Below are 57671 nucleotides of genomic sequence, written 5' to 3'. Positions count from 1 at the left end.
TGTTCCAGGTGGCCACGGTCTGCCGGACCCGCTCCAGCAGGGCGCGTACGCCCGGGTCGGCGCCGGGCGGCAGGGTGTTCAGCAGGTCGGTCAGGGCGGTGGTGAAGGTGTCGAAGGCCGCGTCGACGTCGGAGAGCCTGATGGGGCCCGGTTTGCCCGCGAGGGACTGGGCCAGGTAGTCACCGATGATCTTGACGAGGGCCTCGGCGGTGTCCACCACGCGCCGGCCGGCCGCCGGGTACCGCTCGGCCTCGTTGCGGATCAGCTCGCGTACGCGCCGCAGTTCGGAGAGGAAGCCGGTGACGGCGTTGATGCTCTCGGTGAAGAAGTTGGGCACCTTGAGCGGCTGGTCGAGCCCGGCCTTCCGGACGAGGTCGGCCAGCGGGAGGATGCCGAGCAGGTTGGCGCCCAGGGCGCCGATGACGTCGGAGGCGTGGAAGAAGTCGGTCGGTTCGAAGGTGCCGTTGGCGATCGACTCCAGCGCGTCCGCGCCACCGGCCGCGACCCCGGAGACCGGCCCCGTCTTGCGGGAGAGGCCGGCCACGTCGAAGCTGGGCGCGACCAGTCCGCCCGAACGGTCGCTCTGGCCGGTGAAGTTCATGGTCAGCGGGGTGTCCGGCGAGCCGAGTACCGGCAGCACGTTGAGGAAGACCTCGCCCCGGTTGGCCTTGCGCAGCCCCTGGTCCACCTGGCGGAAGCCCGACTGGACGAAGCGTTGGGCGTACGTCACGGGCACCGTCAGGTCGTTGCCGCTGAGCTGGCTGACGGCGGGCACGGTGACGGCGGCCCAGCGCAGCTGGGGCAGGAACTGGGCCTGTCGCAGCGAGGGGCTGGCCAGCCCCGGTGGCGCCGCGACGCCCCACACCATGCGGGCCACGTCCAGCGAGGTGTCGTCCGGCTTGGCGCTGGGGGCCAGCGCCACGGCCTGCCCGAGGAGGTCGGCGGTGGTCTCGGGGGCCGGCTCCGGGACGGCGGCGGAGCCGGCCAGCGGCAGCGGGCTGAGGTTGTTGTACGTGGCCACGATGGCGGCCAGCCTCTCCCGGGCGCCACGGTCCTCGGTGAGGAAGAGCAGCGGCGTGCGGAACTCCACGGTCCGGCCCTCGTGGTCCACGGCGACGACCTTGAACCGGAAGGGGCTCTCGGCGCGGGTGGCGGGGAAGAAGTCGCAGGACTCGGGGGTGGGGATGTCGTTGGTGAGGTTCGGTGTGACCAGGGTGTCGACGCGTACGGAGGTGAAGGGGAACTGCACGTTGGCCAGGGGGCTGGACTCCGGTGCGCCCACGGGCAGTTCGCGCTCGGGGTCGTAGGTGCGCAGCGGCTCGCGGACGACGATGAACCGGCGCTGGAGGAGGTAGGCGGCGCGCGCGTCGTCGAACTTGCGCTCGGTGACCTGGATGAGGTCGGCCCGGTGGCCGAAGGGGCACAGGAAGCCGGAGAACATGACCCGGACGTAGTGGTCGCGCCCCATGGTGGCCTGGTGCCGCCACTCCGAGAGGGTGACACCCTGGGGGCGCTGCTCCCGCCACTGGCCCAGGCTGTCCAGCCAGCCGCCGACGGCCGAGAGCATCAGGTTGTCCACCGCCACCGGCAGCGGCGTGAACGGCTGCCCCTCGGGGGTGGTCAGGCCGTCGTTGGCGGTCAGGTCCACGATGGCCGTACGGTGCGGCCCGCTGAGCGATGCCGTGAAGGTCTCGGGGGCGCCCGGGTCGGGGTCGCGGTCCCGGTTCCACACCGCGCGCACCGTCCGGTCCGCCGCCCGGCCGCTCGGCGGCGTGAACCGGGTGTGCCACAGTTCGACCCGCTCCCCCGGCTCGGGGTCGATGACCCCCCGGTGGAACCAGCGGGCCCGCTGCGAGGGGGAGAGCAGCAGCCGGTAGGGCAGTTCGATGCCGGTGAACGGGTGGGCGGGGTCGGCCAGCGGGTCCTGCGGGACGCGCGGGGCCGCCGCCCGTGGGGCGGCCGAGGGTGGCGAGGCGCCGGCGGTGGCGGTCTCCGTGTCGCTGTCGGTGGTGGTCTCGACCACGGCTCCGGCGGCGCTGGCAGCGGCCAGTGTCGCCTCGGTGCCGTAGCGGGCGCTGAGTTCGGCGGTGGTGCGCAGCAGCCGCACCAGGGCGCTGGCCCGCAGCGCGGCGTCCGCGCCGCCGGCCGCCGGGTCGCCGCCGGCGCCCTCGGGTGGCCCGGGGTCGCCGAAGCGCAGGGTGGTGACGGGCTCCGCCTCGCGGGCCGCGTCCACCACGCGCAGACGCAGTGCCCGCATCGCGGCGAGCAGCCCCTCCTCGGAGTACGCGACGGCGTCGCCGGGGCCCACCTCGAAGACCAGCACGCTGCGCCCGCTGATCAGCGAACCGACGGGCGGGGCGGCCGGCGGGGTGGGGCTCTCCTCCTGGAACACCTCCTCCAGGACGTGCTGTGGGCCGAACGTGACGACCAGGAGGCCGTCGCGGGCCGGGTCGGCGCGGACCAGGTAGCGGCGTCCCAACCGGTTCTCGAAGGTCAGGCCGACGAAGCTGAACGCCAGATCCAGCAGGTCGGTGCCGCGTAGGACGCGAAGCGGTGACGGTGACGGTGTGCTCATGATGCCCCTCGGGCCGTGCGCTCGGGGATGTGGGAGGCAGAACGAGATCGGCCGCCCGCCCGGGGCTCCAGCCACCACGGGCGGGCGGGTGCCGTAGCTACCGCTTATCTACCGCGCACGGAACGAGGGGTGTAGTGGCCGAACGGGTGACTCGGGGGCGCGTTCCGCTGGGGCGCGCAACCCGCTGCATCATGCATGTGCTCCGGCGGAGCCCCGGACAACGCGTCCGGCCCCCCGCGCCCCGCCGTGGCGGAGTGCGAGGGGCCGGACGCGAGATCGCCGGCGGTGCGCCGGCGGCCCGAGCGGGGCGGACTCAGTGGCAGCGGCGCGCTCGCTCGAAGCGCTGCGCCAGGGCGCGGAAGGACTCCTTGGGCTCCCAGTGCCAGTCGGAGGTCGGGTCGTGCGGCCGGTCCTGGATCGTCTTGACGAGGCTGTAGCTCACGATGTCGAGGTCGTGGAGCGCGTCGGGCACATGCGGAAGCTCGGGGCTGACGAAGTTGAAGACCATCCCCGCGTACAGGTTCATCGACTCGAAGACGTCGAACACCTCGCTCAGGTAGGCCGCCTGGGTGCGCTCGCTACGCACCAGGCCGCCCTTGATCTCCGGCGGCGTCTTCTGGTCGTCGATGACGTCGTACCACCCCATGCCGCCCTGCTCGGGCGCGCCCACGTAGGTGCAGCTCCCGCACTCGGAGATCGCCACGGGCTTGCCCCAGCGCTGGAGGGGCTTCAGGTCGCGCACGTAGGCGGCGCGGTCGGGGTGGTAGCCGTAGTAGTTGGCGCTGACGACGTCGAAGAGCTTCCAGTCCACCTCCTCGTCGAAGGAGGCGCCGTAGGTCAGCGAACCCCTGAAGACGGACCTGCCCACGGCCGCCGCGCGGGCGATGAAGGCTTCGAGCTTGAGCGACATCTGCTCGGGGTCGTAGTTGCCCTTGAGGATGTTCTCGATGCGCTCGACCGCGTCGGCGCCCGGCACGATGCCCGGCACGTACAGCACGAACTCGCAGCCGACGCTCAGGTGCACCTTGGCGCCGTTGCGGCGCAGCCTCTCGGCGTGCCGGCCGGTCTCGGCGAGGTGGTCCAGGATCTCGCTCTCGGGGCGGTCCCCCAGGCGTGGCTGGAGCCAGACGTGCAGTCCGCGCTGGGCGGCCTCGGACGCGGTGGCCGCCAGGTCCTCGACGCCGTCGCCCCAGACGGAGACGGAGTTGGCGTGCAGGTCGTTCCTGACGGCCGTCAGGTCGGCGCGCATCCGGGCGGTCGTCCACCCCGCCTCCCGCGACGCCTCACCGACCTCGTAGCACACCCCCCGGTACGTCAGCCCGCGCGACGCCCGGCTCCCGGGCCCGGCCGGGGCCGGCACCGTGGCCGTGGCCGGTCCCGCGCCGAGCAGCGCCCCCGCCGTCGCGGCGCCACCGGCGGCCCCTGCCAGGGCCAGGAACCGTCCCCGGCTGATCCCTTGACTGCGCACTGCGTCTCCCTCGTCTCGTTCCCCGCGAGAGCCGCGCTCATCTCGGCGGCTCGGTTCCAGTGTGGAAAGCGCGGGTGTGCGCCGGCGTCCCTCCTTGGTCTGTGACGGGACGACCAAGGGATGAACGCGGTACGCGCCGGGCTGACTTAGGTCGCGCGACCGGCGAACGGCGGGCTCGCGAGGGCGCTCGCGCGCGGTTCGGTGCCGGTGCCGGTGCGGCGGCTTCAGTACCGGCGGGGGCGGTTCTCGAACTCGCGGCGGGCCTCGCGCACGCTGGTGCTGACGGTGTCCACGCGCTCGGTGAGGTCGGCCAGCCGTCTGTCGAGCCGCTCCAGGTGGCGCCGCATCTCGGCGACGGTGCGCACCAGCGCGCGCACGGTGGGGTCCAACTCCGGATCGGCGACCACCACGCCCGGCGTCAGCAGGCTCTCCACCAGCACCCCGTCCTCGGCGAGCTGACGGTAGGCGGCGTCGACCGCCCTGGTGAGCACTCCCAACTCGGTGGCCAGGTCCGCCGCGTCCGGCAGCGTGTCACCCGGCTGGTAGACCCCTTCGGCCAGGTCGCGCCGCACCCGCGCCACGACCTCGTCCGACCTCAGCGACTTCCGCATACGCTCCATGCCTCGAACGTAACCCCTCAGTCGCCCCGGGCGCGCACCGCGAGCAGGGCCGCCAGCGTGGTCGGCAGCAGGAGCAGCCCGAAGGCGGCGGCGTAGCCGGCCGGGTGGGGGGAGCCGGCGCCCAGGCACGCGTTGAACAGGGCGGCGGACAGGCCGAGGACGCTGATCTGGCCCAGGTTCTGGTTGGTCTGCATCGCGCTGCTGGCGTACCCCTGTCGGTCGGCCGGACTGTGCGCGAGGGAGAGCACCGTCAGCGAGGGGGCGTACATGCCCATCCCGACGGCCGCGACGGGCATGGCCGCCGCGGCGGTGTACGCCGGCACCTCGGGCAGCGTGCCCACGGCGGCGATCACCACGGCCCCGCTCTGCACCAACGCGCCGGCCACCACGAGCCGGTGGCGGGGCGCGCGGGACAGCAGGTTGCCCTGGACCCAGGAGGAGGCGGCCCAGGCGAGGGCGGCTCCGGTGAAGGCCAGGCCGACCACCACGGGGGGCGCGTCCCGCTCGCTGACCAGCATCAGCGGCACGAACGCCTCCAGCGTGAAGAAGACCCCCGATCCCAGTCCGCACAGCAACACCGTGGCCGGCAGGCCGCGTACGGCACGCCAGGTGCCCGGCGGCAGCAGGCGCGGGGCGAACAGCACGAGCAGCGTGATCCCGCCCGCGGCGAACAGCAGGTGGCGCGGGTCCCAGCCGGAGACGCCGTACTGGCCGAGCGCGGCGCCCACGCTCACTCCGCAGGCGACCAACAGCGCGGGGCGCGGTGGTTCCTCGGCGGACGGGTCGGCGGGGCGCGGCCGGGAGTGGCCGCGCAGGGCGGACATGACGACCAGCGTCGGCAGCAGGGTGAGGGCGGCGAGGCCGAAGAACACCGCGCGCCAGGACCACCACGCGCTGACGAGCCCCGCCAGCGGCGGGCCGACCAGCGAGGGGACGATCCAGCAGGCGCTCATCAACGCGAGGGCGCGCGGGCGCAGGTGCGCGGGGTACGCCTGGCCGATGGCGGTGTTGATGGAGACCGCGACCATGCCGCCCGCCACCCCGTCCAGGAAACGACCGGCGGCCAGCTGCCAGATCGTGGTGCTGGCGCCGGAGACCAGGAGGGTGATGACGGCCAGCACCATGCCGACGGCCAGCGGGCGGTGGGCCCCGGCGCGGTCGGCCCAGTGGCCGCCCAGCACTCCGCCGAGCAGGCTGGCGGCCACGAAGCTGCCGGCCACCAGCGGGTAGAGGGAGACCCCGGACAGGTCCCGGGCGGCCGTGGGCAGGGTGGGCACCACGGCGAGCGCGGCCAGCCCGGTCAGGAACATCACCGCGGCGAAGCTGGCGGTGGCGGTCGCGTACGTCCGGGAGAACAGGCCCTCCTCGGTGGCCTCGGCCGGTGCCAGGGCGCGCTCCGTCATCGCCACCACCGTCTCGGGCACCGGCGCCGTCCGCGCGCGGGGGAGGCGGACGGGTCCGGGGCGGGGCGGGGTTCGACGGCGTCGGGAGGCGTTCGTGGGAGCAGATGGTGGGGGCGGGACACAGCGGGACCCTAGCCAGCCGTTCCTGGGGCGTCGATCGATTTGTGAGGCGAGGAGGACGGCAGGGGTGGTTTGCGCGGGAAGGTGTGCCGGCGACGGAAGTGGGTGTGTGGCGCGGGTTTTGTTCGGTGGGCTCGGCGCTGCTTGCCGAACAACACGCACGTCGCTGAGCTGGGCGGGTCGGCGGGTCACGGGTGCTGGAGGCAGCACGGGCGGGCCGCCGGCGGCGGGGCCTCCGCGGAGTTCGGCCAGCCGGGCTCCGGCGGGTTCCGCCCGGGAACGCGTCGATGTGTGCGGTGCCTGGAGCACCGTCGGGAGGGGATGCGGGGATGCGGACGAAGGTCAGTTCACGTGGGGTGCGGGGGGCGTTGGTCGCCGCTTCGGTGGTGGCGCTCGTGGCGGCGGTGCCGGTGACCGACAGCGGTGCGCGGACGGCGCGGGCCGACACGGCGGCGGAGCGCGGCGGCTGGGGCGATCCGCTGGCCAAGTGGTCGGACGAGTTCGACTACGGTTCGGCCAGCAAGCCGGCCGTGCCCGACCAGGCCAAGTGGGAGCTGGCCGGAGGCGGGGTGAACAAGTGCTGGCCCGGGCACGCGGGCAACGGCGAGCGCTGCGACAAGAACACCCGGGTGCTGGGGGGCGTGCTGCGCCTCAGTGGTGACAAGGACGGGGACAGCGGCTGGTTGGGTTCGTTGCACGGGCAGCGGTACGGGCGCTGGGAGGCCCGGGTGCGCTCCCACGGCGTCGGCGAGAACAACGGCCGGCAGTACCACCCGCTGCTGATCCTGTGGCCGGACTCCGGGGACTGGCCCGAGGACGGGGAGTACGACTACCTGGAGAACGGCGCGCCGGGCGAGAAGTGCGCGGAGGCGTTCATCCACTACCCGCACGACGCGGACGTGCCGGTGCAGCAGAAGTTCGCGCAGAAGTGCGGCGTGGACCTGTCGAGGTGGCACAACATCGCCGTCGAGTGGACGCCCGACCACGTCCGTGGCTTCGTCGACGGCGTCCAGTGGTACAGCTTCTCGGGTGGTGCCAACGCCGACCGCCAGTGCATCCAGTGCGCCCCGTCCATGCACCAGACGATCCAGCTCGACAACTTCTACGGCTCCGGTCTGCAACGCGCGGTCTACGAGGTCGACTGGGCCCGCGTCTACCCGTACTCCCCCGGCCGGTGACGCCGCCCGGTGGCCGGTCGGCCCGGTCAGTCCGGCCGGCCACAGGGCGGGTGGTAGGCCAGGTGGTGGACGTGGCGGCGCCACGTCGCGCGGGTGAGGGTGCCGCCGGTGGCGGCACAGGTGTGGGCGAGTGCCTGGGTGACGGGCAGCCGCCACACCCGGGTGGTGGTGTCGTAGCTGGCGGTGGCCAGGGCGGTGCCGTCCGGGTGGTAGGCGACCGCGGTCACCGAGTCGTTGTGGCCGGTGACCGCGTCGCCCAGCGGGCGGGCCGTCGCCGGCTGGTCGGTCTCCCACAGCCGTAGGGAGTCGTCGCTGCCGGCGCTGGCCAACCGGGTCCCGTCCGGGCTGAACGCCAGCGCGTGCACGCCGTCCTCGTGACCGGTCAGCGGCCGGCCCACCGGGGTGGGTCGCCGCCGGTCAGTCAGGTCCCACAGGCGGATTCTGCGGTCCACACCGCCGGTGGCCAGGGTGGTGCCGTCGGGGCGGAAGGCGACGGCGGTCACGAAGCCGTCGAAGTCGGTCAGCGGCTCGCCCAGCGGCCGGGCCCGGGCGGGTGTGGTCACGTCCCACAGGCGCGCCGTGTCGTCCTCGGCGCCGCTGGCGAGGGTGCGCCCGTCGGGGCTGAACGCCACGGCGACGACCTTGTCCGTGTGGCCGGTCAGCGGCTGGCCCAGGGCGCGCGGGTGGCGTGGGTCGCGCACGTCCCACAGTCGCACGACCCGGTCGTCGCCGGCGCTGGCGAGCGTCCGCCCGTCCGGGCTGAAGGCCACCGCGGCGACGGCGGCCCGGTGGTCGACCGGCGAGCCACCCACCGGGCGCGGGTCCTCCCCGTCGGTCACGCGCCACAGTCGTACGAACCCGTCCTCGCCGGCGCTGGCCAGGTGGTGGCCGTCGGGGTCGAAGGCCAGGGAGGTCACCGCCGCGCCGCCGGGGGCCCGGAGGGTGACGGCCGGGCGCGGGCGCGCGGGCTGTGCGGTGTGCCACAGGCGAAGGGTGCCGCCCGTGCCGGCGCTGGCCAGCAGGTGTCCCCGGGGGTGGAAGGCGACCGCGTTGACGGGTTGGGTGTGCTCGGTCAGCAGGGTGTCCGGCAGCCGCCACAGCCGTACGGTCTGGTCGCGCCCCGCGCTGGCCAGGGTGCGGCCGTCGGGGGCGAAGGCCACCGACCACACGCCGTCGGTGTGGTCGGTCAGCGGACGGCCGAGCGGGCGCGGGGAGTCCGGGTCGCCCACCTGCCACAGCCGCACGGTGTCATCGAGTCCGGCGCTGGCCAGGGTGTGCCCGTCGGCGCTGAAGGCCAGCGTCCAGACGGCGTCGTCGTGGCCCGTCAGCGGCTCGCCCCGGCGCCGGGGCCGGTCGGGGTCGCGCACGTCCCACAGGCGCAGGGTCCGGTCGTATCCGGCACTGGCGAGCGTCCGCCCGTCCGGGCTGAACGCCAGGGCCCACACCGGCTCGTCGTGGCCGGTCAGCGGGCGGCCCCGCACGGTGGGTCGGACGGGGTCGGTGACGTCCCAGAGCCGCACGTCGCGGTCGAAGCCGGCGGTGGCCAGCGTCCGGCCGTCGGGGGCGAAGGCGACCGCGCGCACCCCCTCGGCCTCGTCGGCCACCAGCGGCTCGCCCAGCGTGCGGGCCCGCGCCGGCCGGCGCAGGTCCCAGCGGCGCACCGTGCCGTCGTCGCTGCCGCTGGCCAGGACGTGCCCGTCGGGCGAGAACGCGAGGGAGATGACGCCGTCCGTGTGGCCGCCGAGCACCCGGCCCACCGGCCTGAGCCCACGGGCCGGCGCGGACACGTCCCACAGGCGCACGGTGTTGTCGTGCCCGCCGCTGGCGAGCAACCTGCCGTCGGGGCTGAACGCCAGGGAGCGGGGGCCGCGCTCGCCGTGGGCGGCCAACGGGCGCCCCACCGGGCGTCGGTGCCCCGAGGTGGTGGAGTCCCACAGCCGCAGCGTGCCGTCCTGACTGGCGCTGACCAGCAGCCGGCCGTCGGGGCTGAAGGCCACCGCGGGAATGAACCCCCGGTGGCCCCTGAGCGGCGCCGACAGCGGGCCGTGCGCGTCGGTGACCAGCCGCGTGTACAGCGCGCCGCTGGCGCGCCGGGCGTAGGCCGTCGCGTCGAGCTGCGCCGCCAGCGAGGTCTGGGAGGTGCGCAGCGCGTCGGCCTCGGCGGTGATCTGGTGGAAGACGGCCGTGTCGCGCTCCGCGCGGGCGGTGCCGCGCTGTTGGACGGCGACGACGGCGGCGCTGGTGGCCAGCAACGCGAGGACGGCCAGGCCGGCGATGACCGAGCGGCGGAGCCGCGTCACGCGGCGGCGGTAGCGCACGGAGGAGGCGAGGAAGGCCCCTTCGAGCGAGGTGAGTTCACGTCGGTCGGTGGCGGGGAACGCCTCCGCCGCCGCCGCCAGCCGGCTGCCCCGGTAGAGGCTGCCGGCGTCGCGGTCCAGGTCGTGCCAGGCGCGGGCCGCGTCGGTGAGTCTGCGGTGGAGGCGCAGCCGGTCGCGTTCGGCCTCCACCCAGCGACGCAGCCGGGGCCAGGAAGTGATCAGGGCCTCGTGGGCCAGTTCGACGGTGTCGTCGTCGAGGACGAGCAGCCGGGCGGCGGCCAGGCGTTCCACCACGACGGCGGCGTCGTCGGCCGCCTCGAAGTCCAGCTCGCCCCGGTCGATGGGCCGGCGCGTGGCCGCCGTGCCCCGCCCCGGGGCGACCATGCGCAGCAGGATCCGCCGGGCCAGGTCCGCCTGGGCGGGGGTGAAACGGGCGTAGGCCCCTTCGGCGGTGCGCGCGATGGCGCCGTGCAGTCCCCCGGCGGCCTCGTAGGCGACCTCGTTGAGCGCGGCGCCCCGGCGGTGGCGCCAGGTCTCCAGCAGGGCGTGGGACATCAGGGGCAGCCCGCCCGGCTCGCCGCGCACCTCGTTCAGGATGCGGTCGGTCAGCGCACGTTGGACGACCAGGCCCCGGCTGCGGGCGGGCTTGGTGATCGCCTCCCGCAGCTCGGGCTCGTTCATCGGCCCCACCAGGACGGTGGCCTCCTGGAGGGCGGCGGTCAGGCCGGGGTGCGCGGTGCACTGGTCGAGGAAGTCGGCCCGTACGGTGATCACCACCCGCAGCCGGTTGTCCGGGTCGCGCGCGGACAGCAGGCGGTCCAGGAACGCGGCGCGTTCGGCGGGGTCCTCGCACAGGGTGAACAGTTCCTCGAACTGGTCGACCAGCAGCCAGGTGTCGCCCACGCCGGCGGCGGCCTCCAGCCGCGCGGCGGGCGTCTGGAGCGGGTGGGCGCCGGGGGTGAGAATGCGGACGGCGGCCACCCGTGGGGCGTCGTCGCCCGGCGCCCGCAGGCGGGGGACGAGGCCGGCCCGCAGCAGGGAGGACTTGCCGCTGCCGGAGGGGCCGAAGACGGCGATGAAGCGGTGTTCGCGTGCCAGCCGCACCAGACGGGCGGTCAGCTCCTCGCGGCCGAAGAAGACCGGGGCGTCCTCGACGTCGAAGCGGGCGAGCCCGCGATACGGCGCGGCGACCTCGTCCCGCTCCGCGGGGCGCGGGGCGGCGCGCCTGGCCTGGTGCCAGCGCTCCTCCCAGCCGGCCGGGTCGGCCCCGCAGGCCCGTACGTAGGCGAGGGTGACCTCCAGCGAGGGGAGTCGCTCCCCGGCGGCGGCCTGCGAGAGGGTGGTGACCGCGTAGCCGGCCCGCCGCGCCAGGTCCCGGTAGGTGGGGCCGCCCGCCCCGCGCCGCAGTTCGCGCAGCGCGTGCGCGAATGCCTGGACCGGGCCGGAGCCGGGGTCCAGGGGTTCCTCACGTCGTCCCACTTCCTCGCCCCACTCGCCCCAACTCGCCGTGCCCTCAAGGCTTTCCGTGTCGCGCGAGCGCGTCGGGCGACCCCTCACCGTAGGCAACAGCGCGTGCGCTGGGCAACCGGACGCTCACACTCTGGTCAGCGCGCGAGGGCCGTCAGCTCGGGCCGGCCGCCGGTGCCGGCGCCGGCCCGACGCACCGACCCGGCGTGTCCGGCGCGGTCAGGGCGCGCGCGGCGGCGCGGCCACCTCGGCCCGAATGCGGTGGGAGCCCTCCCACATGATCGACCACGCTCCTCGACCCTGTCCGGTTTCGGCCCCGCGGCGGTAGCCTGGGCAGCGGGGACACGAGGGGTACACGGCACCACGAGTACGCTGCAAGGTGACGAAGGCGGGGGAATGGCGATGGTGTCCAACGCGGCGGAATGGGTTGTGGGGACGGCCGAGTTATCGCACGAGACGCGGGCCGAGATCAGGCGCCAGTTCATCGGCCGACTCTCGTCGGCGGGCAGTCCTCTGGTCGGTGAGACCTCCCTTCGTCTGCTGCTGTCCCGGCAGGTCGATCTGCTGCTGCGGGATCTCGGTCGGGGCGCCCCGGCCGACGGGGGGCGGCGGACGCGGCCGAGCGAGGAGTCCCTCCGAGGCGCGGCCGAGTTCAGCCGGCGACGCGCCTGCCTGGAGATACACCCCACCGAGACCGTGCGTGCCGCCGGCCTGTTCTACGAGCTGGCGCTGCCGGTGCTGCTCCGCGAGCGGCCGGCCGGCGCGGCCTCGCCGGAGGCGGCGCTGGAGGTGGCCCTTGACCTGCACGACGCGGTGATGACCCAGATCGCGCTCGGCTGCGTGGGGTACATCACCTTCCTGCGCGAGAAGATCCACAGTTCGCACCGGGACGAGCGGCGTCGGATCGCCCGGGACCTGCACGACCGGGTCTCGCACGAGATCCTGGTGGCGCTGCTGAGCACCGAGTTGTGCGACGGGGCGTTGGAGCGCGATCCGGAACTCGCCCGGACCCGGCTGAAGTCGACGGAGCACGCGCTGCGCGAGGCCCTTCAGGTCATCAGCGAGCTCTCCGGTGAGCTGCGCGACTCGACCTCGGGCACGGACCTGGAGCGATCGTTGGGGCAGTTCCTCGAATCCGCCATTCCGGAGGACGTCGAGGTCGACTTCGCCACCACCGGAGACGTCGGCGCGCTGCCCACCCCGGTCACGGAGGAGCTGTACTACATGCTGCGGGAGGCGGTCCGCAACGCGCTGCGGCATTCCGCTCCGCGGCGCATTCGGATCACCCTGCGGGTGTCGGAACTGCTGGTCCAGGCGCTGGTCTCCGACGACGGCAGGGGCTTCGACCTCTCGACGGTCTCGCGCGCGCGGCATGACGGGCTCACCTCGATCCGCGAGCGCAGCGAACTGCTGGGCGGCAGCGCCAGGATTCGCAGCACGGTGGGTGGCGGCACGACCGTGGGCGTGTCCATCCCGCTGGTCAACTGGTAAGCGATGGGCGAGAACGCGGAGCGTGCGAAGCGCACCCGGGCGATCGTGGTCGATGACCACACCCTGTTCCGGGAGCTGCTGGTCGACCTTCTCGCCAGGGAAGCCTGGCTCGACGTGGTGGCTCAGGGTGACAGCGGCCCCGCCGCCGTGGCGCTCGCCCGCCAACACAGCCCCGACATCGCGCTGTTGGACGTCCAGATGCCGGGCCCCGGCATCCGCGAGACCATCCTGGAGATCCACCGGCACTGCCCCCGGACCCACTGCGTCGTGCTGACGATGCGCGACGACCCGGTCCTGCTGCGGAAGCTGATCGACGACGGCGCCGCCGCCTACCTGCTCAAGTCCGTCTCCAGCCGCGAGTTGCTGGCCTCCATCCACGCGGTGATCGCCGCCCCGGACCGCATCCACCTCTCCATCTCGCGCGACATGATCAGGGCGCTCGACCCGCCGGGCACCAGCGCGCCGCTGCTGTCCGCGCGCGAGGTGGAGATCCTGCGACACGTCGCGGAGGCGCACAGCAACGCGGAGATCGCCGGCGAGCTGTTCCTCGCGGAGACGACCGTCAAGCGCCATCTGACCAACATCTACCGCAAGTTGGGCGCCACCTCCCGGGTGGACGCGATTCGTCGGGCTCACGAGGCGGGGATCCTGGAGCCCTATCCGTAGCCGTCGCGGGCGGACGCGGGCGACCGCGCGGGCCAGGGCCCTCGCGGTCGGCGGGCGGCGTGTCGGCGGAGCCATCCGGGGTGGGTCAGGACTCGTGTGGCAGGGAGAGCTTCAGCCGGTAGGAGCACGCGCCCGTGTGCGCCATCTGGCACAGCCCCACCCCGGGGTCGATCTCGGCGGGCAGGCCCATGGCCTGGAGCCAGCCTGTCAGGCGCTCCCCCGGACCACAGTGGTAGATCTTGTCGATCCCGGCGCGCTGGACACCCTTGTGGGCGAAGCAGGTGGACACCGCCAGGTGCTGGACGCCGTCCTCGAAGGTCTCCCGGGCCGCGAACAGCGAGCCCAGGTAGAGGTCCACCGCCGTCTGGAACAGGCGGCGGTACTGCTCGACGGTCTCGACCTTCTCGACGCCCAGGCCGCGCATCAGCCGCACCATCTCCTGCCGTCCGAACTCGCGGACCACCTCGATGTTCGCCTCGTTGGCCCCGTCGATGCCGCGCTGGGTCGCGGTCTGGTAGAACCAGAGCCCGTCGGTGGCCATCCAGGAGCGGCGCAGCAGTTCCTCGCGCTGCTCGGACGTCAGGCTCTCCGGCGTCTTCGGAGCGTCGGTCATGGCGTGTCCCTCCGGGTGTGTGGGCCGTCTCCCGTGGTGGCCCCTTCCTCGGCGTCCACCAGGGCTCGCGTGCCGTGGCGACGCAGCTTCCCGCTGGAGGTCCGGGGCAGGGTGCCCCGACGGACCAGGATGACCTTCCGGGGCGAGATGCCGACCGCGTCGGAGACGGCGTGTCGCAGGTGGCCGACGAGTTCGGCCCGTACCGCCGGATCAGCCTCCTTGGTCTCCGCGACCAGTGCAAGCCCCTCGCCGTCGGCCGAGGTGAGGGAGGTGGCCAGGACGGCGTGGTTGGCCACCCCGGGCACCCGGCCGGCGACCAACTCGATGTCGCTGGCGTAGTAGTTCTGTCCGAAGACGATGATCACCTCCTTGGTGCGGCCCACGATGAAGTACTCGCCGTCGCGTCGCAGCCCCAGGTCGCCGGTGGAGACCCAGCCGCCCGGGTGCACGGTGTCGCGGCCGGCCTCCTCGCCGGCCTCGTAGCCACGGGTGACGGCCGCCCCACGGATGTGCAGCTCGCCCACCCGGTCGTCGCCGGTGAGCTCGCTGCCCTCGGCGTCCACCAGTCGCACGTCGGTGTCGGTGACCGGGGTGCCGACCGAGACCAGCTCCCGGACCGAGCCGTCACCGCCGCCGCCCGGCTCGACGGTCGGTCCCGAGGGCGACGGGTGGGCCGGCGGCGGGACGGCTTCGACCACGCCGTCGGCGAGCGGCCCCCGGCGTACCCACAGGCTGCGTACCGGGCGTCCCAGGGGCGGGAAGGTGACCGCGAGGCTGCCTTCGGCCAGGCCGTAGACCGGCAGGAAGGCGGTGGGGCGGAAGCCGGCCGGGGCGAAGTGGGCGCTGAACCGGCGCAGCGTGTCCGGGTCGATGGGCTCGGCGCCGTTGAGGGCGACGCGCCAGGAGGACAGGTCGAGTGCGCCCACCTCGGCGGCGGGGATCTTGCGCAGGGCGTACAGGTAGCCCGAGTGCGGGGCCGTGCTGGCGGTCGCCCGGTGGCGGCTGATCAGGCGCAGCCACCGGCCGGGGTCGCGCAGGAAGTCCTCGGGTGGCAGCAGCAGGGTCTCGGCGCCGTTCAGGACGGGCGTCAGGAACATCCCGATCAGCCCCATGTCGTGGAAGAGCGGCAGCCAGCTGCAGGAGACCTCGGCCGGGGTGACGCCCAGCGCCGTGCCGATGGCCCCGACGTTGGCGAGCAGGTTGGCGTGGCTGAGCACCACGCCCTTGGGGTGCGCGCTGGTCCCGGAGGTGTACTGGATCAGGGCGGGTGCCTGGGCGGGTACGTCGGCGTAGTACGGCTCGGCGGCGGCGAGTTGGGCCACGTCCAGCACCTCGAACTCTCCCCCGACGCCGCCGAGCGTCGGGGCGAGCAGCTTGCCCAGCGCGGCGTCGGAGACCACGACCCGCACCTTCGACTGGCGCATGGCCAGGGAGATGCGGCCCAGGTGGATGTCGAGCGAGGCGAAGCGCACCGGCGGCGGCAGCGGTACCGCCACCGCGCCGGCGGCCAGCACCCCGAAGAAGGCGCGGGCGAAGTCGACGGAGGTGGGCAGGGCGATCGCCACCCGGTCGCCCCGCTGGACGCCGTGCTCCCGCAGGCCCTGGGCCAGGGCGCCGGCCTGCTCGTACAGCAGGTCGAACGGGACGCGCTCGACCTCCTCCTCGCCCCGGAAGAGGCGGATGCCGTGGCCGGTCGTGTCGCCCGCCACCGTGGCGAGCGCGCGGACCAGGCTCACGCGGCGGCTCGCTGCTGGTACAGCTCCGCCACCAGCTTCTGGAACTCGCCGATGGTCTGGATGCGGAAGGTGACATCGTCCTCGATCTCGATGTCGAACGCCTTCTCGGTCTTGAGGATGATCTGGAGCACCCGCATCGAGTCGACGTTGGGCAGGGCGCGGAAGTGCTGGTCGCCCGAGAGGCCGGCGACCGGGGCCTCGATCTCCTGGGCGATGATCTCAAGAACCTGCTGGTTGACGTCCATGGTGGTTCATTCCCCCTGGTGGGCGGTTTGGTTGACAGGTGGGTTGGCGGGTGGGCCGGTGACGGGGCCCTCGCCGGGCGGGGTGGCGGGTTGGTTGGCGGCGCGCAGTGCGGTGACGAGCCTGCTGGGCAGGTGATCGCGTCGCTCGGTCAGGACCTGCTCGGTCAGCAGCCGGAAGGTGCCGTCGGCCGCCGCGACCAGGTCGCGGCCGTGCAGCAGTTCACCGCTGGCCCGTACGGCGTGCTCGTCGCGCCGGGTGATCTCGGCGCGGGCGGTGTACTCGACGCCGGTCTCCATGGGCTTGCCGTAGCGGATGCGCAGGCCGGTGGTGAACGCGGAGATCCAGCCGGCCCGGTAGACGGCCTGGGCCAGGGTCTCGTCCAGGATGGTGGCGACGATGCCGCCGTGGATGACGCCGGGGAAGGACTCGTAGTCGGCGCCGAGCGTGAAGCGGGTGGCGAAGCCGCCGCCGTCGGGCTCGAAGGCCAGCCGCAGACCGATGGGGTTGTGCTGGGCGCAGCCGAAGCAGTTGGACGGGTTGTCGGTCCGCGGGTCGAAGGATGCTGACTCCGGCAAGCCTCTCAACTCCTCGTGCGGGGTGGGCGTGGTGCCGTGGTCGGCCCCGGCCGACAGGGGCCGGGGCCGACCCGGAACGCGGTGGACGGCCGGGCCGCCGGACGGGTGGCCGGTGGGCCGGGACGGTGTGGTGGTGGGTCAGACGAGCGAGCGGAGCTTGCGCTTGATGTCGCGCGAGGACTCGATCGAGTCGTCCCCGACCAGGCGGCGCAGCATCTGGAGCACCTTGCCGTCGGCGGCGTCCGTGGCGTCCTGCTTGACGGACTCGATACGACGGATGCCCTTGGCCGAGGTGGAGTGCGGGTAGAAGTGGCCGGCCGGGTGCTTGAGCCCCTCGCTGCGGTCGGCCAGCCAGACGTAGGCCATCTTCAGCGCGGCGATCTGGCTCTCGCGGTTGCTGTCACACAGCTCCTGCGCGAAGACGAAGAAGGCCCGCGCGTGCCGTGACTCGTCGCGGCCGAGCAGCTTCCAGATGTTGCGGACCACGGGCTCCTTGGTCTCGGCCGCCAGGCACCGGTAGAGCTCGGCGGCGCGGGCCTCGGAGATGATGTTCATCATGAGCGTGCCGGTGCGGGTGTCGCCGATCGGGTACGGCTCGCGCTTGTACAGCGCGTGCTTGGAGCGCACCTTGATGCCCAGCTTGTCCAGGCAGCGCGCCTGGACCAGCGAGTGCCTGGCCTCCTCGGCCCCCCAGCTCAGCGCCCAGGAAGAGAAGCTGGTCTCGCCCTGCCACTCGCGGAGGAAGTTGTGCGCCCCGGGCAGGGTGCCGAACTCGATGATGGCGGCCTCGGTGAGGAAGTCGACCTCCTCCGGGTTCATCAGCTCCGGGTTGAGCCGGTCCAGGTCCAGCTCGCGCCAGTCCCAGCGGGTGGTCTCGAACCAGTCGAAGATCTTGTTCCAGGTCATGTCGAGGTAGAAGTCGGTGTACAGCGGGTCCAGGACGAGCGAGTTGTACGCCCGCAGCCCGATCTCGACCGTGTCGGTGAACCCGAACCCCTCCAGCGCCGAGGGGGCCACGATGTCCTCGACGTCCAGGGCCTCGGCCCAGCCGGGCACGGGCCCGCCCGCCGCGTCACCGACGACGAACACCCGGGTCTTGGTGAACTCCGGCTTGCCGCGCAGCTTCCGTACGGCCTGCGGTATCGAGCCGCCGTCGCCGCCGACGTAGGCGACGGCCAGTTCGCTGCCCGGCTCCAGTTCGTGCAGGTAGCGCTCGAAGGTGTCGGGCTGGGAGCGGTCGAGGGCGACCTCGCCGAAGCGGGCCAGGGAGAGCTGCTCGGCGAGCGTGGTGCCCGGCAGGCAGTCGACGAAGACGATGCGTGTCTTGCTCATGGGGTTTCCCTTCCGAGTGGATGTGCTGCGCGCTCTTCGACGGGCCCGCCGGGACCTCGCCCGGCGGCGGGCCGGGGCGTCATGCCCAGGGCGGTCACAGCGCCGAGCAACAGGAGCGCTCCGATGACGACCCAGGCGTGGACGAAGGCCCGGTGCATCGCGTCGTAGGTCAGGGGGGTGCCGAGGATCGCGACCAGCAGGCTGATCCCCAGCACGCTGCCGATCTGCCGGCTCATGTTGACCACGGCGCTGCCCGTGGAGAACCGGGACTCGGGCAGGCCGGAGGTGGCCGAGGCCAGGACGGTGGGCAGCGCGAGGCCCACGCCGGCGCCGCCGATCAGCCAGCCGGGGAGCAGCTCGGTGGCGTAGTGCGGCTCTCGCCCCACGCCCAGGGCCAGGGCCGCCGCGCCGACGGCGCACAGCACGCACCCCGCGGCGGTCAGCACGCCGGGCGCGTAACGGGTGGCGAGCTTGCCGGCGACGGCCGCGGCGAGCGGGACCATCAGCGGGCCGGGCGCGATGCCCAGGCCCGTGCGCAGGGCGGAGTAGCCCCACACCTGCTGCATCCACAGGATGCTGGTCAGCAGGTTGGCCGCGAACGCCGCGGTGAAGGTCAGGGCCGTGATGTTGGCCCAGGCGAAGGCGCGGACGCGGAGCAGGGCGGGTTCGATGACGGGGGCCGGGTGGCGCAGCGAGCGCAGCCAGAACGCCACGACGCCCACGCCGGCGAGCGCCAGCAGCGCGGAGGTGAGGCCGGCCGACCAGTCGTTGACCTGGACCAGGCCGAGGGCCAGCAGCCCGATCGAGGCCGTCAGCAGGGCCGTCCCGACCAGGTCGGGCAGTCTGCGCGCGGTGGCCTCGCGGGACTCCGGCAGCGTCCGCACGGCCACCACCAGGGCCAGTACGCCGATCGGGATGTTGATCAGGAAGACCCACCGCCAGGAGGCACTGACCAGCAGCCCGCCGAAGACGGGGCCGGCCGCCGCGGCCAGCGCCGCGCTGGCCGACCAGATACGGACCGCGCCCTGCCGCCGCTCGGGCGGGAAGACCGACAGCAGCAGACCGAGGCTGGCCGGCGTCAGGGCGGCGGCGCCCACCGCCTGGAGCACCCGGAAGGCCACGAGCGTCCACAGCCCGCCGGCCAGTGCGCAGGCGGCCGACGCGGCGGTGAACAGGGCGAGGCCGTGGACGAACACGCGCTTGCGGCCGAGCCGGTCGGAGAGCCGACCGAACGGGACCAGGAGCGCGGCGAAGACGATCGCGTACCCGTTGAGCACCCAGGAGAGGTCCGCGAGCGCGGCGCCGTCGAAGTCGCGGCTGATGGCGTCGAAGGCCACGTTCACGATGAACAGGTCGAGCCCGGCGACGAAGGCGGCCACGGAGAGCACGGCCAACGACAGACCGAGCCGCCCCGAGGGGGCCGCCGCTGTCGGGGACGGCCGCGCCGTGGGTGGCGTCGGCTGGTCCGGCTCGAACTGGGTCGACACGGTGAGCGGCTCCCGGTGGCGCGGGGTGGCGACGGGGGCGGACGCCTCCCGTGGTGTGGTCCCCCAGCCCACGCGAGGCGCTTCGGTGCCGCAACCCGCCGTGGCGGGGTCGGTCCCTCCCGCCGCGCGGCAGCGCCCTTCGTGGGAGCGGCCACTGCTACCTGGGTAGTAGTGGCCGCCTACGCCACCCGCCATGACCGGCCCCGGATCGACGGGCGGGCGAGCCCCCGCCGCCGCCCGACCTGACGCCGCCGCGCGGGGCCGCCGCCCGGACCCGCCTCGCCGCTCGGCCGCGCACCGGCAGTCGGAGTCGCACCGCCGGCCGGGTCGGCGGCCGTCGGGGGGCGCGCCCCTTTCGTCGGGCTCAGGGCGTCGCCCCAGGCCAGCCCCCACCCCGGCTCGGATTCCCGCCGCCCCGGCTCGGATTCCCGCCGCCCGGGCCCGGGTCCCGCCCGGGCGGTACGGCCTCGCCCGGGCACGCGCCGACGTCTCGGGACGGTGCCCGCCGCACGGGCCGGGACCGCTGGCGGAGCCGCCGCGTCCGGCGGGGGCGGGCCGGTGCCCGAGCGGGCCCCGTGGCACGCGCGGGCGGTTGCCGCGCGGGGCTCGTGCCTCCGGGTACGACTTTCGTCGCGGGGCGGCGCGCCGAACGGCGGGTGTGGGGGACGGACGGGTGTGTCTAACGTGACCGCGTGACTGGTGTGCAAGGTGTGGTGAAGAGTCGCCCGGAGTGGGCGACGGGGTGGGGCCGGGCGGCGGCGTGGCTGACGGGACCCGTCAGGAGGCTGTTCGCGCGGGACATGTGGTCCCCGCGCCGCGTCGTGGGCGAAGTCCTGCTGAGCGTGATCGCCGGGCTGCTGGCCGCGCTGGCCGAGGTGGCCTCGTCGGGCGGTGCGCCGCGGGTGGTGGCGGTCGCGCTGGCCGCCGCGCTGATCGCGCCGCTGCGCCGGGTGCTGCCCGCGACCATGCTGCTGGTGGTCTCCCTGGTCGGCTCGAACGAGTTTCCCGGCCTGGCGCCGCTGGTGCCGGTGCTGGCGTGGTCGGCGGGCCGGCGCGTCCTCGGGGTGGGCCGGGCCGTCGCCACCTTCACCGCCGCCTACCTCATCAGCCTCGCGCTGACCCTCGTCGCGGAAGTGCCCTACTCGCCGACGGCCTGGGGGCTGGCGGCCGTGGTGCTGCTGGTGTTCGTCGTGGTGCCCGGCCTGGTCGGCCGCTACTCCGCGCAGCGCCGCACCCTGGCGGACATCTTCCGGGAGTACGACGCCCAGGTGCTGCGCGAGCGCGAGATGACCGTGGAGCAGGCGCGGATGCGCGAACGCCAGCGCATCGCCCAGGACATGCACGACAGCCTGGGCCACCAGCTCGTGCTCATGGCGGTGCACAGCGGCGCGCTGGAGGTGGACCGGGAGCTGACGGAGCACCAGCGGGCGGCCGTGGGCGTCCTGCGCGAGGCGTCGGTGACGGCGATGCACGAGCTGCGGGAGGTGGTCGGCCTGCTGCGCGATGGCACGACGGCCCCCGGGCCGACGGGCGAGAGCGAGCCCTCCCGGCGTGGGGTGGCCGGCATCGAGGCCCTGGTGGCCACCTCGCGGGGCGCGGGCACCAGCGTCGAACTGCGGAGCACCGGCCAGCCGCGCCCGCTGGCCCCGGCCGTCGACCACGCGGCGTACCGGGTGGCGCAGGAGGGGCTGACCAACGCGCACAAGCACGCGCCGGGCGCCGCGATCACCCTGTCGCTGCGCTACGAGCCGGACTCGCTGATCCTGGAGGTCGCCAACGAGCCGCCGCCCCCGGGGGCCGGCGACGGCGCGATCAGCGGCGGTCAGGGGCTGACCGGTCTCAGCGAGCGCACCCGGCTCGTCGGCGGCATGGTGCACGCGAGCCCGACCCTGGCGGGCGGCTTCCGGTTGGCGGCGGTCCTGCCGTACGCCGCGCCCGAGGGCGGCGCCCCGCCGGCGCCGGCCCGGGGTGCGACGGCGACGTTCGGCGCCCGGGCCGACGACGTTCGACAGCGGTTTCCCCATGGTGTGCGCGGCGGCGGTCCGGTCATGGACACCCACGGGCTGCCGAGGGAACTGGTGAGGGCGATGCGGGGGAAGCGGCGACGCAACGGCGTGGCGATCGGGTGCGCGGTGGGCGGCGGACTCGGGCTGATCCTGCTGGTCGCCGGCGGCCTGGGAGTGGCGTACCTGATGAAGGAGGCCGAGAACTCCATGATCGACCCCTCCGAGTACGAGGCGGTGCGGGTGGGTCAGTCCGAGGCGGAGGTGCGCGACCGGTTGCCGGACGGGAACTCGTTCCTGGCCGGCGACCTGACCAAGGGGGCGCCGCCCGAGCCGGCGGGTGCCACGTGTCTGACGCTGATGTCGTCGGACCTGGGTGGTTGGGACACGGAGCCGGTGTTCCGGTTCTGTTTCCGGGGCGGCAAGCTGATCGAGAAGAAGTCCTTCGACGTCGATGCCTGAGCCTGGCGGGGCGGGGTGACCTAGCTGGCCGGGCGGGCCAGCCCGCGCGGCGAGCGGGCCGGCGCGGTGCTGGTCCTGTGGCCGGGGCGGGGCTGGACGGCGGGCGCGGGGCGTCCGGCGGGCCAGCCCGCGGGGCGGGTGGGCAGGGCGGTGCTGGCCGTGTGGGCCGGGCGGGGGGCGCGATCGGGGATGATGTCCCGTAGCCGCATGGATGATCGTTTCGAGACAGCCGGGAGTGTCGTGATCAAGGTCCTCGTCACCGATGACGAGCCGCTCATACGCGCGGGCATCAGGATGATCCTGGCCTCGGCGGAGGACATCGACGTCGTGGCCGAGGCGGCCAACGGTCGCGAGGCCGTCGAACGGGCCCGCGCCGGCCGGGTGGACGTCGTCCTGCTCGACCTCCAGATGCCCGTCATGGACGGCCTGACGGCCCTGGCCGAACTACGGCGGAGCGTCCCGGAGACCAATGTGCTGATCCTGACCACGTTCGGCGAGCAGCGGAACGTGCTGCGCGCGCTGACCGAGGGCAGCGCGGGGTTCCTGCTCAAGGACTCGGCGCCGGCCGAACTCATCGGCGCGGTACGCGCCGCGGCGGCCGGCGACGCCTACCTCTCGCCCTCCGCCACCCGCCACGTCGTGGACTCGCTGGCCTCGGGCCAGAGCGCGCTCCGCGCCGAGCAGGCCCGCGACCGGCTGGCGGCCCTCTCCCCTCGGGAGCGGGAGGTGCTGGCGCTGCTCGGCGAGGGCCTGTCCAACGCGGACGCCGGCCAGCGGCTCCACATGAGCGAGGCCACGGTCAAGACGTACGTGAGCCGCATCCTGGCCAAGCTCGACTGCGAGAACCGGGTACAGGCCGCGCTGCTGGCCCGCGACGCGGGCCTGGGCGTCTGAGCCCCCGCCCGAGCCGGTCGACTTCGCGCGCGGGCGGTGGCCGCGCTGGCCCCACGACCGCGCCCCCGGCCAGCCCGGCTCGCTCGCCATCGCCCGCACCGTCAACTCTCCCGGCGCCGGGGGCTCGTGCCGGCTGGCGGACGGCCGAGCCGCCGGGGGCGTCCGGGAGCCGCGCGGACACCGACCCGTCCAGCGCTGCCACAAGGCCCAACTCACGCCCGCTCGCGGCGCGTTCGGCACTGACTGGCCGAGCGGTCGGAATCCCTCACCTCTGACGGGGGGCGCGAAGGGCGGGGGCGGGTGCGCGCCGGGCGGCCGGGCATGGATCATGGGGGCCAGTCCGCAAGGAAGAGTTGAGCCCGTCGAGGAGTCAGGTATGCGCAGCCTCCACGCCGCCGAGCGGCTCGCCGCGCGCCGGGCGGTGCGGGCGACGGTGGCCGCCTGGCTCGACGGGCTCGACGACCGGCGGCTGCGCGAGTTGGTGGCCGCCGGCACACCGCTGGGCGTCGGTATCGGTGGCAGGGCCGCGGTCGTGGAGGTCGCGGGAACGCCCGTCTTCGTCAAGCGGGTGCCGCTCACCGCACTCGAACTGCGCCCGGAGCACGCCCGGTCGACGGCCAATCTCTTCGCCCTGCCGACCTGGTACCAGTACCCGCTGGGGTCGGCCGGCTTCGGCGCCTGGCGCGAACTCGCCGCGCACGCCATGACCACCGAGTGGGTACTCACCAACGCGTACGAGGGCTTTCCGCTGACGTACCACTGGCGGGTCCTCCCGGACACTCCGCCCGAAGGGTTCGTCGACGAGTTCGGCGGCATCGACGGCGCGGTCGCGCACTGGGAGAACTCGCCGCGCGTGCGCGCCAGGTTGGAGGCCATCAGCCGCTCCCCCGCCAGCCTGGTGCTCTTCCTGGAGTACGTGCCGCACACGCTGGCCGACTGGCTGCGCGCCCACTCCCAGCCCGGCACAGCCGGCGGCGCGGACTCGCCCTTCCCGTGGGCCGAGCGAGCCCTGAGGCGCGGCACGGCGTTCCTGCGCTCACGGGGGATGGTCCACTTCGACGCGCACCTGGCCAACGTGCTGACCGACGGTCAGCACCTGTACTTCGCCGACCTCGGTCTCGCCCTCAGCTCCCGGTTCGCGCTCACCCCGGCGGAGACCGGGTTCCTGACCGAGCACCTCGCGTACGACCAGCACCACGCGGTGGGCCAGCTGCTGCGTCACCACGTCCTCGCCGACCTGCCGGGCGAGCCGGGGCCCGTGGAGTTCCTCCGGGCCTGGCCGGCGGGCCGCTCCCGGGCACCGGCGGCCGGGGGCGCTGAGGTCGCCGCCCTGATCGACCGTCACGCCCGCGCCACGGTGGCGCTGCACGACTTCCACCGCGACCTGCTGACGGTCAGCAAGCGCACGCCGTTTCCGGCCGCGCGCCTGCGACGGTTGGCGCCGCCGTGAAGTCGCCCGCACCGCACCGCGAGGGGTCGGTGAGTGGGAGCCTCCGGGACGTACCCACGCGACCACCGGATGCGGGACCCTGCTGGCGGTATCCGTGGACGCCGCGCTCACGCGCGCGCCGACGAAGCGGCAGGGCTCGGATGCCCGGGAGCGGGCATCCGCCACAGATCACGTAAGACAGCGGAAGGCAGACGGACATGACGGGCAACAACGCCGAGCGCATCGACCTCTCCAGGGCGCATTCGGCGCGGGTGTACGACTTCATCCTGGGCGGCAAGGACAACTACGAGGCCGACCGGGCGGCGGCCGCCGCGGCGCTCGACGCCTGGCCCGGCCTGCGGACCAGCATGCACATCAACCGCGCGGTGATGCACCGGATGGCCAGCTGGCTGGCCACCGAGGCGGGGATCGACCAGTTCCTGGACATCGGGACGGGCATTCCCACCTCGCCCAACCTGCACCAGGTCGTGCAGACCGTGACCCCCGACGCGCGCGTGGTGTACGTGGACAACGACCCGATCGTGCTGGCCCACGCCCGCGCGCTGCTGACCGGCACGCCCGAGGGCCGCACGGCCTACATCGAGGCCGACATGCGCGAGCCCGACAACATCCTGGCCGCCCCCGACCTGCACGAGACGCTGGACCTGGGCCGACCGGTGGCGCTCACGATCATCGCGGTGCTCCAGTTCGTGGAGGACGCCAGCGGGCTCATACAGCGGCTGATGGAGCCGCTGCCCTCCGGCAGCTATCTCGCCCTGACCCTCGCCACCGCGGACCTGGCCCCCGAGTCCACCGCGCTGGCCGCCACGTACACCCGCCGGGGCATCCCCATGTACCTGCGCCCGCGCACGGAGGTCGAGGAGTTGTTCACGGGGTTGGAGCTGCTGGAGCCCGGCGTCGTGCCCATGCACCACTGGCGCCCCGAGCCGGGCACCGAGGTCGCCGAGGCCACGACCGTGAACATGTACGCCGGCGTGGGGCGCAAGCCCTAGCCGTACCGGCTCCCGAGAAGGGCCGCCGTCGCCCCGGCCGGGTGCCCGCACGCTCGTCACGGGGCGCGGGCAGCTGTTCACGCGCGCGTCCGCAGGGGGGCACGCTCGACCGGCTGCTCGCGCGCGGGCCGGCCCGCCCACGCGTCGGCAGCCGCTCGGCGTGACCGGAAGCCGCCCGTGAGGCGCTCGGCGCGGCCCAGTCCCTCGGGTCGCCGGGGCGGGCGGGGTGCGGTGGGCGGAATCCGGCCGTGTTGGTGGGTGGGGCCCCGCGCGGGCCGGGGGCGGGCATCATGCGGCCATGACGACCAAGGGCACACTCTTCGACTTCTCGGGGACCCTCTTTCGCGTCGAGCCGGCCGAGCGCTGGTTGCGCGCCGGGCTGCGGGCGGTGGGCGCCGACCCGGCCCCACCGGAGTTCGCGCGCCTCCTGCGGGAGTTGCGGGCCGTGGGCGCCCAGCCGGGCGGCGCGGCACCGCGCGAGGTGCCCGCGCACCTGGCGGCGGGCTGGCAGGTGCGCGACCTCAGCCCCGACCGCCACCGGTCGGCGTACCTGGCGCAGTCCCGGCAGGTCGGCGTGGACCACGCGGGACTGCACGAGGCGTTGTACGAGCGACACAGGGAGCCCGCCGCCTGGGAGCCCTATCCGGACGCCGCCGAGGTGCTGACGGGGCTGCGGGAGCGCGGGGTTCGCGTCGCGGTGGTGAGCAACATCGGCTGGGACCCGCGCCCGGTCTTCCGCCGGCACGGCCTCGACCGGTGCGTGGACGCCTACCTGCTCTCCTTCGAGCACGGCATCCAGAAGCCGGACCCCGCCCTCTTCCAGCTGGCCTGCGCCACCCTGGGGGTGAGCGCGCCCGAGACGGTGATGGTGGGGGACGACCGGCACGCGGACGGTGGCGCGGCGGCGATCGGCTGTCGGGTGCACTTCGTGGACCACCTGCCGGTGGACCAACGCCCGGACGGGCTGCGGCCGGTGCTCGACCTCATCGACTAGTACCAGCCCGGGCCCACCCGCGTGGCCGGCCCGCGCGGGCCCGCCCACCCGAACGCCCCGCGCCCTCGCCCCCACAGGAGGGGCGAGGGCGAGCGGGGCGCGGGGTGGTCAGCCCGTCGTGTCGCGGCGTGACTCGTGGGCGAGGATGCTGGCCTGCCAGCGGGCGAGAACCTCCTCCCGCCCGGAGCCGGCGTCATCGGCCTCGGTGACCAGCGCCTCGGCGGCCATCGCGGCGAGACGGACGACGACATGCCGCAGGTCGTGGGCGTCCAGGGGTTTCAGCAGGGCGCCCGCGCCGTCGCTGTCGTTGGCGAGCGCGCAAGCGATCATGGCCATCGTCGTGCGATCCCATTCGTATGCGTTCACGTGCTCAAGCCTTCCCGCGACCCACTCACCGAGAACGCCTACCCACGGGTAAACCGGGGGCGCGTGAGGCGCGAGAGGCCCGTGTGACGGCAGCGTGGGAAGGGTTGTGAGCTGGTTCACGGGGCGCTGGCCCACGAGGCTGGAGGTGCGGGCGGCCTCGCCACTCCCGCACGGGGCCACGGACCCTCCGTCCGGGCCGGCCGGCGGCCCCGCACCCCCGTGGCCAGGGTCGCCGTCCGTCGCGCCACCGTAGCGACCGCCGATTTCGGACGATCCCCCGCGTCGCCCGAAATCGGCGGTCAAACCGGCGTTCGCCCTGTTCAGAGGGGGCGGACAACCGGAGACCCACTGAGTATATTGGCTTCGAGCCAGTCAACGCAGGAGTTACAGCATGTCCCCGCGCAGCGCATCGGTCAATGAGGAGTTGCGCCGACGCTCTCAACAGCGTCTGCTGCAGGCAACCGTCGACCTTGTCGACGAGTACGGGTACGAGGCCACCACGCTCGCGAGCATCGCCGATCGCGCGGGCGCCGCCCGTGGCCTGGTCTCGTACTACTTCCCTGGCAAGCGTCAGCTCCTCCAGTCCGCCGTCCACCGCCTGATGCACACGGAGTTGGCGGCGGCCCTCGACCGCGACCCCCTACCCACCGGCGACGACGCGGGGCGTGAGCTGCTCGCGCGGGCCATCGACGCGATCCTCGGTCTGGCCAGGGACCGGCCCCGCCTCATGCGCACCCACATGGCGGGCATCCTGCAGGCCGAGGGCTTCATCCAGTGCGCCGAGCAGCAGCGGCTCGCGGAGCTGCTGCGGGAGACGGTCGTCGCGTACGGCTGTGACGACCCCGACACGGACTACCGGTTGCTGCGCGCGCTCCTGATGGGTGCCGTGGTCGCCGTTCTGCTGCCCGGGGCGCCGATGCCGGCCGCGCGGCTGCGCGCGGAGCTCTTCCACCGCTACGGCCTCGACTGGGAGCAGGGCGACCCGCCCCCGCGCGAGGGCGGCGTGCCGGGTGAGAGCGTGCCGAGCGAGGGGGGTACGCCGCCCCTGGACGGCGCCGCGCGCTAGACGTCGGAGCGCGGCCGGACCGCGCGGGCGCCGGGCCGCCCGGGGTGTGCCGCGCCCGCGCCGGGCGCCGGTGGCGGTGGTCGCGGCGGGCCCTGGGTCGGTGCATCCAGCACATCTCGCGGGTTGCCTCCGGCATCTCCCGCCGCGTGTGCTCCGGTGCCATGCTGGAGTCCCAGCGGGAAGGAGTTCCGCCGTGCTCCGCGTCGCCGTCGTCGGCTCGGGCCCCAGCGGGGTGTACACCGCCCAGGCCCTCCTCCAACAACGCCTCGTCCCCGATGTCGTGGTGCATGTCCTCGACCGGCTGCCCGCCCCCTTCGGGCTGGTCCGGTACGGGGTCGCCCCCGACCACGAGAAGATCAAGTCGCTCCAGGGCAACCTGCGCACCGTCCTGGAGGACCCCCGGGTCACCTTCCTCGGCCATGTGCGGGTGGGTGAGCCCGGCGTGAGCCCCGCCCGGTTGCGCGAGCTCTACCACGCGGTGGTGTACTGCGTGGGTGCCGCCGCCGACCGTCGGCTGGGGGTGCCGGGCGAGGAGCTGCCGGGCAGCCGCTCGGCCACCGAGTTCGTCTCCTGGTACAGCGCGCACCCCGACGCCGCGGCGGACGACTTCGCGCTCGCCACCCCCTCGGCCGTGGTGGTCGGGGTGGGCAACGTGGCGGTGGACGTCGCCCGGGTGCTCGCCCGGGACGCGGCCGAACTGCGCGGCACCGACGTGCCCGCCGCCGCCCTTGGCGCACTCGGCCGCAGCCGCGTGCGCGACATCGTCATGGTGGGCCGGCGCGGCCCCTCGCAGGCCAGGTTCACCACCAAGGAACTGCGCGAACTCGGCGCGCTGCCCGGCGCCACGGTGCGGGTGCGGCCCGAGGAACTGGCCCGCGACCCCGACTTCGTCGACCCCTCGGGCCTGCCCGCGGTGCACCGCCGCAACGTGGAGGTGCTGCGCGGCTGGGCGACGCGACCGCCCGAGGACCGGCCGCGCCGTATCCACCTGCGGTTCTTCCTCCGCCCCGTGGCACTGCTGGCCCACCCGGACGGGGCGGGCGCGGACGCGGAGCCGGAGGCCGGCGGCGTCGGGGTGCGCGCGGTGCGCTTCGAGCGCACCGCCCCCGACGGACGCGGCGGGGTGGTGGGCACGGGGGTGTACGAGGACATCGACGCGCGGCTGGTGCTGCGCTCGGTCGGCTACCGCGGGGTGCCGCTGCCCGGGCTGCCCTTCGACCCGGACCTGGGCACGGTCCCCCACCAGGCGGGTCGCGTGCTACGCCAGGGCGCGCCGGCGCCGGGCGAGTACGTGGCGGGCTGGATCAAGCGCGGGCCCAGCGGTGTGATCGGCACCAACCGGCCGTGCGCGAAGGAGACCGTGAACGCGCTGCTGGCCGACGCGCCAGAGCTCGTCGCCCGCCCGGTGGTCGCCGACCCGTTGGCCGCGCTGCGCGGGCTCGGCCAGGAGCCGGTGGAGTGGCGTGGGTGGCTGCGGATCGAGGCGGCCGAGGCGGCGCTGGGCCGGGAGTTGGGCCGTACGAACGTGAAGATCCCCGACTGGGACGGGCTGTTGAGCGCGGCCCGCGCGGGGTCGTGACCGCAGGGCACCGGGCGCTTCGGTGACATCCGACGGCTCGGGCGGCGCGCGCGGGTGGCGCGCGCCCGCGCCGTCGGTGGTCAGGCCGGGCCGATGCGCCGCTCCTGGTCGTGGGCCGCGGTCAGCACGCTGTCCAGCAGCCCGGGGAAGAGCGACTCCAGCTCCGCCCGGCGTAGCAGGCTCATCTTGGCGGTGCCCCGGTACATCTGCTGGATGACACCGCTCTGGCGCAACACGCGGAAGTGGTGCGTACCGGTGGACTTGCTCACCGGCAGGTCGAAGACGGAACAGGCCATCTCGCCGCCGTCGGTGGCCAGTCGGCAGACGATGCGCAGCCGTACGGGGTCGGACAGGGCGTGGAGTACGCCTTCGAGGCGGATGTCCGTCGCGCTCGGATGCTCCAGGGCCCGGCCTGACGACGGGGCGGTGGCCTGCTGAGTGGGCACGGCTACTCCTCACGCTGCTGCGAACAGGCACGGCACGAGCGCGTCGTATTTTGACGCACACCGTACTACGACGGAAATCGTACAACATGGATACGGGGCCGTGCAGGGCCCTCGCCTCCTTCCGGCACCCCTCGCCCACTCCGTTCGCTCGCGGGGGTCGGGGCCCGAAAGTCGCTCGATATTCTTTTCCGTTTCGCACTCCCGGGGCGCGACTGCAAATGAGTGAAACATCGCCGGCCAGTTTGTTCATATCCCGCCCCTATCGGGACACTTGAGGCCGCGCGCAAAGCGCCGTGAAACCGCGCAGCACCACCCAGGCGAGGAGTGCACACCGATGAGCGATGCCCTAGGCGTCATTACGGAGATTCTGGCCGAACAGTTCGAGGTGGATCGGTCCGTACTGCGTCCGGAATCCACGCTGGACGAGCTGGAGCTGGACTCGCTCGCACTGCTCGAATTCTCCCTGGTGCTCGCGGAGCGCACTGGGTTGCGGGTGAGCGACGAGGACGTGACCCGCGATCTGACCCTGCGACAGATCGCGGAGTGGATCGAGACCGGGCACGACCTCACCGAGGCCGGGTTGCGCGCCTAACCACCTCTTTCCACACGCCCGTTGGGCCCGTCATCGCCGGGACGGTCCCCGGGCCGGGCGGCGCCTGGCGCGCCACGCGCGGTGGGCCGCCGCCCGACGGGGGCGGGCCCGCGCGCGGCACGGGCCACCGCCGCCCGCTTCGCCGACCACCTCCAAGAAAGGCGCGGATTCCTGGTGCGCAAGAGCGCGACGCTCGATCAGAGCGGCCAACAGATCACATCGGCTCCCGGGCCGTCCGCCGTGCTTTCGGTCCTGGCCGAAAGCGACCCGTTGGCCGTCGCCTTTTCCGGCGGCGTGGATTCCGCGGTGGTGCTCGCCGGTGCCGTACGGGCCTGGGGAAGCGCGCGTACGCTCGCCGTCATCGCGGACTCCCCCGCGCTGGCCAGGAACGAGCTGCGCGACGCGCGGCGCACGGCCGCGGAGATCGGCGCCCCGCTGGTCGTGGTGCCCACCGACGAATGGACGGTGGCCGGATATCGCGAGAATTCCGGGAACCGCTGCTATTTCTGCAAGCGCACGGTGCTGGCCCGGGTGGCCGACGTGGCCGCCGCGTACGGCTTCCACGGGGTCGCGACCGGCACCCACCGCGACGACCGGCGGGCACCGCACCGTCCGGGGCTGCGCGCGGCGGCCGAGCTCGGTGTCGCCGAGCCGCTGGCCGAGGCCGGCCTGGGCAAGCCGGAGGTGCGCGCCGTGGCCGCCGCGTGGGGGCTGTCGGTCGCGGAGAAGCCGGGCACACCGTGTCTAGCGTCGCGGGTGGCTGTCGGGGTGCCGGTCACCCGTGAGCGGCTGGGGCTGGTCGAGCGGGCCGAGGAGCTGGTCCGCGCGGAGCTGGCCAGGGGCCGCGTCCCGCTCACCGACGTGCGGGTCCGGCTGTTCGCGACGGACTTCCGTGTGGAGCTGGGACCGCCCGCCTACGACTGGGTCACGCGGCAGCCGGAGCGGGCCGCCGCCCTGTCGCGTCGGGTGGCCGGGGCGACGCGCCGGGGCCCGGGGGCGGTGGCGCCCTACCGCGTGGGAGCGGTGAGCGGCGGGCCCACCGACGCCCCGGCCGGCGCCCCGGCCGGCGCCCCGTCGACGGGCCCCGCGAGTGATCCGGCGCGACCAGCCGGTGCGGGCGCCGCGGGCGTCGTGCGACACGACGGGGCCGTGCGCGGGACGGAAGGGGCCTGTCGTGCGTGAGACCGAGACGCTGCGGGTGGCCGACTTCGCCCGGCTCGACCTCGATCGGCGCGACCGTACCGGCGTGCCCGAGGTGGTGTTCGCGCAGGCCAAGACGGCGGCCCAGACGCTGCGGCTGCTGGCCGAGCTGCGGGCGGGTGATCCGGCCGTGCCCGCGCTGGCCACGCGGTGCCCGGCGGAGGTGCTCGCCGCCGCGCCCAGCGCGTTCGGCGCGGACCCGGTCCGTGTGGACACGGTGGGGCGCACGGTCACCGTGGGCCCGCTGCCCGCCGCGCGCGGCGCCGTGCGGGTCCTGACGGCCGGGACCGGCGACCTGCCCGTGGCACGCGAGTGCCTGGCCACGTTGGCGGCGTTGGGTGTGGGCGCCGCTCTCGTGGACGACGTGGGCGTCGCGGGCATCGGTCGGTTGTTCGCGCAGTTGCCGACGCTGCGCGCGTCGGACTGTGTGGTCGTCGTGGCCGGCATGGACGGCGCCCTGCCCAGCGTGGTGACCGGCCTGCTGCGCGCGCCGGTGGTCGGGGTCCCCACGAGCGTGGGCTACGGCGTGGCGGCCGGCGGCGTCGCCGCGCTGGGTTCGATGCTCGCGGCCTGCGCGCCCGGCCTGACGGTCGTCAACATCGACAACGGCTTCGGGGCCGCCGTACACGCCGCGAAGATCATCAACGCGGTGCACGGTGGCTGAGCCCGCGCCCGGGGACCGCCGACCGACGCCCGCGGCGTGCCGGCCCCCGGGCCGCCCGGCGCGCCCCTCCGCCCCCACGGGGCCCGGCCGGACGCGCGGATCGGCCGGTACGAGAGGGACGCGGCGTACCAGGCACCACCGGCTCGCGCGCACGGCGGGCCGCGACACGACAGGAAGACGCACCCGATGAGCGAATCCCCCGAGGCGGGCCCGGCCTCCGCCGCGCCCCAGCCGCGACCGGCCCCCACTCCGGAGCAGCCCCCCGCGCGGTCCGGGAAGCGGCCGCCGCACGAGCGGCGCCGGGGCACCGCGCCCCCCGCCGCGCCGGAACCCTGTGACACGGCCGAACCCCAGGCGCCGCCCGATACCCGGACCGGTGGCGCGGCGCACCTGGACTGCACGGCCGGCGTGGCGGGCGACATGCTGCTGGCCGCGCTGGTGGACGCGGGGGCCGACCCCCGCGTGGTCGCCGACGCGGTGGCCGCCCTCGGCGTGCCCGGCCTCACGGTGCGCACCCGGCCCGCGCGGCGGGGCGGCTTCGCCTGTCTGCGGGCCCACGTGGACCGACCCTCGGTGCCCGATCGCTCCCGGCACCTGCCGGAGGTTCTCGCGCTGCTGGCCGAGGCACCGCTCGCGCCCGAGGTGGCCCGCTGCGCGCGGCGGGTCTTCGAGCTGCTGGCCGAGGCCGAGGCCCAGGCGCACGGCACGACCCCGGAGCGGGTGCACTTCCACGAGGTCGGCGCGCACGACGCGCTGGCGGACGTGGTGGGCTGCGCGGCGGCCCTGGCCGATCTGGGGCTGCTGGCCCCCAACGCCGAGGTCACCTGTTCCGCGTTGGCGGCTGGCAGCGGGCACGTCACCGGTGCCCACGGGCGGATGCCGGTGCCGGTACCCGCCGTCCTGGGCATCGCCGCGCGCCACGGACTGGCGCTGGCCGCCGGCGAGTTGACCGGTGAGCGCACCACCCCGACCGGGGCCGCGCTGGTCGGCGCGGTGGCCAGGCCCGGCCCCATGGTCGCGATGACGGTACGGGCCGTGGGAGTCGGCGGGGGCCACCGGGACACTCCCGAGGGCCCCAACATCACCCGCGTCGTGGTGGGCGAGGCGCTCGCGGTGCCCTCGGCGGCGGTGTCGGGCGAGGTCGTGGTGGTCGAGAGCACCGTGGACGACCTGGACCCACGGCTGTGGCCCTCGGTGCTGGAGGCGCTGCGCGCGGCCGGCGCGTGGGACTGCTGGACCGTCGGCACCGTCGGCCGTCGCGGCCGGCCGGGTCGGCTGGTGACGGCGCTGTGCGCGGCCGAGGTGCGGCCCGCCGTCACCGACGTCCTGCTGCGGCACACCACGACGCTGGGCGTGCGCTGGTCCACCCAGCGGCGTACGACGTTGCCGCGCCGGGTGACCACCGTGGCCGTGGGGCCGCCCGGGCGTGAGCAGTACGTCCCCGTCAAGATCGCCGACGTGCCGGGCGGGGAGGTGACGGTGCAGCCGGAGCTGGCCGAGGCCGAGCGCGCCGCGCGGGCCCTGGGCTGGCCGGTCCGGCAGGTGTGCGCGGCGGCCATCAGCGGCTATCTGCGCGAGCCGCCCGCCCGCGCCGTGCCGCGCCAGCCGCCGGGACACACCTGATCGCCCGCCGCCCGCCCCGGCCGTGACCCGGCCGGGCCCGCCCCTCGCGTGGCGGGGCGGCGTGCGCGGGCGTACCGGGGCGGGCCCGCTCCCCGCCCCGGTACGCGCCACCGCCCCGCTCCCACCGCCCACCGCCCGTCACCGGATTCGACCGCCGACCCCTGACCCGGAGGAAGCCATGCCGCGTAGCTACGCCGTCACCAGCCTGGAGGGGGCGCACGTCTTGCTCACCGGGGCCACCGGATTCATCGGGCAGGCCGTGCTGGAACGGCTGCTCGCCGACCATCCCGACACCCGCGTCAGCCTGCTGCTGCGCGGCCGGGGCGGGTGCGGCGGGCGGGACCGGCTGGTGCGGCTGTTGCGCAAGGACGTCTTCCGCCGGTGGCACGAGAGACCAGGCGGCGACGAGGAACTGGCCGAGGCGGCCCGGCGGGTACGGGTCGTCGAGGGGGACCTGGAGAGCGTGCGCGGGCTGCCCGGGGATCTCGACACGGTCATCCACTGCGCGTCGGCGGTCACCTTCGACCCGCCCGTCGACCAGGCGTTCGGCGCCAACGTCGCCGGGGCGGTGCGGCTGTGCCAGGAGCTGGCCCACCAGGCCACCCCGCCCCACCTGGTGTACGTCTCCACCGCCTACGTCTCGGCGCCCGGTCACGGCCGGGTGCGCGAGGAGCCGCTGCGGCACACCGTGGACTGGCGCCAGGAGCTGGCCAGCGGCGAGAGCGCGCGTGCCGAGACCGAGCGGGACTCCCGGCGCCCGGAGGTGCTGCGTCGGCTGTCGCGCGAGGCGCGCCGGGCACACGCGCCGGGCGGCAACCAGGTGGTGGCCGGACACACCGAGGAGGCCAGGCGCGCCTGGGTGGCCGAACGGCTGGTGGCCTACGGTCGCGCCCGTGCCAACTCCCTGGGGTGGACGGACGTCTACACCTTCACCAAGGCGCTGGCCGAGCGGGCCACCGAGGAGAGCTGGGCCGGGCGGCCCCTGACCGTCCTGCGGCCGGCGATCGTCGAGAGCGCGCTGCGCCATCCCTACCCGGGCTGGATCGACGGCCACAAGATGCTCGACCCGCTGATCATCGACTACGGCACGGGCGCCATGTGGGACCTGCCCGGCGACCCCGACGCCGTGCTGGACCTCATCCCGGTGGACCTGGTGGTCAACGCGATCCTGGCCGCCGCCGCGGCGCCGGCGCCACCGGACGCGCCGCACTACTTCCACGTCGGTTCCGGCGCCGGCAACCCGCTGACCTACGGCGCGCTCCACGACCACCTGCGCGCCTACTTCGACCGCCACCCGCTGCCCGATCCGCGGGGGCGCGGCCATCTGCGGCACGCGCGGTGGCGGTTCCAGAGCGCCGCGCGGGTGCGGACGGCCCTCGACCTGGCCGACCGGGCGGCGACGACGGCCGGCAGCGCCCTGGAGTGGCTGCCCGGCGGTGCGCGGACCCAGGAGCGGGAGCGCCGGCTGCGCCACCACCGGGGCGAACTCGCGCGCCAGCGTCACTACTTCGAGGTCTACCAGCCGTACACCGGCGCCCAGGGCCGCTACGACGACCGGGAGCTGATGGCCCTGCACCGGGCCCAGCCACCCGAGCTCGCGGCCGGTCGCGGCTTCGACCCGCGCGGGCTCGACTGGCGCGACTACCTGGAGGAGGTGCACTGCCCGGCGGTCACCCGGCGGCTGCGCGACGCCATGAGCCTGCGGGGGGCCTCGGCCGGGCGTGGGCACGGGGCCGGGCGCGCGCTGCCGGCGGCGACGGACGCGGCGGCCGTGTTCGACCTCGACGGCACCGTGGTGGCCGCCGACATGGTCGAGTCCTACCTGTGGGCCCGCCTGGCCTCCGGGTCCCTCCCCGGGCACCTGGCGGAGCTGCTCGACCTCGCCCGTACGGTGCCCCGCTACCTGCGCGCGGAGCGCACCGACCGGGCGGCGTTCGTCCGTGCCTTCCTGCGCCGCTACCAGGGCGCCGACGCCGCCGCGCTGCGGGCCCTGGTGCCCGAGGCGCTGGCGGACGCACTGCTGCGGCGGGTGGCGCCGGAGGCGGTACGCCGGGTGCGCGAGCACCGCGCCGCGGGGCACCGCACCGTCCTGGTCACCGGCAGCCTCGACGTACTGGTCGAGCCGCTGCGCCCGCTCTTCGACGACATCGTCGCCTGCCGGATGGAGAGCCGGGGCGGGGTGCTCTCCGGCCGCCTGGTCGAACCGCCGGTGGTCGGCGAGGCGCGCGCGGTGTGGCTGCGGGAGTACGCGCGCGAGCAGGGGCTGTCGCTGCGGAACTCGTACGCGTACGCCGACAGCTACTCCGACCGGCCCTTCCTGGCGGCGGTCGGCCGACCATGCGCGGTCAACCCCGACCTGCGGCTGTACCGGTACGCCGCGCGGCGGCACTGGCCCGTCGTGCGCTGGGGGGCGCACGTGGGCAACCGGTGGGAGGTGCTGGCCGAGACGGTGCGGGCCGGCGAGGCCAGCACAGCGACAAGGAGCTACGCGTGAGCAGACCCGGACTGGTCCTCGAAGTCGACGAGCGCACACCGCCGTTGCTGGTGTGCGAGGGGGAGGGATTCCGTCTCGAGCAGTTGCCGCACGGCACCCGCGTGGTCTACCCGCCCACGTCGCTGCCCGGCATCCGTGACCTGGACGCGGCGATCGAGCGGGCGTTGCGCGAGCCGCACGGCAGCGAACCGCTGTCCGCGCTGCTGCGCCCCGGGATGCGGCTGACCATCGTCTTCGACGACCTGTCGCTGCCGCTGCCGCCCATGCGCAGCCCCGACGTCCGCCAGCGGATCATCGAGCACGTGCTGGAACTCGCCGCCGCGCACCGGGTGGACGATGTCGAACTGGTGGCGGCCAACGCCCTGCACCGCCGCATGACGCCGGCCGAACTGCGCCACGTGGTGGGTGACCGGGTCTTCCGCTCGTTCTTCCCCCACCACCTGCGCAACCACGACGCGGAGGACCGGGAGAACCTGGTCCACCTCGGTCAGACCGGGCACGGCGAGGACGTGGAGATCAACCGCCGCGCGGCCGAGAGCGACCTGGTGGTGTACGTGAACATCACGCTGGTGGCGATGAACGGCGGCGCCAAGTCCGTCTCGGTGGGCCTGGCCAGCTACCGCAGCCTGCGCCACCACCACAACGTGGACACCCTCCAGCACTCGCGTTCCTTCAACGACCCCACGCACTCGGCCATGCACCGCTCCTATGACCGCATGCAGGACCTGATCGGCGGTCAGGTGAAGGTGTTCACCATCGAGACGGCGCTGAACAACGACGCCTTCCCCCGGTCGTTGGGCTTCCTCAGCAAGCGCGAGTGGGAGTGGAACGCGGCGGACCAGGCGGCGTTCGTCGGCGCCCGGCGCGGTTCCCGACTCCTGCCGCCGGCGCTGCGCCGGCGGGCCTTCCACCGGGTGGCCGCACCCTGGGGGGTGACCAGCGTGGCCGCGGGCGCGCCGAGCGCGGTGCACCCGATCACGCTGCGACACGTGCACCGCCAGCAGGTCACACCGGTGGCGGGACAGGCCGACATCGGCGTGTTCGGCGTGCCGTACCTGTGCCCGTACAACGTCAACTCGGTGATGAACCCGATCCTGGTCGCTTCGATGGGGCTCGGCTACCTGTTCAACATGTACCTGAACAAGCCCATCGTGCGACGGGGCGGGGTGGGCATCTTCTACCACCCGCTGCCCAACGCGTTCCACACCGTGCACCATCCCAGCTACCTGGACTTCTACGAGGACGTCCTGTCCCAGTCCACCGATCCGGCGGTGGTGGAGAGCAAGTTCGAGGAGCAGTTCGCCACCGACCCCTGGTACGTCCACCTCTACCGCAGGAGCTACGCCTACCACGGGGTGCACCCGTTCTACATGTGGTACTGGTGCGCGCATGCGATGGAGCACCTGGGTGACGTCATCTTCGTCGGCGCCGATCCCACCGTCGCCGCCCGTCTCGGGTTCCGCGCGGCCAGCACGCTGGACGACGCTCTCCAGATGGCCTCGCACACGGTGGGTTCCAGTCCGGAGATCACCTATCTGCACGCCCCGCCCCTGACGTTGGCGGCCGTCTCGTGACGGGCGGCCGGGAGCCGACCCCGCACCGCCGGGCGGCCCAGCGACTCGGCGGCGCGGACCCGGCCCGCGCCGGCGGGCTGCGCCGGGACCTGGCCCTGCTGCGTCGGGGCCGCGACTGGCGGGGGCGGGCCCGACCACCGCGCGCTCTGCCGCCCGAGCAGTACGCGCCGGGTGGGGACCGGCAGGCGCCGTTTCCCACCGCCTGGGCCCGCTCGGCCCCGGCCGCGCTGGCCCGCGACGTGCTGCGCACCGGCCTGTTCCGGCCGCTGCTGTGGGCGCGCGTGCGGCCCGTGGTGACGGGCCGTGAGCACCTGGTGGGGTTGCGCGGGCCGGTGGTGTTCGTGGCCAACCACGCCAGCCATCTCGACACGCCGCTGATCCTCGGGGCGCTGCCGGGGCCGCTGGCGGCCCGCACCACGGTGGGCGCGGCGGCCGACCACTTCTTCGCCTCGCGGCTGACCGGGGCGGGCACGGCGCTGCTGTTCAACGCCTTCCCGGTGGACCGGCGCGGCGATCGGCGGGCCGGGCGGCGCGGTCACGGGGCCGGGTTGGCGACCCGGCTGATCGGCGACGGTTGGAGCGTGCTGCTCTTCCCCGAGGGGTCGCGCTCGCGCGACGGCTGGACGGGGTGGTTCCGGCTGGGCGCGGCGCGGCTGTGCCTGGACACGGGGGTGCCGGCCGTCCCGGTGGTGGTGCGGGGCACCTTCGCGGCGTTGCCGCCCGGCGACCGGGTGCCCCGCCGCGACGGTCCGCCGGTCAGTGTCCGCTTCGGCCGCCCGATCGTGGCGGGCCAAGGCGAGAAGGCGCCGGCGTTCCGCGACCGCATGATGCGCGAGGTCAACGCGCTGTGGGCGGAGTCCGACCTGGGGTGGTACGGCGCGTTGCGCGGCGCGGCGGACGCGGCCGGCGCGCCGCCCACCCCCGCGGCGCCGCCCCCCGCCGACGGGGCCCGGCGCGCGGCGCACTGGCGCCGGGTGTGGGAGTCGACGCGGGGCACACGGCGACCCGGACGCCCCCGGGTGTGGGGAGGTGCGCGGGGACGAACAGGGCGTACGGCAGGCTGAGTTGGGTCGGGCGGAGTGCTCGGCGGTGCCCGGGGAGCGGGGCGGTGTCAGCGGAGCGCGGGAGGCGCGGCCCACGGCGCTTGTACGAGGGGAGTCGTAATTTGATGAATGGCGTACTACGATGAGTGTCGTACAACCCCGCACCCCGACACCCCTCCGAAGTGGAGTAGCCGTGAGCGCGCTGTTCGAGCCCTACACCCTGCGGTCGCTGACCATCCCCAACCGGGTCTGGATGGCTCCCATGTGCCAGTACTCCGCCGAGGTCTTCGGGCCGAACGCCGGGGTGGCCAACGACTGGCACTTCGCGCACTACGTCGCACGGGCCGTGGGCGGCGCAGGACTGATCCTGGTCGAGGCCACCGCCGTCTCCCCCGAGGGCCGGATCAGCCCCGCCGACCTCGGGCTCTGGAACGACACCCAGGTCACGGCGCTACGACGGATCACCACCGCCCTCAAGGGGTTCGGCACGGTCCCGGGCATCCAGATCGCACACGCTGGACGAAAAGCCAGCACCGACCGCCCCTGGAAGGGCGGCAAGCCGATCACCGACCCCGCCCAGCACGGCTGGCGGCCGGTGGGCCCCAGCCCGGTCGCCTTCGACGCCGAGCACCCGGTGCCCGACGAGCTGACGGTGGAGCAGATAGACGAGATCGTCGGCCAGTTCGCGGACGCGGCTCGGCGCGCGCTGGCCGCCGGCTTCGAGGTCGTCGAGATCCACGGCGCGCACGGGTACCTGATCGGCGAGTTCCTCTCCCCGCACAGCAACCACCGCACCGACGCGTACGGCGGCTCGTACGAGAACCGCACCCGCTTCGCCCTGCGGGTCGTGGACGCGGTGCGCGCGGTGTGGCCCCAGGAGCTGCCGGTCCTCTTCCGCGTCTCGGCGACCGACTGGCTCCAGGAGAGCGCGCGGGCCGAGGGCGCCTCGGCCGAGGGCGCGGCGGCCGGCTGGACGGCGGACGACACGGTGCGTCTCGCGCGCGACCTGCACGCGCACGGCGTGGACCTGCTCGACGTCTCCACCGGCGGCAACGCCGCCGGGGTGCGCATCCCGACCGGCCCCGGCTACCAGGTGCCCTTCGCTGCTCGGGTGAAGGCGGAGACCGATCTGCCGGTCGCGGCCGTCGGCAAGATCACCGAGCCGGAGCAGGCCGAGGAGATCCTCCGGGCCGGCGAGGCGGACGCGGTGCTGCTGGGCCGGGAGCTGCTGCGCGACCCGTACTGGGCGCACCGCGCGGCGCGCGCGCTCGACCTCACCCCGACATACCCCGACCCCTACCGCTGGGCCGCCTGATCGGCCCGCTCGCGCGTTGCCCTGCGCACCGGCCGCGGCGGTCGGGCGAACGGGCCCGCCCTGGGCCAGTAGAGTGATCGCCGTGGCTGGACGACCGTTGAACGAAATCGTAGAACCGGGCTGGGCCAACGCACTTGAGCCGGTGGCCGACCGCATCACGGCGATGGGGGACTTCCTGCGCGCCGAGATCGCGGCGGGACGCACCTACCTGCCGGCGGGGCAGCACGTGTTGCGCGCGTTCCAACAGCCCTTCGACGAGGTGCGGGTGCTCGTCGTCGGTCAGGATCCCTACCCCACGCCAGGGCACGCGGTAGGGCTCAGCTTCTCGGTCGCCCCCGAGGTGCGTCCGCTGCCCGGCAGTCTGGACAACATCTTCCGCGAGATGCACGCGGACCTCGGCCACCCCCGCCCGTCCAACGGGGACCTGACGCCCTGGACCCAACAGGGTGTCCTGCTGCTCAACCGGGCGCTCACCACCGCGCCACGCAAACCGGCGGCCCATCGGGGCAAGGGCTGGGAAGAGGTCACCGAGCAGGCCATCCGGGCCCTGGTGGGACGCGGCAGGCCGCTGGTGTCGATCCTGTGGGGGCGGGACGCGCGCAATCTGCGTCCGCTGCTCGGCAGCCTGCCGGCCGTCGAGTCCGCCCATCCCTCACCCATGTCGGCCGACCGGGGGTTCTTCGGATCGCGCCCGTTCAGCCGGGCCAACGACCTGCTGGCGCAGCAGGGGGCCCAGCCGGTGGAGTGGCGCCTGCCCTGATCGCGCGTGACCGCTGGCGTGCGCCCGTGCGCCGCTCCTGACCGTCGGCATCCGGACAGGCGAGCGATACTGTCGGGTCATGACTACGCATCCCTCCACGCCCGCGGGCTGGTACGCCGACCCGCAGGGCACACCGAATCTCCTGCGCTGGTGGGACGGCGCCCAGTGGACCGCGCACACCCATGCCGGCCAGCCGGGCCAGGCCGTCCAGCAGGCCGTCGGCACGCCGCCCGAGAAGATCCAGCGCCAGGTCCAGCAGCAGGCGGGCCTGGGCACCTCGGTCCCCCAGGGCGGCGGCACGCTGTTCACCGAGTCGGTGCTGGTGGTGAACCAGAAGGTCAAGCTCATCGAGCTGACCAACGAGTACAGCGTCTTCGACCAGCACGGCCGGACCATCGGCTCGGTGGTCCAGGTGGGGCAGAGCGCGCTGAAGAAGGTGGCCCGCTTCGTCTCCAGCTTTGACCAGTTCATGACGCACCGGTTGGAGATCCGGGACGCCTACGGGCAGCCGCACCTCGTGCTGACCCGGCCGGCCAAGTTCCTCAAGTCCCGGGTCCTGGTGGCCCGTCCGGACGGGCAGCCGGTCGGCGAGATCGTGCAGCAGAACATCATGGGCAAGATCAACTTCGCGATCATGGTCCAGGGCCAACGGGTGGGTGCCATCAAGGCGGAGAACTGGCGCGCCTGGAACTTCGCCATCGTGGACCACGCCGACCACGAGATCGCCCGCATCACCAAGACCTGGGAGGGCCTGGCCAAGACCATGTTCACCACGGCCGACAACTACGTGCTCCAGATCCACCAGCAGCTTCCCGACCCGCTGCTCAGCCTGGTGGTGGCCACGGCGCTGACCGTGGACACCGCGCTCAAGCAGGACGCCCGCGGGTTCGGCTGAGCCGATGGACACCAACCCCCCGGCGCCTCCCACCCAACCCACCACCCGCCGCACGTCCGCCCCGGACGCGGGCACGATCGGCACGCGCTACGCCCTGGGCATCGACTCCGGAGGCTCGGGCGTACGCATCGCCCTGGGCCCCGTCGACCCGCTGGGCGAGCCCGCCGCCGAGCCGCTGACCTGGCACTCCCCCAGCCCGGCGACCGTCGGCGAGCGCGGCATCGACGCTGCCGGCCTGCTGGAGCGAGTGCTGCCCGCCGCCCAGCGACTGCTGCGCACGGCCGGTGCCCAGGGCGTCGCCGCCGTCTGTGTCGGCGCGGCCGGCATGGCCACCCTCGGCGGTGACCTGCGGGCCCACCTTCCCACGGCGCTCGCCGCTGCCCTCGGCCCGCGCCGGCTGGCGCTGGCGGCCGACGGCGCCACGGCGTACGCGGGCGCGCTCGGGCAGCGGCCCGGCGTCGTGGTGGCCGCGGGTACGGGCATGATCGCGCTGGGCACCAGCCTGGGCGAGGGGCCGCACGCGGGTTGGCGGCGCGCCGACGGCTGGGGTCATCTGCTGGGTGACTGCGGCGGTGGCGCGTGGATCGGCCGGGCCGGCCTGGAGGCCGCCATGCGCGCTCACGACGGGCGCGCGGGTGGCTCGCACCCCCTGCTCTCCCGGCTTGAGGCCACCTTCGGACCGCCCGAGCAACTGCCGGGCCTGCTCTACCCGCGCCCCGATCGGCCGGCCGTGCTCGCCTCCTTCGCACCGGAGGTCGGCCGCTGCGCGGCCACCGACCCGGTGGCGGCCGCCATCCTGCGCGAGGCGGCGGACCACATCGCGCGCGCCGCCCAGGCCGCCTTCCCCGGCCCGGTCACCACCCCCACGACGGCCACCGGTGTGAGCGACGCGGCCCGGGGCACGGCGGCCGAGGTGGCACACGCCCCGGGCGCACCGTGGGCCCCGATCGGCGAGGGCCCGGAGGCGCCCTCGGACGGGGTCGGCCCGGTCAGCGCGCTCGCGCTGACGGGCGGACTGTTCCGGATGGGGGCGCCGCTGGTCGACCCGGTGCGCCGCGAACTGGCCCGCCGGCTCCCCGGGGTTCCGGTCGTGACGGCGGCGGGCGACCCGCTGGCCGGCGCGTTGCGCGTGGCCTCCGCGCTCGCGACGGACACGTTGCGGCTGCCCGTCGACGGGCAGTTGCTCCAGATCCTCTGAGCCGCCGCGCGCGAGGCTCGGCGGGACGGTGGGGCACGGGTTCGGTGTGCCGCGCGCGACGGTCCGTAAGTCACCGTCGCATCACGGATAGTGCGGCACACACGACCCAAAACGCCGGATAAAACGGGACGGATTCGGCCTAGTTGTACCCACCTGAACAGCGCGGCTCGTCAAACGGCTAACATGCGGCGCCATGAGTTCCCCCACCGGTCCCGCGTCCGGCCTGCCTGTACGAATGCCACGACCTCGCCAGTCCGGACGGCACCGGCGGCCCGAGCCCGCCGCCGCTCCCGTCGGCGCGCCGCCGCTGGTACTCGCCGTACCCGGGGCCCCCGATCCGGTGACGAACGCCCTGGTCGACGAGGTGCTGAGCATCGCGCGCTCCGAGCTGCCCGGCCTCGACGCCCGGGTCGGTTACGTGGGGGAAGCCGGCGCGGAGTCCCTGGCCCTGGAGGCCGTGTTGGCCCGGGCCGGCCACGAGCGCGCGGCCCAGCTCGACGCCGCGCGAGCCGCCGACCCCGCCGCGCAGTCGCCCGAGGCCGGGGCCCAGCAGCAGGTCACGGACGGACCGGCGGCCGTGGTGGTGCCGCTCCTGGCTGGCCCGGACAGCGAGCTGGTGGCCCGGGTGCGGCAGGCCGTCGACAACAGTGGTTGCGCCACCCAGCTCACCGACCCGCTGGGCCCGCACCCGCTGCTCGCCGAGGCGTTGCACGTGCGACTGTCGGAGGCCGGGCTGGCCCGCGCCGACCGCGCCCGGCTGTTCACCGTGGCGACCGCGGCCGACGGCATCATCCTGGCCACCGTCGGCGGGCCAGAGGCCGTCCAGGCGGCGGGCATCACCGGCATGCTGCTCTCGGCCCGCCTCGCGGTGCCGGTGCTGGCCGCCCCGCTCGACGAGAAGGGCGCCATCGCCCGCACCGCCGAGCAGTTGCTGGGCTCCGGCTCGCAGCGCCTGGCCCTGGCCCCGTACCTGATCGGGCCCGAGGTGTCCGCCGAGCTGATCGAGACGGCGGCCAGGGAGGCGGGTTGCGCGGCGGCCGAGCCGCTGGGCGCCTACCCCGCCGTGGGCCGGCTGGCGCTGTCGGCGTACGCGACGGTGCTGGGCCTCACGCTCCCGGGCGCGCCCAACCGCTAGGCGACCACCCGCTCCGCACGCGAGGGCGGCCCGGATGCCGGTGTTCGGCGTCCGGGCCGCCCTCGCGCATGGTGCGCGTCACCGTTCGCGACAGCGATTCTTCTCGTGCCGTGGTGGGCCGTGGTGGGCCCGACACGGCCCCGGCGTCCGCCGATGCCCGCCGGTCGAACCGACGGCCACGGCGGCGGCCGGGGCACCGTACGCCACGGGGGCCCGGCGCACGGTGGTGGGCGTCCGGTGTCAGGCCAGCACCACGCACGAGGCCGCGGGGGCGTCCACCGAGCCCGCCCAGGTGGGGGTCCCGCTCTGGGTGTCGACGGTGAACCAGGCCACGTCACCGGAGTGTTCGTTGGCCACGTACAGGCGCTCCCCGGTCGTGGAGAGAGCCAGGTGCCGGGGCCAACGCCCGCCGCAGGCCACGGTGGTCACCAGTCGGGGCCGGTCGGCCGCCGTCAGGTCGAGGACCGCGATGCTGTCGTCGCCCCGGTTGGCCACCCAGGCGAATCGCCCGTCGGCCGCGACGACCAGTTCGGACGGGTAGTTGCGCGGCTGGTCGGCGCCCTCGCGCGGGGGCAGCACGGCGAGCGTGTGGCCGGGCGTGAGTTCGCCCGTGGCGGCGTCCCAGCGGCAGGCGGTGACCGTGGAGTCCAGCTCGTTGGTGACGTAGGCCCACTGGCCGCCCGGGTGGAAGGCGACGCTGCGCGGCCCGGCGCCGGCCGCGAGCTGGGTGGCGCCGTGCGGGCGAAGGGTGCCCCGCTCGTCGTCCAGCTCGTAGACGTACACCGCGTCCGCGCCCAGGTCCACGGCGAGCACCCAGCGTCCCGAGGGGTCGGGCAGTACGGCGTGCGCGTGCGGGCCCCGCTGCCGCTCCGGGTCGGGGCCCGAGCCCTCGTGCTGGCGTACGTCGGTGGGCTTCGCGAGGCCGCACCACGTGCCGTGGCCCTCCGGGTCCAGGAGGTAGGGCAGGACGCTCACGCTGCCCGAGGTGTAGTTCGCGATGAGCACGTGGCCCGGGGTCAGGGACAGGTGGGTCGGGTCGTCACCGCCCACGGCCGCCGGGAGCCCGAGCGGGGCGGGCCGGTCGGGGTCCCCCAGAGAGAAGGCCGCGCCGTACCCCTCGGGCGTCTCGCTGACCGCGTACAACACCCCCTGGGCGCGCGAGAGGGCCAGGTAGGAGGGGTTTTCCACGATGTCCGTCGAGTGCTTGACGGTCAGGGCCCCGCTGTCCGGTTCGACCGTGGCGACGCTGACGCCCCAGCCTCCCGCCGAGGTGAACGAGCCGATGTAGGCCCGCTGGTCACCGCTGGCCGCCCCGTCGCCGGCCGTGCTCTCGTCACTCGTGCCGCTCGCCATGTCGCACCTTCCTCGGCCTGTCGCGTGGGGACGGGCCGTAGCCGTAGGTCCGGACCAGGATGCCCGGTTCACTCGCACGGCTCTAGATGCGTGCGGCCACGGCGGGCATCAGGTAGCACGGAGGGAGCGGGCGGATGGGCCCAAATGCCTCGCGGAGGTCCGCCGAGGCTGACAGGAGGCGGCGACGATGCGGTTCATGGTGCAGTTGTTCGGCAGCGCCACACGGTGGGACGAGGAGATCGCCGCGTACTCCCCCCAGGAGTTCCAGGCGATGGTGGACCACATGGAGCGCCTGAACGAGGACCTGGGCGCGGCGGGCGAGCTGGTGCAGGCCGAGGGCCTGGGCGGGCCGGCGCTGGTGACCAGCGTGTGGGCCAGGGACGACGGGCCCCCGAAGGTCGCCGAGGGCACCCACGACGGCCGGGCCGAGGTACTGGCCGGGTACTGGGTGGTGGACGTCGCCGACCGCGACCGGGCGATCGAGATCGCCGCGCGGGCCTCCGCCGCGCCGGGCCCCGGCGCCGCGCACAACTTCCCCGTGGAGGTGCACGAGATCCCCTCCGAGATGCCGCGCTGAGCGGCGTCGGAGCCAGAGGGCCCGTACGCGGTCGCGTACGGGCCCGAGGGGCGTCCCGCCCTACCGGGGCGGGGGCGGCGGGTCAGGCGTCGGCCAGCGGGGCGCGCGGGGAGCTGCGCAGCGGGGTGGCCAGTTCGGCCAGGGCCCGCTCCAGGCCGTGCAGGTGGACAAGGGCGGGTTCGGTGACACACGGCTGCGGGGCGGGGGCCGGTGAGGCCACCTCCCGGGCCCGGTCCGGGGTGGTCAGCGCCTCGACGGCGGCCTCCACGCGCTGACAGGCGGCGGTGAGCCGGGCGTCGTGCGAGGCTTCCGGGTCGGCGGCGATGGAGGCGAGCCCGCGCACCTGGCGGGCGCAGTCGTCGAGCAGTGCCAGCACCTGCCGGGCCCGCGCCTTGCGGGCGCGCAGCGGGCTCAACGGGTGCACCAGCGGGGCCAGCGACATCCGCACCCTGCCCAAGAGGGCCTCCAGCTCGGCGACGCGCGGGGCCGGGTCGGCGGTCGCGGAGCCGGCCAGCCGGGCCGCCGCCTCGGCGGTGCAGGCGTGGACGCAGCGCAACGCCCGCTGGATCCAGGCGTCGGTGGTGGCGTGCGTGGTGACGGGCAGTACGCACAGCACGGCCAGCGCGGCGCCGAGCGCGCCGGCGGCGGTCTCGGTCACCCGCAGGGCGAGCAGTTCGGGGTCGAGTACACCCAGTGACCCGTAGAGCAGGCCGGCCATGAGCGTGACGGCCAGCATCATCCAGGTGTAGGAGACGGCGGCCGTGTAGAAGATGCCGAAGACGCAGACCGCGACGAGGATCGCGGTGGGCACCGGCGCCCCGTGCAGCGGGACGGCGACGACCAGTCCGAGCGCCACGCCGATCACGGTGCCCAGCGCCCGGCGGTAGCTGCGGACCAGCGTCTCGCCGCGCGAGGCGGTGTTGACGAAGACCCACCAGGTGGCGCCGACGGCCCAGTACCAGCGCTCGTGCGAGAGCACCTGGCCCACCGCGAGCGCGAACGCCCCGCCCGCGACCGCCTGGATCGCCTGCCGGGTGGTGGTACGGGCCAGGCCCCGGCCCTCGGGTGGGGCGGGCGGGGCGTTCGCGGGCAGGCGGCGCTCGTAACACCACAGCCCGAAGCGGACGGCGGAGGAGGACAGCAGCGAGAGCGTGACCGCCGCGTACAGCTCGGGCAGTTGGCCCAGCTCCGTGTGGAGGAACTGCGTCGCGAAGAAGGTCATGAACGCGAACACGCCGAGGGAGTGGCCGCGCGGGCCCCAGCGTCGCGCGTACACGCCCGCCCCCACCACGGCCAGGAAGGCCGCGTCCCGTGCCAGCGGGTAGTCGTGCAGGCCGGCCGCGAGGGCGAGTACGGGGAAGCCGACCACGGGCAGCAGGGCGGTGGTGATCGCCTGCCCGCGCACGGTCGTGTCGAGGACCGTGAAGAGCGCGAGCAGGGCGGCGAGGCCGCCGGTGATGGCGGCTACCAGCGAGTGGCCGGCGAGGCCGCACACGGCGACCGCCAGACCGATGCCGAGGACGGACCGGGCGGCGCTGCGCAGGCGCAGCCGCCCCGGGTCCGGAGCCACGAACATCCTCTTGAGCACAGCTTTCCCACCCCTTCTGTCACCCAGCACGAAACAGCGCGCGTCGACATGAAGAAGGCGCCACGGAAGGTCCGCAGCGCCATCGACGGGTCCATCACAGCATTGACCCGCCCGTTGGCTCAACACACACCGACACCACTGGGCCATTGGCCCAGTCATCGGGCGCTGATCAGGGCCATCAGCAGGCCAACGGACCACGGTGAGGGGCCAGGCCGCCCTCTGGCGACGGCGGGCCGATACCGCGCGGGGCGCCGGCCCGCCGTCGGCGGTCGTGACCCGCGCCGGGGTGGGTACCCGGACCCCGGACCCGACCCGTCACCCGCGCCCGCCGCCCACGGCCGGCGGCGACCGCGAGCCGGGCCGACGGCCGGTCCACCGGGCCGGCGCCCGACGGCGGGCCGGGCCCGGGACGGGAGGCGCAGAATATGGCGACGACGGACACGACCACCCGGGCCATCAGCGTCGCGGCGGACGGTGTGCGGCTGCCGGGCGAGCTGGCGCTGCCCACGGCGGCGCTCGGCGTGGTCGCCTTCGCGCACGGCAGCGGCAGTTCGCGGCACAGCCCGCGCAACCAGGCGGTGGCCGAGCGGTTGCGCGCCGCTGGCCTGGGGACGGTGCTGATCGATCTGCTCAGCCCCGAGGAGGAGCGGCGGGACCAGGTCAGCGCTGAGCTTCGGTTCGACATCGCGATGCTGGCCCGGCGTGTGGCGGCGGTGGTCGACTGGCTGCGGGCCTGGCCGGCGACCCGCGCGCTCCCGGTGGGCCTGTTCGGGGCGAGTACGGGCGCCGCCGCGGCGCTGGTCGCGGCGGCCGAGCGGGCCCAGGCGGTGGCGGCCGTCGTCTCGCGCGGGGGGCGCCCGGACCTGGCGGGCCCGGCGCTGGGCGCGGTCCGCGCGCCGGTGCTGCTCGTGGTCGGCGGCGCGGACCCGGAGGTGCTGCGCCTGAACGAGGCGGCGGCCGAGCGGCTGAGCGCACCGCACCGGCTGCGCGTCGTGCCGGGGGCCGGCCACCTGTTCGCGGAGCCGGGGGCGCTGGCGGCCGTCGCGGACGCCGCTCGGGACTGGTTCCTCGCCATGGGCCGCGCGGACACTCCGTGACCTGGGCCCGGGGCCACCCGGGGTCGGCACAGGTGACCGCGCTCCTTGCCACGCGGCCGATCGCACGCCGGGCCGCGCGGGCCGCCCACCCGCGTACGCCGGTGGGCGCAGCGCCCCGGCGGCCCGCTCCGGCGGCCCCGTACCCCGTGGCGCCGGCCGGGCGCTCGGGCCGTTGGTACAGTCGCCAGGTCGCATTCGGGACCTTCGGGGCCGGTGCGGACGAGCGGGACGAGCGACGACGAACAGGAGCCGGTGGCGCGTGGCCGTGGACGCCCTCGACGCGAAGATCCTGCGGCTGCTCCTGGAGCAGCCGCGTACCAGCGTGCGGGAGTACGCGCGGCTGCTCGGAGTGGCCCGGGGCACCCTGCAGGCGCGGCTGGACCGGCTGGAGCGCGACGGGGTGATCACCGGCACCGGCCCGCGCCTGTCGGCCGCCGCGCTGGGACATCCGGTACTCGCCTTCGTCCACGTCGAGGTGACGCAGGGGCACCTGGACGACGTGGGGGACGCGCTGGCCGAGGTGCCGGAGATCATCGAGGCGTTCTCGATCACCGGCGGCGGCGATCTGATGACCCGGGTGGTGGCGCGCGACGCCGGCCACCTGGAGGACGTCGTCCAGCGCCTGATCCAGCTCCCCGGTGTGGTGCGCACACGGACCGAGATCGCCCTGCGGCAGCGGGTGCCCTACCGGATGCTGCCGCTGGTGGACGCGGTGGGCGCGGAGGCCGGCCGCCAGCGCTAGCGGGGGCGCGAGGGGCCCGGCTGGTGGAGGGGACACCTGGGCGGGTGGGCGCCGCGCGCCAGCGGACGGGCGCGGTGCGCGACGAGGTGGCCGGGACGTCGCCGGAAGGGTGCGCACGCCGGACCCGTGGCCTTGGCATGCTGTCCGCATGAGCACTTCCCGTACCACCGCGGTCATCTTCGATCTCGACGGCACACTCGTGGACAGCGAGCCCCACTACTTCGAGGCCGGGCGCCGCACCCTGGCCGCGTACGGGGTGACCGACTTCTCCTGGGAGGAGCACACCCGGTTCATCGGCATCAGCACGCGCGAGACGTTGACCATCCTGCGTTCCGAGCACGGCATCGACGCGTCGGTGGACACGCTGCTGGCGACCAAGAACCGGCACTACCTGGAGCTGGTGGACAGCTCGATGGAGGCGTTCTCGGAGATGCGTCGGTTCGTGGAGCTGTTGGCCGAGCGGGGGCACCCGATCGCGGTGGCCTCCGGCTCCTCGCGGGCCGCGATCGGGGCCGTGTTGCGGGCCACCGGGCTCGACGCCCAGTTGACCACCTACGTGTCGGCCGAGGAGGTGCCGCACGGCAAGCCGGAGCCGGACGTCTTCGTGGCGGCGGCCGACCGGTTGGGCGTGCGGCCGGCCGACTGCGCCGTGGTCGAGGACGCGCCGCCCGGGGCCGAGGCGGCGCGCCGGGCCGGGATGCGGTGTGTCGCGGTGCCGTACGTGCCGGCGACGGCGGACGACCCGTGGTTCGCGGCGGCGGGGTTGCGCTTCGCGGGCGGGCAGGGTGAGTTCGACGCGGAGCGGGCGTACGCGTGGCTGACGGCGGGCCGCTGAGTCACCGGCGATCGCGCCGCCGCGTGGACACCCCCACGTTTCTGGCGCAAATGACCTAATGAGAGCATTCGCTCGCACGATTCATGCGCGAGACGAAGTGGAGCTCATATGGAACGACGTGGGGGACGCGCGGCCTACCGGTGGGGAGCTACGGTGGTCGCCTCTACGGCGGCGCTCGCCGTGCTGGTGCCGACGAGCAGCGCGCAGGCGGCGAGTGGGCCTTCGGGCATCACGGCCCGTGGCGCGTATCTGCTCGACAGTGGCGCCAACAAGCAACTGTGGGCCAAGGACGCGGACACCAAGCGTCAGATGGCGAGCACCACCAAGATCATGACCGCGGTCGTGGTGCTCGACACGAAGAACGTGAACCTGAACAAGCAGGTCACCATCAAGAAGGAGTACCGGGACTACGTCACCCGGGAAGGCGCGAGCACCGCCGACCTGAAGACCGGTGACAAGGTGACGGTCCGCCAGCTCCTGTACGGGCTGATGCTGCCGTCGGGCTGCGACGCCGCGTACGCGCTGGCCGACACCTTCGGCTCGGGCAGCACCTCCGCCGCCCGGAAGAAGTCGTTCGTCTCCAAGATGAACGCCAAGGCCAAGTCGCTGGGGCTGAAGAACACCAAGTACGACTCGTTCGACGGCATCTCGGCGGGCGGTTCCAACTACACGACGCCGCGCGACATGGCGAAGTTGGCCCGGCACGCGATCGGCAACGGCACCTTCAAGACGGTCGTGAAGGCGCAGAGCACCAAGCAGAAGGCCACCAACGGCCGCACGTACACCTGGTACAACACGAACAAGCTGCTCGGCTCGTACCAGGGCACCTTCGGCATCAAGACCGGCACCGGCACGGCCGCCGGGCCGTGCCTGGTCTTCGCCACCACGAAGGGCAAGCGCACCGTGGTCGGTGTCATCCTCAACGATGGCAACCGCTACGCGGACGCGAAGAAGATGCTGGACTGGTCCTTCAAGACCAACACCAAGGTCGCCTGGCGCGCGCTGCCCAAGAACGCGCAGCGGGACTAGGTCCCGGCAAGGCCCCGCCGCCTGAAGCGAACCCGCCCCGGGGCGGGTCGCTCGCGGCGGTCGGGGTCGCGACGGGGGCTCGACCCTGGACGACGGCGCCCCGCTCGGATTCCCTCCGGGCGGGGCGTCGTGCTGTGTGCCGCCCCCCTGTTCGCGTGGTCCAGACCTCTTGACGAGAGGTCTGGACCAACTTACGGTGTGGCCCACCACACACCATGCCCGTCTTCGGGTCCCCGGTCAGGAGGTACGCGTGTCTTCCCCCACGCCTCCTCACGTGTCATGTGCACATCCATCGCCGTTCGCCAGCACGGCCGCGACCGGCGGTCCCCATCCACGCGCCCGAAGACACGCCCCCGCGGGCCCCGCGCCGATCCGGCGCCGATGTCCGCGGCCAGAAGGGAGCACAGCATGATCGGTCGGACGATACGCCTGTTGGGGGTCGGCCTCGCGTTGGCCTTCGCCGCCCAAATACCGGTCGCCGCGGCCAGCGAGAAGGCCGACGCGCCGCGCGCCGACACCTGCGCGGTCAAGTCCAAGCCCACGGGCAAGGTGCTCCAGGGCTACTGGGAGAACTGGGACGGCGCGGCCAACGGCGTCCACCCGCCCTTCGGCTGGGTGCCGATCAACGACAAGCGCATCAGCGAGCACGGCTACAACGTGATCAACGCCGCCTTCCCGGTCATCCGCTCGGACGGCACCGTCCTGTGGGAGGACGGCATGGACGCGACGGTGAAGGTCTCCACGCCGGCCGAGATGTGCGACGCGAAGGCCAACGGCGCCACGCTGCTGATGTCGATCGGCGGCGCCGCGGCCGGCATCGACCTCAGCTCCAGCAAGGTGGCCGACCGGTTCGTCGAGACCGTGGTCCCGATCCTGCAGAAGTACAACTTCGACGGCATCGACATCGACATCGAGACCGGCCTGACCGGCAGCGGGAACATCAACCAGCTCTCGGCCTCGCAGTCCAACCTGATCCGCATCATCGACGGCGTGCTCGCCAAGATGCCCGCCAACTTCGGCCTGACGATGGCCCCGGAGACGGCGTACGTCACCGGTGGCAGCGTCGTCTACGGCTCGATCTGGGGCGCCTACCTGCCGATCGTCAAGAAGTACGCGGACAACGGCCGGCTGTGGTGGCTGAACATGCAGTACTACAACGGCAGCATGTACGGCTGCTCCGGTGACTCCTACCAGGCCGGCACCGTCCAGGGCTTCACCGCGCAGACCGACTGCCTCAACAAGGGCCTGGTCATCCAGGGCACCACCATCAAGGTGCCCTACGACAAGCAGGTCCCGGGGCTGCCCGCCCAGCCCGGCGCCGGTGGCGGCTACATGGCACCGGGCCTGGTGAGCCAGGCGTGGAACAAGTACAGCAACGGCCTCAAGGGCCTGATGACCTGGTCGATCAACTGGGACGGCTCCCGCTCCTGGAGCTTTGGCAACAACGTCAAGTCCCTCCAGGGTCGCTGACCCACCCGCTCACCCGCTCCGGGGCCGTAGCCGCCCCGCACACACGAGCCGACCCGCGCCATACGGCCCCGGCGCGGGTCGGCTTCGCCGTGTGGGCCCCGCCCCGGCGCGACACGGCACCACGCCGGTCGGGGCTGGTGTGCGACGCCGGCCCGGATGCGCTTACGCCCCGGCGCCGACGGGGGCGCGTGCGGCCCGGCCGGGGGCGCCGGCGCGAGGTCGTCGACCGGCCGCCGCGCGCGGCCCCGCCCCACGGGCTTGCCGTGCCGATACCGTGCCGGGGATGCTGGGCCGGTGCCAGGACAGCGCCAGGGCGGACGCCGACAGCGGGCCGCCGTGCGCACCGATCCCGGCACGGGTCACTGGCGGGTGCTCCTCGAGAGCCAGGACACGGCGCGGTGGCACGCCCACCCGCGGCGCCCGCGGGCCGGGCCGCGGTGGATCGCCTGGGCGACCACGCGGATCGACACCCTGTCCGGACGCCTGGCACAGCCGACCACCTGCCGGTTGGGTGTGTTCGTGCCCGCCCCCCCCCGGGCGGGCCCCCGCGGTGACCAGTTCGATCCCGCGAGGAAGGGGAAGAACCGTGGCGGCTCAGGATGACGCCCGCGAGGTGGCGGTGCTGCGGTACCGGCTCTACGTCGACACCCTCCAGGCCCGCATGCCCCCGGCCCAGTTCGACCTGCTCATGGAGGTGCTCCGACTGTGGGCCGCGAGCGGCGGTGGCACCGTCCGGCTGCGCTTCGACGGCGAGGAGAAGGAGCTGTTCACCTCCGAGGTACAGCAGGAACTGCTCCATCTGACGGGGCTGATCGACGCGATGCGACCCGGCCACGAGGACCGCGCCGACCACGTCGTCGCCCAACTCGGCGACGGCCGGTACGTCAAGGGCGCCATGACCCTCGTCTCACCCGACGTCGCCGCCGACCCGGACCGGCTCCGCGCGCTCCGACAGCGCATCGACGACCAGCAACACCAACGCGACCTCGACCAACGGGAGATCGACGGCATCGCACGCGCCTCCGACCTCGATCCCCCACCCACCACCTGACACGGGGACGACCGGCCCGTCGCCCACCTGACCCAAGGCCGACGAGCGCTCCCCCGGTACGCGGCGGCGAACTCCTTCGCGACACACCCCGCGATCCCCGCTCCCGGAGAATCCGAGATTCCGCGCGCGCAAGGAATTCCCCCCTTTCGCCGGCGGATTACGCGGCACCGTGGCCGACCGCGATCCGTACCCCCGTACGGATCACGCTACGGATTCGTCCGTCACGAGGAATTCGGTATGCCGTCGACCGGAAAAAGAACGGGAGTCTCGCGGCACGTGAAAGCGCGCGGGCGATACGGGGATTCCCCAGGCCCGCAGGCGAAGGGCGCGCATCGGGGGTGCGTGGTTCGGGGTGCGCGGGTGGCGGGCCCACGGGCGGTGAGGGCGTGCGCCGCCCGTACAACCCGCCTGATCTCGGCGCGCCCGGAAAACGGCTGCCGACGGTGACGTACCGCTGACCCGACATGGCCTGTTCCCAGGTGTGTTGGCGCGGCTCGTCAGATATCGAGCATTCTTGACACGGCGATCACTGAGCTTCTCTCATCCTCTGCTGGAGGGTGAAACGGGCTGGTCAAACGGGTGTGGTGAGGAGGCGGGGCGCCTCGTCGTCGGCGTACAGGTTCCACTCATCACACCGGCGCTCGGAAGAGCCCCATTGCAGCCAATTTCGTGCGCGCAGAGAACACTTGGAAGGCGCTACCAGACAACCATCGTTTGCGCGGACCCGTAACTTCTACGTGCAAGGGGCCTGTCTACAACTGACGGCTCCGCGCTGTATCAAGGGAGTGAGTCATGAGTTCTCAGCTGAAGGCATTCGGGTTCGGCATGCCGTGGGAGTCGTTGTACGGGTACAGTCAGGCCACTCAGGTCGGTGACACGGTTCATGTGTCGGGGCAGCTGTCTCATGACCGTCACGGCAACTTCGTGGGTGCCGGCGATTTCGTACTGCAGGTCCGCACCACGCTGGAGAATCTGGACCTGGTGCTGAGGCAGTTCGGGGCCGAGCGTCGTCAGATAGTGGAGACCACGGTTCTGGTGAGGAACCTGCGGGAGAACTTCGACACGACAGCACGCCTCCACGCCGAGTACTTCGGGGAGCACCGGCCCGCCAGCACGGTCATGGGTGTTTCCGACTTGGCACTGCCGGACCAACTCGTGGAGATCGGCGCGCTCGTGCGTCTCGATGTGAAGCCATAGGTGAGGAGGCCGGCCTGATCCCTTCGGCCTCTTTCGTCCGGAATAGTGCAGGTCAGCAGCGTGTGGACAGCTTGGACGACGGTGCCGACGCGGCGGGTGGAGCATCTGGCTCGCCGGAGCAGCCGCCAGGCTGTCAACTGGGCGAAGGCGCGTTCGCCGGGGGCTCTCAGCCGGGCGTGGTCGTGGTTGAACTGCTGGTAATGCTGGGGCTGTTCTCGGTGGCGGTAGTACGGGGTGCGGAAGGTGGCGCCGGCACCTTGGTAGGCGCGGTCCGCGAGGACGAGGCAGGGCCCCTTCGGTCGCCGGTGTGATGAGTGGAATCACCACGCCGACGACGAGGGGCCCTGCCTCGTCACCGCACCCGCTGACCAGCCCATTTCACCCACCAGCACAGAATGAAAGAGGTTCACTGAGGTCAGGGGTGATCCGATGACAGCGAGATCAGAAGCCGTGCGACGCGTCGCGGGGGGACATTCCACGGGCAAGCGATGATCGGGGAACTACCCGAGTCCGGGCGGCCGACCCCCACCGCCTCCGGCGTGCCGAACACCGCTGTGCCGTACGCCGCGCCCCCCGGCACCACGGCCCCCGCGTCGCGGGACACGCGCCCCGGACGCCGCCGCCCCGCTCGGCACGGGCCCCCACACCGCCGCGCCGGCCCACCCCGACACCCAGCACGCCCCTGGCGCCAAAGCCCCGGCGGCGCCGGCGGGGTCGCTCCACGAACTCGTCGCCACCCAGGCGCGCCGCACCCCGACCGCGCTCGCCGTGGGCTGTGATGATCGCGCAGGCCACGTCGCTGGTGTGGCGCGTGCTGTCGGAGGCGGGCTGGGCCGGCGGGCTGCGGGGCGCGTTGGGTGGTGGGGGGCGCGGTCGGCGCCGCTGGCGGCGGAGCTGCGCGCGTACGCCGGCGTCGGGAGCGGCCCTGACGCGACGTCGGGGTTGGCGACGGTGCGGGCTGTCGCTGGCCGGCTACCGCTACGGCGCCACCCGCCAGAGGGCGGCCGGCGCCGACGCCCGGCACGTCACCGACGCGGACGCCTGTCTGCGCCCGATCGTGCGCGCCGGGCGCTTCGGCGACCCGCCGGGGCTGCTCGCCGGCCGGCGCCGGCCGTGCGCCGCACAGTCGGGCCCGCCGCTACCGGGGAGTGACGGCCTTGGCCCAGTCGTCCACGGTGCGGACGTGCGCCCACTGCGGGAACAGCCGCTCGACCAGGACCTGGTGCACCCGCGGGTCGGTGTCCAGGCAGGCGTCGGAGAGCACGGTGAGCCCGAAGTCCAGGTCGTTGGCCTGGCACACGGTGGACAGCACCACGGCGCTGGTGGCGATGCCGGTCAGGACGAGGCTGTCGATGCCGCGCGCCCTGAGTACCACGTCCAGGTCGCTGCCCGAGAACGCGCTGGCCCGCCGCTTGGTGACGACCACCTCGCCCGGCCGGGGCGCGACCTCGGGGTGGACCTCGCTGCCGGGAGCGCCCTCGACGTACAGGCCGGCCCGGGCGATGGCGGCCAGCGGCTTGTTGCGCGTGCCGATCTCGGGAAAGCCGGGGCGAAAGCCGATGACCACGTAGATGACGGGGATGTCCGCCGCGCGCGCCGCGTCGATCGCCCGCCGCAGCCGGGGCAGGTACCCGGAGCCGTCGTCCACGATGTCCACGATGGCCTGTTGGACGTCCATCACGAGAAGGGCGCTGCTCATGTCGTCTCCAGGAGCGGGGTCGGGCGGATGTCGTACCCGGCCGGGTACCGGCGTTCGCATCCTATGCGGCCCCCGCCGCGGCCGGCCGGCCCCGGGTGGACGGGGCGGGAGCGGGGCCGGCGGGTGGCGCGGCGATGATGGGTGGGCACCTCACCGGTACGCGACAGCTTGCGAGGAACGCATGTCCACGGCCACCTTCCGGCTTCACCCGGGGGCTCCCGGGTCTCCCGTGATCCTGCACGTCCCGCACGCCTCGCGGGTGGTGCCGGACAGCGTGCGCGCGGGGATCGTGCTGGGCGACCGGGCGTTGGCGGTCGAGTTGGACCACATCACCGACGCGCACACCGAACGACTCGCCGCCCGCGCCGCCTCGGCCGCCACCAGCACTCCCTGGCGGTTCGTCAACCAGCTCTCGCGCCTGGTCGTCGATCCCGAGCGGTTCCCCGACGGGCGCGAGGAGATGCTGTCCCGGGGCATGGGAGCGGTCTACACGCGCACCACGCACCGCGCGCGGCTGCGCCCGGCCGACGTCGACCCACAGCCGCTCCTGGAGCGCTACTTCCACCCGTACGCGCGGGCGATGACGGAGGCGGTGGCCGACCGGCTGGCGGCTGTGGGGCGTGCCGTGATCATCGACGTGCACTCGTACCCGACCGCTCCCCTGCCGTACGAGCTGCACGGCGCGGGCCCGCGCCCGCCGGTGTGTCTGGGCACGGATGCCTTCCACACCCCCGCGCCGCTCCTGAAGGCGGCCCGGCGGGCGTTCGCCGGATGTGGCGGGACCGGCCTGGACAGCCCGTTCGCGGGGACGTACGTGCCGCTGCGGTACTACGGGCGCCAGGCCGAGGTCAGTGCGCTGATGGTGGAGATCCGGCGCGACCTGTACATGAGCGAGCCGGGTGGGCCGGCCGGCCCCGGGCTCGACACGGTGGCCGACGCGCTGGCCGACCTGGTCGAGTGGGCTTCCGCCTGACGCCCACCCGTCCGGCCGGT

47 protein-coding genes and 1 pseudogene (1 of these 48 cut by a window edge) are annotated in these 57671 nt (G+C 74.2%); 31 read left to right on the top strand and 17 right to left on the bottom strand.

Annotation, left to right across the window (positions count from 1 at the left end; genetic code table 11):
- From ACFVFR_RS08475 to ACFVFR_RS08460, 4 genes are all read right to left on the bottom strand, one after another.
- On the bottom strand, positions 1 to 2575 hold the 5' portion of the coding sequence (locus ACFVFR_RS08475) for a hypothetical protein (protein WP_383698924.1). 1154 nt of this gene lie to the left of the window's left edge; only the first 2575 of its 3729 coding nucleotides appear in the window; the start codon lies at positions 2573 to 2575; the stop codon falls past the left edge of the window.
- A 313-nt stretch (positions 2576 to 2888) separates the two neighbouring features.
- Positions 2889 to 4043, bottom strand: coding sequence for an abortive phage infection protein (locus ACFVFR_RS08470; protein ID WP_383698923.1), 1155 nt, complete (start codon positions 4041 to 4043; stop codon positions 2889 to 2891).
- A 224-nt stretch (positions 4044 to 4267) separates the two neighbouring features.
- Complete coding sequence (locus ACFVFR_RS08465; protein ID WP_383698922.1) at positions 4268 to 4663, bottom strand: GntR family transcriptional regulator; 396 nt, start codon at positions 4661 to 4663, stop codon at positions 4268 to 4270.
- Positions 4664 to 4680: 17 nt separating this feature from the next.
- Positions 4681 to 6066, bottom strand: a complete 1386-nt coding sequence (locus tag ACFVFR_RS08460; RefSeq protein WP_383698921.1) for an MFS transporter — start codon at positions 6064 to 6066, stop codon at positions 4681 to 4683.
- 449 nt (positions 6067 to 6515) lie between these two features.
- On the opposite strand from ACFVFR_RS08460, the gene ACFVFR_RS08455 reads away from it, so the two are divergent.
- Positions 6516 to 7364 carry a glycoside hydrolase family 16 protein gene (locus tag ACFVFR_RS08455; RefSeq protein WP_383698920.1) on the top strand — a complete coding sequence of 283 codons (849 nt, stop codon included), beginning with the start codon at positions 6516 to 6518 and terminating at the stop codon, positions 7362 to 7364.
- A 26-nt stretch (positions 7365 to 7390) separates the two neighbouring features.
- Here ACFVFR_RS08455 and ACFVFR_RS08450 read toward each other — a convergent pair whose 3' ends face one another.
- The gene (locus ACFVFR_RS08450; RefSeq protein ID WP_383698919.1) at positions 7391 to 11161 is read right to left on the bottom strand and encodes a WD40 repeat domain-containing protein; all 3771 of its coding nucleotides are present in this window, start codon (positions 11159 to 11161) and stop codon (positions 7391 to 7393) included.
- Between the two features lie 384 nt (positions 11162 to 11545).
- Here ACFVFR_RS08450 and ACFVFR_RS08445 point away from each other — a divergent pair, with 384 nt between their 5' ends.
- Together ACFVFR_RS08445 and ACFVFR_RS08440 are read left to right on the top strand one after the other, a co-directional pair.
- Complete coding sequence (locus ACFVFR_RS08445; RefSeq protein ID WP_383698918.1) at positions 11546 to 12640, top strand: sensor histidine kinase; 1095 nt, start codon at positions 11546 to 11548, stop codon at positions 12638 to 12640.
- A gap of 3 nt (positions 12641 to 12643) precedes the next feature.
- Positions 12644 to 13306: a LuxR C-terminal-related transcriptional regulator gene (locus tag ACFVFR_RS08440; protein WP_383698917.1), complete on the top strand. Its 663-nt coding sequence runs from the start codon at positions 12644 to 12646 to the stop codon at positions 13304 to 13306.
- Positions 13307 to 13391: 85 nt separating this feature from the next.
- Here the strand turns inward: ACFVFR_RS08440 and ACFVFR_RS08435 are convergent, their stop codons facing one another.
- The 6 genes from ACFVFR_RS08435 to ACFVFR_RS08410 all read right to left on the bottom strand — a co-directional run bounded on the left by ACFVFR_RS08435 (position 13392) and on the right by ACFVFR_RS08410 (position 19295).
- On the bottom strand, positions 13392 to 13919 hold the full coding sequence (locus tag ACFVFR_RS08435; protein ID WP_383698916.1) for a DUF6125 family protein: 528 nt from the start codon (positions 13917 to 13919) through the stop codon (positions 13392 to 13394).
- Positions 13916 to 15655 carry a fatty acyl-AMP ligase gene (locus ACFVFR_RS08430; protein ID WP_383698915.1) on the bottom strand — a complete coding sequence of 580 codons (1740 nt, stop codon included), beginning with the start codon at positions 15653 to 15655 and terminating at the stop codon, positions 13916 to 13918. Before ACFVFR_RS08430 ends, ACFVFR_RS08435 begins: the two co-directional genes overlap by 4 nt.
- Positions 15652 to 15900 carry an acyl carrier protein gene (locus tag ACFVFR_RS08425; RefSeq protein WP_383698914.1) on the bottom strand — a complete coding sequence of 83 codons (249 nt, stop codon included), beginning with the start codon at positions 15898 to 15900 and terminating at the stop codon, positions 15652 to 15654. Before ACFVFR_RS08425 ends, ACFVFR_RS08430 begins: the two co-directional genes overlap by 4 nt.
- 6 nt (positions 15901 to 15906) lie before the next feature.
- Complete coding sequence (locus ACFVFR_RS08420; protein ID WP_383698913.1) at positions 15907 to 16476, bottom strand: PaaI family thioesterase; 570 nt, start codon at positions 16474 to 16476, stop codon at positions 15907 to 15909.
- 138 nt (positions 16477 to 16614) lie between these two features.
- Complete coding sequence (locus tag ACFVFR_RS08415; RefSeq protein ID WP_383698912.1) at positions 16615 to 17808, bottom strand: ferritin-like domain-containing protein; 1194 nt, start codon at positions 17806 to 17808, stop codon at positions 16615 to 16617.
- Positions 17805 to 19295: an MFS transporter gene (locus ACFVFR_RS08410; RefSeq protein ID WP_383698911.1), complete on the bottom strand. Its 1491-nt coding sequence runs from the start codon at positions 19293 to 19295 to the stop codon at positions 17805 to 17807. The genes ACFVFR_RS08415 and ACFVFR_RS08410 overlap by 4 nt, the downstream gene beginning before the upstream one ends.
- Before the next feature lie 692 nt (positions 19296 to 19987).
- On the opposite strand from ACFVFR_RS08410, the gene ACFVFR_RS08405 reads away from it, so the two are divergent.
- The 5 genes from ACFVFR_RS08405 (at position 19988) to ACFVFR_RS08385 (ending at position 26090) form a co-directional block, all read left to right on the top strand.
- Positions 19988 to 21760: a sensor histidine kinase gene (locus ACFVFR_RS08405; protein WP_383698910.1), complete on the top strand. Its 1773-nt coding sequence runs from the start codon at positions 19988 to 19990 to the stop codon at positions 21758 to 21760.
- Positions 21761 to 22000: 240 nt separating this feature from the next.
- The gene (locus ACFVFR_RS08400; protein ID WP_383698934.1) at positions 22001 to 22654 is read left to right on the top strand and encodes a response regulator; all 654 of its coding nucleotides are present in this window, start codon (positions 22001 to 22003) and stop codon (positions 22652 to 22654) included.
- 376 nt (positions 22655 to 23030) lie between these two features.
- Positions 23031 to 24104 carry a protein kinase family protein gene (locus tag ACFVFR_RS08395; RefSeq protein ID WP_383698909.1) on the top strand — a complete coding sequence of 358 codons (1074 nt, stop codon included), beginning with the start codon at positions 23031 to 23033 and terminating at the stop codon, positions 24102 to 24104.
- 197 nt (positions 24105 to 24301) lie between these two features.
- The gene (locus ACFVFR_RS08390) at positions 24302 to 25096 is read left to right on the top strand and encodes an SAM-dependent methyltransferase (protein WP_383698908.1); all 795 of its coding nucleotides are present in this window, start codon (positions 24302 to 24304) and stop codon (positions 25094 to 25096) included.
- Positions 25097 to 25394: 298 nt separating this feature from the next.
- Entirely contained in the window at positions 25395 to 26090 is a 696-nt protein-coding gene (locus ACFVFR_RS08385) for an HAD family hydrolase (protein WP_383698907.1), read from the top strand.
- A gap of 108 nt (positions 26091 to 26198) precedes the next feature.
- On the opposite strand, the gene ACFVFR_RS08380 is transcribed toward ACFVFR_RS08385, so the two are convergent.
- Positions 26199 to 26456 carry a hypothetical protein gene (locus ACFVFR_RS08380; protein ID WP_383698906.1) on the bottom strand — a complete coding sequence of 86 codons (258 nt, stop codon included), beginning with the start codon at positions 26454 to 26456 and terminating at the stop codon, positions 26199 to 26201.
- A 391-nt stretch (positions 26457 to 26847) separates the two neighbouring features.
- Between ACFVFR_RS08380 and ACFVFR_RS08375 the strand changes: the two genes are divergently transcribed.
- Both ACFVFR_RS08375 and ACFVFR_RS08370 read left to right on the top strand, forming a co-directional pair.
- A complete protein-coding gene (locus ACFVFR_RS08375; RefSeq protein ID WP_383698905.1) occupies positions 26848 to 27522 on the top strand; it encodes a TetR/AcrR family transcriptional regulator in 675 nt (224 codons plus the stop codon).
- Between the two features lie 193 nt (positions 27523 to 27715).
- On the top strand, positions 27716 to 29101 hold the full coding sequence (locus ACFVFR_RS08370; RefSeq protein ID WP_383698904.1) for an FAD-dependent oxidoreductase: 1386 nt from the start codon (positions 27716 to 27718) through the stop codon (positions 29099 to 29101).
- Between the two features lie 80 nt (positions 29102 to 29181).
- Here the strand turns inward: ACFVFR_RS08370 and ACFVFR_RS08365 are convergent, their stop codons facing one another.
- A complete protein-coding gene (locus ACFVFR_RS08365; RefSeq protein WP_383698903.1) occupies positions 29182 to 29547 on the bottom strand; it encodes an ArsR/SmtB family transcription factor in 366 nt (121 codons plus the stop codon).
- 334 nt (positions 29548 to 29881) lie between these two features.
- Between ACFVFR_RS08365 and ACFVFR_RS08360 the strand changes: the two genes are divergently transcribed.
- The 12 genes from ACFVFR_RS08360 (at position 29882) to ACFVFR_RS08305 (ending at position 44040) form a co-directional block, all read left to right on the top strand.
- On the top strand, positions 29882 to 30139 hold the full coding sequence (locus ACFVFR_RS08360) for an acyl carrier protein (protein WP_383698902.1): 258 nt from the start codon (positions 29882 to 29884) through the stop codon (positions 30137 to 30139).
- Positions 30140 to 30313: 174 nt separating this feature from the next.
- Positions 30314 to 31321, top strand: coding sequence for a TIGR00268 family protein (locus ACFVFR_RS08355; RefSeq protein WP_383698901.1), 1008 nt, complete (start codon positions 30314 to 30316; stop codon positions 31319 to 31321).
- Positions 31314 to 32003: a nickel pincer cofactor biosynthesis protein LarB gene (larB, locus tag ACFVFR_RS08350; RefSeq protein WP_383698900.1), complete on the top strand. Its 690-nt coding sequence runs from the start codon at positions 31314 to 31316 to the stop codon at positions 32001 to 32003. The genes ACFVFR_RS08355 and larB overlap by 8 nt, the downstream gene beginning before the upstream one ends.
- A 186-nt stretch (positions 32004 to 32189) precedes the next feature.
- Positions 32190 to 33626 carry a nickel pincer cofactor biosynthesis protein LarC gene (gene larC, locus ACFVFR_RS08345; RefSeq protein ID WP_383698899.1) on the top strand — a complete coding sequence of 479 codons (1437 nt, stop codon included), beginning with the start codon at positions 32190 to 32192 and terminating at the stop codon, positions 33624 to 33626.
- Positions 33627 to 33804: 178 nt separating this feature from the next.
- Positions 33805 to 36120: an HAD-IB family hydrolase gene (locus ACFVFR_RS08340; protein WP_383698898.1), complete on the top strand. Its 2316-nt coding sequence runs from the start codon at positions 33805 to 33807 to the stop codon at positions 36118 to 36120.
- Positions 36117 to 37694 (top strand): lactate racemase domain-containing protein, encoded by a 1578-nt coding sequence (locus ACFVFR_RS08335; RefSeq protein ID WP_383698897.1) that lies wholly within the window; start codon positions 36117 to 36119, stop codon positions 37692 to 37694. Before ACFVFR_RS08340 ends, ACFVFR_RS08335 begins: the two co-directional genes overlap by 4 nt.
- Entirely contained in the window at positions 37691 to 38758 is a 1068-nt protein-coding gene (locus ACFVFR_RS08330) for a lysophospholipid acyltransferase family protein (RefSeq protein ID WP_383698896.1), read from the top strand. The genes ACFVFR_RS08335 and ACFVFR_RS08330 overlap by 4 nt, the downstream gene beginning before the upstream one ends.
- Positions 38759 to 38930: 172 nt before the next feature.
- Entirely contained in the window at positions 38931 to 40052 is a 1122-nt protein-coding gene (locus ACFVFR_RS08325; protein ID WP_383698895.1) for an NADH:flavin oxidoreductase/NADH oxidase, read from the top strand.
- A gap of 82 nt (positions 40053 to 40134) precedes the next feature.
- Positions 40135 to 40812 carry a uracil-DNA glycosylase gene (locus ACFVFR_RS08320; protein WP_383698894.1) on the top strand — a complete coding sequence of 226 codons (678 nt, stop codon included), beginning with the start codon at positions 40135 to 40137 and terminating at the stop codon, positions 40810 to 40812.
- Positions 40813 to 40891: 79 nt separating this feature from the next.
- On the top strand, positions 40892 to 41707 hold the full coding sequence (locus ACFVFR_RS08315; RefSeq protein WP_383698893.1) for a phospholipid scramblase-related protein: 816 nt from the start codon (positions 40892 to 40894) through the stop codon (positions 41705 to 41707).
- Positions 41708 to 41711: 4 nt separating this feature from the next.
- Positions 41712 to 42905, top strand: coding sequence for an N-acetylglucosamine kinase (locus ACFVFR_RS08310; RefSeq protein WP_383698892.1), 1194 nt, complete (start codon positions 41712 to 41714; stop codon positions 42903 to 42905).
- Positions 42906 to 43098: 193 nt separating this feature from the next.
- Complete coding sequence (locus ACFVFR_RS08305; RefSeq protein WP_383698891.1) at positions 43099 to 44040, top strand: sirohydrochlorin chelatase; 942 nt, start codon at positions 43099 to 43101, stop codon at positions 44038 to 44040.
- 240 nt (positions 44041 to 44280) lie between these two features.
- Here ACFVFR_RS08305 and ACFVFR_RS08300 read toward each other — a convergent pair whose 3' ends face one another.
- Entirely contained in the window at positions 44281 to 45393 is a 1113-nt protein-coding gene (locus ACFVFR_RS08300; RefSeq protein WP_383698890.1) for a lactonase family protein, read from the bottom strand.
- Positions 45394 to 45589: 196 nt separating this feature from the next.
- Between ACFVFR_RS08300 and ACFVFR_RS08295 the strand changes: the two genes are divergently transcribed.
- Positions 45590 to 45970 (top strand): YciI family protein, encoded by a 381-nt coding sequence (locus ACFVFR_RS08295; protein WP_383698889.1) that lies wholly within the window; start codon positions 45590 to 45592, stop codon positions 45968 to 45970.
- A gap of 82 nt (positions 45971 to 46052) precedes the next feature.
- Here the strand turns inward: ACFVFR_RS08295 and ACFVFR_RS08290 are convergent, their stop codons facing one another.
- A complete protein-coding gene (locus tag ACFVFR_RS08290) occupies positions 46053 to 47558 on the bottom strand; it encodes an FUSC family protein (protein WP_383698888.1) in 1506 nt (501 codons plus the stop codon).
- 425 nt (positions 47559 to 47983) lie between these two features.
- Here ACFVFR_RS08290 and ACFVFR_RS08285 point away from each other — a divergent pair, with 425 nt between their 5' ends.
- From ACFVFR_RS08285 to ACFVFR_RS08255, 7 genes are all read left to right on the top strand, one after another.
- Entirely contained in the window at positions 47984 to 48655 is a 672-nt protein-coding gene (locus ACFVFR_RS08285) for a dienelactone hydrolase family protein (protein ID WP_383698887.1), read from the top strand.
- 259 nt (positions 48656 to 48914) lie between these two features.
- The gene (locus ACFVFR_RS08280; RefSeq protein WP_176160271.1) at positions 48915 to 49397 is read left to right on the top strand and encodes an Lrp/AsnC family transcriptional regulator; all 483 of its coding nucleotides are present in this window, start codon (positions 48915 to 48917) and stop codon (positions 49395 to 49397) included.
- A 148-nt stretch (positions 49398 to 49545) separates the two neighbouring features.
- Complete coding sequence (locus tag ACFVFR_RS08275) at positions 49546 to 50232, top strand: HAD family hydrolase (RefSeq protein ID WP_383698886.1); 687 nt, start codon at positions 49546 to 49548, stop codon at positions 50230 to 50232.
- A 108-nt stretch (positions 50233 to 50340) separates the two neighbouring features.
- The gene (locus ACFVFR_RS08270) at positions 50341 to 51261 is read left to right on the top strand and encodes a D-alanyl-D-alanine carboxypeptidase family protein (RefSeq protein WP_383698885.1); all 921 of its coding nucleotides are present in this window, start codon (positions 50341 to 50343) and stop codon (positions 51259 to 51261) included.
- Positions 51262 to 51669: 408 nt separating this feature from the next.
- Complete coding sequence (locus tag ACFVFR_RS08265) at positions 51670 to 52731, top strand: chitinase (protein ID WP_383698884.1); 1062 nt, start codon at positions 51670 to 51672, stop codon at positions 52729 to 52731.
- Between the two features lie 586 nt (positions 52732 to 53317).
- The gene (locus ACFVFR_RS08260; protein ID WP_383698883.1) at positions 53318 to 53782 is read left to right on the top strand and encodes a hypothetical protein; all 465 of its coding nucleotides are present in this window, start codon (positions 53318 to 53320) and stop codon (positions 53780 to 53782) included.
- A 792-nt stretch (positions 53783 to 54574) separates the two neighbouring features.
- A complete protein-coding gene (locus ACFVFR_RS08255) occupies positions 54575 to 54979 on the top strand; it encodes a RidA family protein (protein WP_383698882.1) in 405 nt (134 codons plus the stop codon).
- A 44-nt stretch (positions 54980 to 55023) separates the two neighbouring features.
- Here the strand turns inward: ACFVFR_RS08255 and ACFVFR_RS08250 are convergent.
- Positions 55024 to 55263, bottom strand: a pseudogene (locus tag ACFVFR_RS08250) (transposase family protein); the annotation flags it as partial.
- A gap of 854 nt (positions 55264 to 56117) precedes the next feature.
- Positions 56118 to 56678, bottom strand: coding sequence for a cysteine hydrolase family protein (locus ACFVFR_RS08245; RefSeq protein ID WP_383698881.1), 561 nt, complete (start codon positions 56676 to 56678; stop codon positions 56118 to 56120).
- Between the two features lie 181 nt (positions 56679 to 56859).
- Between ACFVFR_RS08245 and ACFVFR_RS08240 the strand changes: the two genes are divergently transcribed.
- Positions 56860 to 57651 (top strand): N-formylglutamate amidohydrolase, encoded by a 792-nt coding sequence (locus ACFVFR_RS08240; protein ID WP_383698880.1) that lies wholly within the window; start codon positions 56860 to 56862, stop codon positions 57649 to 57651.
- The last annotated feature ends 20 nt before the right edge of the window (positions 57652 to 57671 follow it).

This window comes from Streptomyces sp. NPDC057702 (assembly GCF_042799315.1).
GTDB lineage: Bacteria > Actinomycetota > Actinomycetes > Streptomycetales > Streptomycetaceae > Streptomyces.
Note: the sequence above shows the minus strand (reverse complement) of the source record. Positions and strands in the feature narration are given on the sequence as shown.

Excerpts from the sequence above, each read along its gene's own strand:
- ACFVFR_RS08255 (WP_383698882.1), top strand. The coding sequence starts at position 54,575 with ATGAGTTCTCAGCTGAAGGCATTCGGGTTCGGCATGCCGTGGGAGTCG.
- ACFVFR_RS08305 (WP_383698891.1), top strand. The coding sequence starts at position 43,099 with ATGAGTTCCCCCACCGGTCCCGCGTCCGGCCTGCCTGTACGAATGCCA.
- larC (WP_383698899.1), top strand. The coding sequence starts at position 32,190 with ATGAGCGAATCCCCCGAGGCGGGCCCGGCCTCCGCCGCGCCCCAGCCG.
- ACFVFR_RS08385 (WP_383698907.1), top strand. The coding sequence starts at position 25,395 with ATGACGACCAAGGGCACACTCTTCGACTTCTCGGGGACCCTCTTTCGC.
- ACFVFR_RS08265 (WP_383698884.1), top strand. The coding sequence starts at position 51,670 with ATGATCGGTCGGACGATACGCCTGTTGGGGGTCGGCCTCGCGTTGGCC.
- ACFVFR_RS08240 (WP_383698880.1), top strand. The coding sequence starts at position 56,860 with ATGTCCACGGCCACCTTCCGGCTTCACCCGGGGGCTCCCGGGTCTCCC.
- ACFVFR_RS08360 (WP_383698902.1), top strand. The coding sequence starts at position 29,882 with ATGAGCGATGCCCTAGGCGTCATTACGGAGATTCTGGCCGAACAGTTC.
- ACFVFR_RS08285 (WP_383698887.1), top strand. The coding sequence starts at position 47,984 with ATGGCGACGACGGACACGACCACCCGGGCCATCAGCGTCGCGGCGGAC.
- ACFVFR_RS08270 (WP_383698885.1), top strand. The coding sequence starts at position 50,341 with ATGGAACGACGTGGGGGACGCGCGGCCTACCGGTGGGGAGCTACGGTG.
- ACFVFR_RS08245 (WP_383698881.1), bottom strand. The coding sequence starts at position 56,678 with ATGAGCAGCGCCCTTCTCGTGATGGACGTCCAACAGGCCATCGTGGAC.
- ACFVFR_RS08440 (WP_383698917.1), top strand. The coding sequence starts at position 12,644 with ATGGGCGAGAACGCGGAGCGTGCGAAGCGCACCCGGGCGATCGTGGTC.
- ACFVFR_RS08425 (WP_383698914.1), bottom strand. The coding sequence starts at position 15,900 with ATGGACGTCAACCAGCAGGTTCTTGAGATCATCGCCCAGGAGATCGAG.
- ACFVFR_RS08455 (WP_383698920.1), top strand. The coding sequence starts at position 6,516 with ATGCGGACGAAGGTCAGTTCACGTGGGGTGCGGGGGGCGTTGGTCGCC.
- ACFVFR_RS08295 (WP_383698889.1), top strand. The coding sequence starts at position 45,590 with ATGGTGCAGTTGTTCGGCAGCGCCACACGGTGGGACGAGGAGATCGCC.
- ACFVFR_RS08275 (WP_383698886.1), top strand. The coding sequence starts at position 49,546 with ATGAGCACTTCCCGTACCACCGCGGTCATCTTCGATCTCGACGGCACA.
- ACFVFR_RS08375 (WP_383698905.1), top strand. The coding sequence starts at position 26,848 with ATGTCCCCGCGCAGCGCATCGGTCAATGAGGAGTTGCGCCGACGCTCT.
- ACFVFR_RS08310 (WP_383698892.1), top strand. The coding sequence starts at position 41,712 with ATGGACACCAACCCCCCGGCGCCTCCCACCCAACCCACCACCCGCCGC.
- ACFVFR_RS08445 (WP_383698918.1), top strand. The coding sequence starts at position 11,546 with ATGGCGATGGTGTCCAACGCGGCGGAATGGGTTGTGGGGACGGCCGAG.
- ACFVFR_RS08340 (WP_383698898.1), top strand. The coding sequence starts at position 33,805 with ATGCCGCGTAGCTACGCCGTCACCAGCCTGGAGGGGGCGCACGTCTTG.
- ACFVFR_RS08460 (WP_383698921.1), bottom strand. The coding sequence starts at position 6,066 with ATGACGGAGCGCGCCCTGGCACCGGCCGAGGCCACCGAGGAGGGCCTG.
- ACFVFR_RS08300 (WP_383698890.1), bottom strand. The coding sequence starts at position 45,393 with ATGGCGAGCGGCACGAGTGACGAGAGCACGGCCGGCGACGGGGCGGCC.
- ACFVFR_RS08390 (WP_383698908.1), top strand. The coding sequence starts at position 24,302 with ATGACGGGCAACAACGCCGAGCGCATCGACCTCTCCAGGGCGCATTCG.
- ACFVFR_RS08315 (WP_383698893.1), top strand. The coding sequence starts at position 40,892 with ATGACTACGCATCCCTCCACGCCCGCGGGCTGGTACGCCGACCCGCAG.
- ACFVFR_RS08435 (WP_383698916.1), bottom strand. The coding sequence starts at position 13,919 with ATGACCGACGCTCCGAAGACGCCGGAGAGCCTGACGTCCGAGCAGCGC.
- ACFVFR_RS08465 (WP_383698922.1), bottom strand. The coding sequence starts at position 4,663 with ATGGAGCGTATGCGGAAGTCGCTGAGGTCGGACGAGGTCGTGGCGCGG.
- ACFVFR_RS08395 (WP_383698909.1), top strand. The coding sequence starts at position 23,031 with ATGCGCAGCCTCCACGCCGCCGAGCGGCTCGCCGCGCGCCGGGCGGTG.
- ACFVFR_RS08415 (WP_383698912.1), bottom strand. The coding sequence starts at position 17,808 with ATGAGCAAGACACGCATCGTCTTCGTCGACTGCCTGCCGGGCACCACG.